56 protein-coding genes and 4 pseudogenes (1 of these 60 running past the window's edge) are annotated in these 56,615 nt (G+C 59.6%); 39 read left to right on the top strand and 21 right to left on the bottom strand.

The window, feature by feature from the left end; translation table 11 throughout:
* Positions 1-567: the 3' portion of a GntR family transcriptional regulator gene (locus AB3X86_RS34395; protein WP_368599407.1), read on the top strand. 135 nt of this gene lie to the left of the window's left edge; 567 of the gene's 702 nt are visible here — the last part of the coding sequence; its start codon lies off the left edge, out of view; the stop codon is at positions 565-567.
* 106 nt (positions 568-673) lie between these two features.
* Here AB3X86_RS34395 and AB3X86_RS34390 read toward each other — a convergent pair whose 3' ends face one another.
* From AB3X86_RS34390 to AB3X86_RS34360, 7 genes are all read right to left on the bottom strand, one after another.
* Positions 674-1,219, bottom strand: coding sequence for a flavin reductase family protein (locus AB3X86_RS34390; protein ID WP_246391938.1), 546 nt, complete (start codon positions 1,217-1,219; stop codon positions 674-676).
* Between the two features lie 99 nt (positions 1,220-1,318).
* The gene (locus tag AB3X86_RS34385; protein WP_368599406.1) at positions 1,319-1,990 is read right to left on the bottom strand and encodes a 4-carboxy-4-hydroxy-2-oxoadipate aldolase/oxaloacetate decarboxylase; all 672 of its coding nucleotides are present in this window, start codon (positions 1,988-1,990) and stop codon (positions 1,319-1,321) included.
* Positions 1,987-2,664, bottom strand: a complete 678-nt coding sequence (locus AB3X86_RS34380; protein ID WP_368599405.1) for an RraA family protein — start codon at positions 2,662-2,664, stop codon at positions 1,987-1,989. The genes AB3X86_RS34385 and AB3X86_RS34380 overlap by 4 nt, the downstream gene beginning before the upstream one ends.
* A 2-nt stretch (positions 2,665-2,666) precedes the next feature.
* A complete protein-coding gene (locus tag AB3X86_RS34375) occupies positions 2,667-3,329 on the bottom strand; it encodes an RraA family protein (protein WP_368599404.1) in 663 nt (220 codons plus the stop codon).
* A gap of 14 nt (positions 3,330-3,343) precedes the next feature.
* Positions 3,344-4,348 (bottom strand): protocatechuate 3,4-dioxygenase, encoded by a 1,005-nt coding sequence (locus tag AB3X86_RS34370; RefSeq protein ID WP_368599403.1) that lies wholly within the window; start codon positions 4,346-4,348, stop codon positions 3,344-3,346.
* 27 nt (positions 4,349-4,375) lie between these two features.
* Positions 4,376-5,389 (bottom strand): amidohydrolase family protein, encoded by a 1,014-nt coding sequence (locus tag AB3X86_RS34365; protein ID WP_368585469.1) that lies wholly within the window; start codon positions 5,387-5,389, stop codon positions 4,376-4,378.
* A 58-nt stretch (positions 5,390-5,447) separates the two neighbouring features.
* Positions 5,448-6,407, bottom strand: coding sequence for a PDR/VanB family oxidoreductase (locus AB3X86_RS34360; RefSeq protein ID WP_176125476.1), 960 nt, complete (start codon positions 6,405-6,407; stop codon positions 5,448-5,450).
* A 273-nt stretch (positions 6,408-6,680) separates the two neighbouring features.
* Here AB3X86_RS34360 and AB3X86_RS34355 point away from each other — a divergent pair, with 273 nt between their 5' ends.
* From AB3X86_RS34355 to AB3X86_RS34285, 15 genes are all read left to right on the top strand, one after another.
* A complete protein-coding gene (locus tag AB3X86_RS34355; protein ID WP_368599402.1) occupies positions 6,681-7,823 on the top strand; it encodes a glycosyl hydrolase in 1,143 nt (380 codons plus the stop codon).
* An 82-nt stretch (positions 7,824-7,905) separates the two neighbouring features.
* Positions 7,906-9,090 (top strand): acyl-CoA dehydrogenase family protein, encoded by a 1,185-nt coding sequence (locus AB3X86_RS34350; protein ID WP_176368713.1) that lies wholly within the window; start codon positions 7,906-7,908, stop codon positions 9,088-9,090.
* A gap of 9 nt (positions 9,091-9,099) precedes the next feature.
* Positions 9,100-9,405, top strand: coding sequence for a hypothetical protein (locus AB3X86_RS34345; RefSeq protein WP_176106749.1), 306 nt, complete (start codon positions 9,100-9,102; stop codon positions 9,403-9,405).
* Positions 9,406-9,464: 59 nt separating this feature from the next.
* Complete coding sequence (locus tag AB3X86_RS34340) at positions 9,465-10,718, top strand: Rieske 2Fe-2S domain-containing protein (protein ID WP_176368715.1); 1,254 nt, start codon at positions 9,465-9,467, stop codon at positions 10,716-10,718.
* Positions 10,719-10,725: 7 nt separating this feature from the next.
* On the top strand, positions 10,726-11,520 hold the full coding sequence (locus tag AB3X86_RS34335) for an amidohydrolase (RefSeq protein ID WP_368599401.1): 795 nt from the start codon (positions 10,726-10,728) through the stop codon (positions 11,518-11,520).
* Between the two features lie 26 nt (positions 11,521-11,546).
* The gene (locus AB3X86_RS34330; protein WP_368599400.1) at positions 11,547-12,650 is read left to right on the top strand and encodes a zinc-binding dehydrogenase; all 1,104 of its coding nucleotides are present in this window, start codon (positions 11,547-11,549) and stop codon (positions 12,648-12,650) included.
* A gap of 46 nt (positions 12,651-12,696) precedes the next feature.
* Positions 12,697-13,542 carry an amidohydrolase gene (locus AB3X86_RS34325; RefSeq protein WP_176125424.1) on the top strand — a complete coding sequence of 282 codons (846 nt, stop codon included), beginning with the start codon at positions 12,697-12,699 and terminating at the stop codon, positions 13,540-13,542.
* Positions 13,543-13,785: 243 nt separating this feature from the next.
* Positions 13,786-14,844, top strand: a complete 1,059-nt coding sequence (locus tag AB3X86_RS34320; protein ID WP_368599399.1) for a Rieske 2Fe-2S domain-containing protein — start codon at positions 13,786-13,788, stop codon at positions 14,842-14,844.
* 36 nt (positions 14,845-14,880) lie between these two features.
* Positions 14,881-16,461 carry an FAD-dependent oxidoreductase gene (locus AB3X86_RS34315; RefSeq protein WP_368599398.1) on the top strand — a complete coding sequence of 527 codons (1,581 nt, stop codon included), beginning with the start codon at positions 14,881-14,883 and terminating at the stop codon, positions 16,459-16,461.
* A 37-nt stretch (positions 16,462-16,498) separates the two neighbouring features.
* Positions 16,499-17,839 carry an MFS transporter gene (locus AB3X86_RS34310; RefSeq protein ID WP_184225235.1) on the top strand — a complete coding sequence of 447 codons (1,341 nt, stop codon included), beginning with the start codon at positions 16,499-16,501 and terminating at the stop codon, positions 17,837-17,839.
* A gap of 62 nt (positions 17,840-17,901) precedes the next feature.
* Entirely contained in the window at positions 17,902-19,074 is a 1,173-nt protein-coding gene (locus AB3X86_RS34305; RefSeq protein WP_368599397.1) for a mandelate racemase/muconate lactonizing enzyme family protein, read from the top strand.
* A gap of 68 nt (positions 19,075-19,142) precedes the next feature.
* Positions 19,143-19,658, top strand: coding sequence for a hypothetical protein (locus AB3X86_RS34300; RefSeq protein WP_176106742.1), 516 nt, complete (start codon positions 19,143-19,145; stop codon positions 19,656-19,658).
* The gene (locus AB3X86_RS34295) at positions 19,655-19,849 is read left to right on the top strand and encodes a hypothetical protein (protein WP_087738133.1); all 195 of its coding nucleotides are present in this window, start codon (positions 19,655-19,657) and stop codon (positions 19,847-19,849) included. Before AB3X86_RS34300 ends, AB3X86_RS34295 begins: the two co-directional genes overlap by 4 nt.
* 119 nt (positions 19,850-19,968) lie before the next feature.
* Entirely contained in the window at positions 19,969-20,505 is a 537-nt protein-coding gene (locus tag AB3X86_RS34290) for a hypothetical protein (protein ID WP_246391931.1), read from the top strand.
* 12 nt (positions 20,506-20,517) lie between these two features.
* Entirely contained in the window at positions 20,518-20,706 is a 189-nt protein-coding gene (locus AB3X86_RS34285; protein WP_176106741.1) for a hypothetical protein, read from the top strand.
* Between the two features lie 508 nt (positions 20,707-21,214).
* Here AB3X86_RS34285 and AB3X86_RS34280 read toward each other — a convergent pair.
* Positions 21,215-22,303: a porin gene (locus tag AB3X86_RS34280; RefSeq protein ID WP_368599396.1), complete on the bottom strand. Its 1,089-nt coding sequence runs from the start codon at positions 22,301-22,303 to the stop codon at positions 21,215-21,217.
* Positions 22,304-22,417: 114 nt separating this feature from the next.
* Here AB3X86_RS34280 and AB3X86_RS34275 point away from each other — a divergent pair, with 114 nt between their 5' ends.
* The 6 genes from AB3X86_RS34275 to AB3X86_RS34250 all read left to right on the top strand — a co-directional run bounded on the left by AB3X86_RS34275 (position 22,418) and on the right by AB3X86_RS34250 (position 26,899).
* A complete protein-coding gene (locus tag AB3X86_RS34275; protein ID WP_368599395.1) occupies positions 22,418-22,582 on the top strand; it encodes a hypothetical protein in 165 nt (54 codons plus the stop codon).
* Positions 22,583-23,035: 453 nt separating this feature from the next.
* Positions 23,036-23,539 carry a hypothetical protein gene (locus AB3X86_RS34270; protein WP_176106738.1) on the top strand — a complete coding sequence of 168 codons (504 nt, stop codon included), beginning with the start codon at positions 23,036-23,038 and terminating at the stop codon, positions 23,537-23,539.
* Positions 23,540-23,562: 23 nt separating this feature from the next.
* Positions 23,563-24,084, top strand: coding sequence for a DoxX family membrane protein (locus AB3X86_RS34265; protein ID WP_368599394.1), 522 nt, complete (start codon positions 23,563-23,565; stop codon positions 24,082-24,084).
* A gap of 86 nt (positions 24,085-24,170) precedes the next feature.
* The gene (locus AB3X86_RS34260) at positions 24,171-25,232 is read left to right on the top strand and encodes a DctP family TRAP transporter solute-binding subunit (protein ID WP_368599393.1); all 1,062 of its coding nucleotides are present in this window, start codon (positions 24,171-24,173) and stop codon (positions 25,230-25,232) included.
* Positions 25,233-25,327: 95 nt separating this feature from the next.
* On the top strand, positions 25,328-26,683 hold the full coding sequence (locus AB3X86_RS34255; protein ID WP_368599392.1) for an MFS transporter: 1,356 nt from the start codon (positions 25,328-25,330) through the stop codon (positions 26,681-26,683).
* Between the two features lie 15 nt (positions 26,684-26,698).
* Entirely contained in the window at positions 26,699-26,899 is a 201-nt protein-coding gene (locus tag AB3X86_RS34250; RefSeq protein WP_368599391.1) for a hypothetical protein, read from the top strand.
* Positions 26,900-27,053: 154 nt separating this feature from the next.
* On the opposite strand, the gene AB3X86_RS34245 is transcribed toward AB3X86_RS34250, so the two are convergent.
* Complete coding sequence (locus AB3X86_RS34245) at positions 27,054-27,962, bottom strand: tripartite tricarboxylate transporter substrate binding protein (RefSeq protein ID WP_368599411.1); 909 nt, start codon at positions 27,960-27,962, stop codon at positions 27,054-27,056.
* Between the two features lie 737 nt (positions 27,963-28,699).
* Here AB3X86_RS34245 and AB3X86_RS34240 point away from each other — a divergent pair.
* The 8 genes and pseudogenes from AB3X86_RS34240 to AB3X86_RS34205 all read left to right on the top strand — a co-directional run bounded on the left by AB3X86_RS34240 (position 28,700) and on the right by AB3X86_RS34205 (position 35,909).
* Positions 28,700-29,818 (top strand): porin, encoded by a 1,119-nt coding sequence (locus AB3X86_RS34240; protein ID WP_368599390.1) that lies wholly within the window; start codon positions 28,700-28,702, stop codon positions 29,816-29,818.
* A 285-nt stretch (positions 29,819-30,103) separates the two neighbouring features.
* Positions 30,104-30,397, top strand: a pseudogene (locus AB3X86_RS34235) (MarR family winged helix-turn-helix transcriptional regulator); the annotation flags it as partial.
* A 45-nt stretch (positions 30,398-30,442) separates the two neighbouring features.
* Complete coding sequence (locus AB3X86_RS34230; RefSeq protein ID WP_368599412.1) at positions 30,443-30,643, top strand: hypothetical protein; 201 nt, start codon at positions 30,443-30,445, stop codon at positions 30,641-30,643.
* Positions 30,644-30,985: 342 nt separating this feature from the next.
* The gene (locus AB3X86_RS34225; protein ID WP_368599389.1) at positions 30,986-32,551 is read left to right on the top strand and encodes a methyl-accepting chemotaxis protein; all 1,566 of its coding nucleotides are present in this window, start codon (positions 30,986-30,988) and stop codon (positions 32,549-32,551) included.
* Positions 32,552-32,655: 104 nt separating this feature from the next.
* Entirely contained in the window at positions 32,656-33,129 is a 474-nt protein-coding gene (locus tag AB3X86_RS34220) for a hypothetical protein (protein ID WP_368599388.1), read from the top strand.
* Positions 33,126-33,299, top strand: a complete 174-nt coding sequence (locus AB3X86_RS34215; protein WP_176384028.1) for a hypothetical protein — start codon at positions 33,126-33,128, stop codon at positions 33,297-33,299. The genes AB3X86_RS34220 and AB3X86_RS34215 overlap by 4 nt, the downstream gene beginning before the upstream one ends.
* A gap of 335 nt (positions 33,300-33,634) precedes the next feature.
* Entirely contained in the window at positions 33,635-34,663 is a 1,029-nt protein-coding gene (locus AB3X86_RS34210; RefSeq protein ID WP_368599387.1) for a helix-turn-helix domain-containing protein, read from the top strand.
* Between the two features lie 4 nt (positions 34,664-34,667).
* Positions 34,668-35,909, top strand: coding sequence for a Zn-dependent hydrolase (locus tag AB3X86_RS34205; RefSeq protein WP_368599386.1), 1,242 nt, complete (start codon positions 34,668-34,670; stop codon positions 35,907-35,909).
* 8 nt (positions 35,910-35,917) lie between these two features.
* On the opposite strand, the gene AB3X86_RS34200 is transcribed toward AB3X86_RS34205, so the two are convergent.
* Positions 35,918-36,223, bottom strand: coding sequence for a panthothenate synthetase (locus AB3X86_RS34200; protein WP_176125442.1), 306 nt, complete (start codon positions 36,221-36,223; stop codon positions 35,918-35,920).
* A 134-nt stretch (positions 36,224-36,357) separates the two neighbouring features.
* The gene (locus AB3X86_RS34195) at positions 36,358-36,981 is read right to left on the bottom strand and encodes a methylated-DNA--[protein]-cysteine S-methyltransferase (RefSeq protein ID WP_368599385.1); all 624 of its coding nucleotides are present in this window, start codon (positions 36,979-36,981) and stop codon (positions 36,358-36,360) included.
* 299 nt (positions 36,982-37,280) lie between these two features.
* Between AB3X86_RS34195 and AB3X86_RS34190 the strand changes: the two genes are divergently transcribed.
* Complete coding sequence (locus AB3X86_RS34190) at positions 37,281-38,660, top strand: leucine-rich repeat-containing protein kinase family protein (RefSeq protein WP_368599384.1); 1,380 nt, start codon at positions 37,281-37,283, stop codon at positions 38,658-38,660.
* Complete coding sequence (locus AB3X86_RS34185) at positions 38,657-39,637, top strand: substrate-binding domain-containing protein (protein WP_368599383.1); 981 nt, start codon at positions 38,657-38,659, stop codon at positions 39,635-39,637. The genes AB3X86_RS34190 and AB3X86_RS34185 overlap by 4 nt, the downstream gene beginning before the upstream one ends.
* A 132-nt stretch (positions 39,638-39,769) precedes the next feature.
* Here AB3X86_RS34185 and AB3X86_RS34180 read toward each other — a convergent pair whose 3' ends face one another.
* Entirely contained in the window at positions 39,770-39,967 is a 198-nt protein-coding gene (locus AB3X86_RS34180) for a hypothetical protein (protein WP_368599382.1), read from the bottom strand.
* A gap of 157 nt (positions 39,968-40,124) precedes the next feature.
* On the opposite strand from AB3X86_RS34180, the gene AB3X86_RS34175 reads away from it, so the two are divergent.
* The 4 genes from AB3X86_RS34175 to ilvD all read left to right on the top strand — a co-directional run bounded on the left by AB3X86_RS34175 (position 40,125) and on the right by ilvD (position 44,792).
* A complete protein-coding gene (locus AB3X86_RS34175) occupies positions 40,125-40,772 on the top strand; it encodes a LysE family translocator (protein ID WP_368599381.1) in 648 nt (215 codons plus the stop codon).
* 23 nt (positions 40,773-40,795) lie between these two features.
* Complete coding sequence (locus tag AB3X86_RS34170; protein WP_368599380.1) at positions 40,796-41,227, top strand: NUDIX domain-containing protein; 432 nt, start codon at positions 40,796-40,798, stop codon at positions 41,225-41,227.
* A 286-nt stretch (positions 41,228-41,513) separates the two neighbouring features.
* The gene (locus AB3X86_RS34165; RefSeq protein WP_176106719.1) at positions 41,514-42,659 is read left to right on the top strand and encodes a branched-chain amino acid ABC transporter substrate-binding protein; all 1,146 of its coding nucleotides are present in this window, start codon (positions 41,514-41,516) and stop codon (positions 42,657-42,659) included.
* A 270-nt stretch (positions 42,660-42,929) separates the two neighbouring features.
* Positions 42,930-44,792 carry a dihydroxy-acid dehydratase gene (ilvD, locus tag AB3X86_RS34160; RefSeq protein WP_368599379.1) on the top strand — a complete coding sequence of 621 codons (1,863 nt, stop codon included), beginning with the start codon at positions 42,930-42,932 and terminating at the stop codon, positions 44,790-44,792.
* Between the two features lie 120 nt (positions 44,793-44,912).
* On the opposite strand, the gene AB3X86_RS34155 is transcribed toward ilvD, so the two are convergent.
* Complete coding sequence (locus AB3X86_RS34155) at positions 44,913-46,121, bottom strand: GGDEF domain-containing protein (RefSeq protein WP_368599378.1); 1,209 nt, start codon at positions 46,119-46,121, stop codon at positions 44,913-44,915.
* Between the two features lie 338 nt (positions 46,122-46,459).
* Between AB3X86_RS34155 and AB3X86_RS34150 the strand changes: the two genes are divergently transcribed.
* Positions 46,460-46,915 (top strand): CHRD domain-containing protein, encoded by a 456-nt coding sequence (locus AB3X86_RS34150; protein WP_176106716.1) that lies wholly within the window; start codon positions 46,460-46,462, stop codon positions 46,913-46,915.
* A 48-nt stretch (positions 46,916-46,963) separates the two neighbouring features.
* On the opposite strand, the gene AB3X86_RS34145 is transcribed toward AB3X86_RS34150, so the two are convergent.
* The 3 genes and pseudogenes from AB3X86_RS34145 to AB3X86_RS34135 form a co-directional block, all read right to left on the bottom strand.
* Complete coding sequence (locus AB3X86_RS34145) at positions 46,964-47,617, bottom strand: cytochrome b/b6 domain-containing protein (RefSeq protein WP_368599377.1); 654 nt, start codon at positions 47,615-47,617, stop codon at positions 46,964-46,966.
* Between the two features lie 191 nt (positions 47,618-47,808).
* Positions 47,809-48,956 (bottom strand): annotated as a pseudogene (locus AB3X86_RS34140) (diguanylate cyclase).
* A gap of 209 nt (positions 48,957-49,165) precedes the next feature.
* Complete coding sequence (locus AB3X86_RS34135) at positions 49,166-50,407, bottom strand: FkbM family methyltransferase (protein WP_368599376.1); 1,242 nt, start codon at positions 50,405-50,407, stop codon at positions 49,166-49,168.
* 477 nt (positions 50,408-50,884) lie between these two features.
* Between AB3X86_RS34135 and AB3X86_RS34130 the strand changes: the two genes are divergently transcribed.
* The gene (locus AB3X86_RS34130) at positions 50,885-51,229 is read left to right on the top strand and encodes an NAD-dependent epimerase/dehydratase family protein (RefSeq protein ID WP_368599375.1); all 345 of its coding nucleotides are present in this window, start codon (positions 50,885-50,887) and stop codon (positions 51,227-51,229) included.
* On the opposite strand, the gene AB3X86_RS34125 is transcribed toward AB3X86_RS34130, so the two are convergent.
* The 5 genes and pseudogenes from AB3X86_RS34125 to AB3X86_RS34105 form a co-directional block, all read right to left on the bottom strand.
* Positions 51,164-51,622 (bottom strand): MEKHLA domain-containing protein, encoded by a 459-nt coding sequence (locus tag AB3X86_RS34125; RefSeq protein ID WP_368599410.1) that lies wholly within the window; start codon positions 51,620-51,622, stop codon positions 51,164-51,166. The two genes, AB3X86_RS34130 and AB3X86_RS34125, sit on opposite strands and share 66 nt — an antisense overlap.
* Positions 51,623-51,800: 178 nt before the next feature.
* Positions 51,801-52,019, bottom strand: a pseudogene (locus AB3X86_RS34120) (alpha/beta fold hydrolase); the annotation flags it as partial.
* Positions 52,020-52,307: 288 nt separating this feature from the next.
* Positions 52,308-52,736 carry a tyrosine-type recombinase/integrase gene (locus tag AB3X86_RS34115; protein WP_368599374.1) on the bottom strand — a complete coding sequence of 143 codons (429 nt, stop codon included), beginning with the start codon at positions 52,734-52,736 and terminating at the stop codon, positions 52,308-52,310.
* 124 nt (positions 52,737-52,860) lie between these two features.
* A pseudogene (locus AB3X86_RS34110) lies at positions 52,861-53,001 on the bottom strand (hypothetical protein); the annotation flags it as partial.
* A 179-nt stretch (positions 53,002-53,180) separates the two neighbouring features.
* Positions 53,181-53,513, bottom strand: coding sequence for a hypothetical protein (locus AB3X86_RS34105; protein WP_368599373.1), 333 nt, complete (start codon positions 53,511-53,513; stop codon positions 53,181-53,183).
* Positions 53,514-53,709: 196 nt separating this feature from the next.
* Between AB3X86_RS34105 and AB3X86_RS34100 the strand changes: the two genes are divergently transcribed.
* Positions 53,710-56,142 carry a glycoside hydrolase family 15 protein gene (locus AB3X86_RS34100; RefSeq protein WP_368599372.1) on the top strand — a complete coding sequence of 811 codons (2,433 nt, stop codon included), beginning with the start codon at positions 53,710-53,712 and terminating at the stop codon, positions 56,140-56,142.
* Positions 56,143-56,615: the final 473 nt, after the last annotated feature.

Genomic DNA, 56,615 nt, shown 5'->3' with positions numbered 1-56,615 from the left:
CTACGACAGTCCGATCTTGCCGAGCGCTTCGGCATCAGCCGGGTGCCCGTGCGTGAGGCGCTGAAACTGCTGGCCGCTGAAGGCATCATCGAACACGATCCGAATCGTGGGTTCTTTGTCGCCCAACTGTCGAGCGACGAGGCACGGCAACTATATCGGATGCGGCAACTGCTTGAAGCCGAATTGCTGATGACCATCGAATGGCCGACGGCCGCGCAGATGAAGCAACTCAAGGCAATGCTCGCGGATCTGGAGCATTTGCTCGGTGCGGGCAATCGCGAAGGCTGGATCGAGCAGCACCGCGCATTCCACGACATGATTTTCGATCTGTCACCGAACAAGGTGCTTAAGCGCGAAGTGCTGCGATTGATGCGGTTGACCGATCGCTATCGTGCACTGGCCGCAGATATCTCAGCGAACCCTGAACACCGCAATGCGAATATCGAGGCGCGGTTGGTGAAGGCTCTGCAGAGTAAGGATAAAGACTTGCTGCTCGCGACTTACGAAAAGGGCCGATCAATTGTTTTGAGCGGCTTGATGGCGGTGCTTGCGGCCAGAGAGACCTGATCGATCGATGGGGCGCCAACGGTGCCCCTTTTTTCATCTACAGCCGGTATCGCGCAACGTGTTTGTCATTTGACGCCCACGCAAAGACGCCTGCCAAATTGCTAAATTAATCGGACCCCCAGTTCGAGATCCAAAGCATGTCGTGGAAATCGACGGCCTTATTGGTTTGAAATTCACCGTAAGAACCCTGCGAATACAGTAGCGGGGTCTTTGCGTCCGTATTAATGGCGGTTCCCAATACGTGGCCAAAAATTACGGCATGCGTGCCGATTTCGACGATACGTTCGACGCTGCAATCGAAATTCACCATCGCCGTGGCCAACGCCGGGGCGCCGGTCCTGATGCGATTCCACGTGCCGGCCTGGAATTTTTCCTCAGGCGAGATAGGGCGAGAAAACCGTTGTGCCAATTCCTGCTCGCTGCGCGCTAGCACATTGACGACGAAATGACCGGTCGCCTGCACGTGCGCCAACGAGGAATTCGCGCGATTGATGCAGACGAGCAGGATAGGGGGCGCAGCACTCACGGAAGTCACGGCGGTTGCTGTCATGCCAGCAAGTGGACCGTCAGCGTCAGAACCGGTGGTAATCAAACACACGTGCCCGGTGAGACTGCGCATGGCGCGCCTAAATTCAGATTCTTCGATGCTCAATTGCGCCCCCAGGTCATCATAATTTGGTGACACTAAAAGAAACACGGGTGGCGTCCCAAAGACGGCCGCCCGTGAGAGAGACTCGCACCTCTCAGCTGGTTACTGGTCCCAGCCGAAGATACTGAGCGTGCTTTCGCCTGCCTCGAGCCGTTTCAACTGCTGTGCTTCTGCGGCCTCACGTGCTTCCGAGGCTGCAATAGCGGTTGCGACTTGCTCGCGCGGAATGCAGACGACACCATCTTCGTCGCCGACGATCAGGTCACCTGCATTGACGGTCACGTCGTCGAGTCGGATCGGTGCGTTGATCCAGCCGCGAGCGCCAAAATCTTTTCCGGTGCCGCGGATACAAAGTCCTCGGGCGAAGACGGGGAACCCGATCTCGGACAGCAGTCGCTGATCACGAACGCACCCGTTAATGACGAGACCTGCAAGCCCGCGAACCTTTGAGGCCGTTGACATGATCTCGCCCCAGTACCCATGCTCATAGGCTTCGCTGACCGACACAACCAGCACATCGCCCGGCTGTGCGGCGTAGATCGCCCGATGCAACCACAGGTTGTCACCGCCCGGCGAATGGACGGTCACAGCAGGGCCACACACCTGGAAACCCGGTGCCACAGGGTGGATTGCAGCCGGCAGCGCACCGATCTTTCCAGCCGCTTCATGCAGCGTGGCAGACGGCAGTTTGCCCGCGGCCTTGATCAGTTCGGTATCCGGACGTTGCATATCGAGGCGTGTGGTCTCCGCCGGCTTGAGGCGCGGGCCGGTCATGCCTTGCTCCCGGTGGTGCGCGTTTGCAATTGATGGTACTTGAACTGCTTGCGCGCTTCGTCGAGGCGCATGCCCGACGCGACTGCTGCACGAATCGCTTTTTCTGCTGCGTCGATTTCTTCCGCAGCGGCGAGCACACGCTCTTCGTGTTCTTTGGGAATCGAAATAACGCCATCGGCATCACCGCGTAGCAGGTCACCCGGAGCAACACGTACGTCGCCGATGTTGACCGCCACGTTCGTGGCTTCGACTTGCACGCGATCCTTGCCAGTGCGCATCCAGTTGTCCCTGGAGAACACCGGATAACCGAGCGACAGGCAGAGATGGACGTCGCGGTTGATGCCGTCGATCACCGTGCCGGCGATGCCGCGACGGTGTGCGATTTCGGTCAGGATGTCGCCCCAAACGGTGGCATCGGTGCGACCGCCGTTGTCGAGAACAATCACGCTGCCGGGCGGCACGTCGTCGATGAAGTCGCCGACCGTGCCTGCGGGCGAAGCAGCCGGGCCGTAGAGGATCGTGAATGCACGACCAGCCATGCGGAAGGACGGGTCACGGGGCTTGATACGGCTGCATTGGCCGTTGAGGCCGAGACGATCGAGAGCGTCGCTTAGCGTTGCCGTTTCAAGTTTTGCTGCACGTGCAACGTTCTTGTCTTGTTCGATTTCGGACATGACTAATCCTTAAGCATGAGTTCGTAGTTGCCGCCCATCACTTCGTGAATGGGGGTGCCTGCCAGTACAGCCTTCGCCATCAGAGCTTCACGCGCCACGATCGATTCGGCGGTTTCGATCACGCGTGCAACGTTGGCCGCGCTGATGAAGATCACGGCGCTGCTGTCGGCGATCACATAATCACCGGCATCGACGGCGGTACCGAAGACCTCGATCGGAACGTTGACGCCCTTCTCGACGATGCGACCGCGGGCAGTGCGGGCGGTGAACGCGTTCGCGAACACCGGCAGATCCATCTCGCGGGATTCGTCGATATCACGGACCGGGCCGTCGGCGATCACGCCAGCGATGCCGCGAACCTTGGCGCCCAACGAGAGGATGCCGCCCCACGAACCGGCTTCGACGCCCGTGCGCTGCTCGACAACGATCACGTCGTCGGCGCCGCCGAGTTCGATCGCGGTGGTGCCGAGGTGACGCGGCGGGCCCGGAGGCGGATCGCCAACGCCAAGTTTCATCGTGAGCACGCGACCTGCGATCCGCCTCGCGCCCGAAGCCTGCTGAACACCGCTGACGACACCGGTCAGACCGAGTTTGTCCAGCGCATCCGAGACGGCACAGCAGTCCAATCGCCGAAGGCGGTGGACGTATTCGTCTTTGCTTTTCATATCTTTGCTAATCCTTATTGCTGGTCCGGCGATTTCCAGTAGACGAAACCCATCGCGTTGCCGGTACCGGCTTCGCTGCGATAGCACGGCACGTAATCGACCACCGTCATGTCGAAGCCGATTTCGTCCATCACGCCAGCGACCGGAATCCAGTTCTTGATTTCCGACGTGCCTGCCTGGAAGATCGCTTCATCAAGTTCGAAGACCGGCGAGAAATCATGGTTCTTCATCGCGCTCAGGACCAACTGGTCGACGCGCTCGTCGATCACGAAGTGCGTCAGACCGCCCGAGGCGATGACTGCAACGCGTGCATCCGTGTCCCACGACTGGATAGCGCGACCGATCGAGCGACCGAACGCGTGGCAGCGGGCAACAGTCGGTTGATTCGGCGGGTAGAACGTGTTGACGAGCACCGGCACGGTCGGGATCACCTGATCCTTCATCAACTGACGGAACACGAACCCGAACGCGTGCGGCGTTTCGGTTTCCGACAGACGCTGAAGGGCTGCGACGTCGAACTGATCGTTCATCGCGGTCTTGATGATGTGCTTCGCGAGTTCGGGAACGCCGGAGTAACTCGCGGTGTCCGGCATATAGCCCGGCATCGCGTGACGCACACCCGGGGGCATCGTCTGAAGTTTCTCGTGGCTGATCATGTTGTTCACGATCGTCGGGCCACACATCACGCTGAGTGCAGGGATGCAATCGGTATCGAAGATTTCCATCTGATCGTTGCCGACGATCACAACGACGTCCGGCTTCGCTTCAGCGAGAACCCGCGCCATCTCCTCAATGGCTGCGAGACACTGGGCGTGCCTGGCTTTCCATACGTCGAGCGTGATCTGGTTCCCGAGGTTCTCGGCACGCCGATAATCGACGAGTTCATCGAAGGACCACTCACGGCCCTCGAAGTGATGCTTATTCAGTCGGTCATCGGGTACACGAGCGCCCCAGGTTTCAGGCGGCGTCACGAGCATGGGACCGTGCGATGTCCCCATTCCCAGTACGATTTTTGCCATGGTTTCGAGTCCTGTGGGCGCCGGGAATTATTCGTAATCCGCGAGGTCGAGCTTGAAGAAGTCGCGGGCATTGCCGAAGAAGATCTTGTCCTTCTCCTCCTGCGACAGCCAGTCGAAGCCCTGGATGTACGGCTTGATGTCGTCGAACGTGCGGCCCGTATCCGGATTGATCGCCGAGCCGACGCCCGGGCACTCGGCACCGAACAGGCAGCGATCGGCACCCACGGTCTTGATCAGCAGTCGCAGCGACTCTTCCGAGTAGAGCACGGTGTCGTAATACAGGTTGCGCATACCTTCGAGGAAGTTGCGGCCAGCGCGTGCGGCACCCGACTGGAAGCGACCGATCTGATATGGGATCGAGCCGCCGCCGTGCGAGATCATGATCTTCAGCTTCGGGAAGTCCTTGAATACGTTCGAGTTGACGAGGTTGAACACCGCGATCGTTTCTTCATTGATGAAGTGAACGGTGTAGGGCGAGCGAGCCGAATGTGAACCCGTAGCGTGGATGTGCGCCGGAATGTCGAGTTCGCACAGCTTTTCGTACAGCGGATACCAGTAGCGCTCACCCAGCCCCGGGGCTTCGCTGCCGCTGTTTTCGAACGGATCGGGGTTGAGCAGCACGCCCTTGAAGCCGAGTTCCTTCACGCCGCGTTCGAGTTCCGGCAACACCGTTTCGATCGGGTCACCCGCAACTTGCGGCAGGCCGCCGACACCGATAAAGCGCTTCGGCAGCAGCTTGACCGTGCGCGAGATGATGTTGTTCGTTTCTTCGGTGAACCAGTGTACGAGTTTGCCCGGCTTCTGGCTGTGCATCATCTGGAACGGCCGCGGCGACAGCAGCTGGACGTTCGTGCCCACGCGATCGAGCATGTCGATGTGGCCGACCGGCGCCATTTCTTTCTTGTTGGCGTAGTGCAGGATCTCTTCGTCCGTCACTTCCGGCATCCTGCGACCATGCTCGCCGCGATGCGAGAGGATATGTGCCTTGTAGACCCAGAGTTCGGCGGGCGCGCTGACGTGACCGTGGCAATCGATAATCACTTACTTGTCTCCTTGACTTAACGTGAGATGTGGGCGACGTCGTCGCCCGGTGTTCTACTTACAGATCGAGGACGAGACGGTCGCCCTTACAGCCAGAACAGCAAATGATCATCGTGTTGTTCGCAGCCTTTTCGGGCTCCGACAGAATGGCATCGCGGTGATCCGGCTGCCCTTCGAGCACGCGGACTTCACACGCGCCGCACACGCCTTCTTCACAGGAATAGGAAATGGGGATTCCCGCGTCGCGCACGACGTTGAGAATCGTCTTGCCCTGCGGGACCGTCAGGGTTTTTCCGCTCTTGCGCAATTCGATGACGAAGTTTCCATCGAGCGCGGCTTCCTGCTTCGCGGAGAAGTATTCGACGTGAACCTGTTCCTGAGGCAGCGATGCACACGCGGCTTCGAACGCCTCGAGCATCGGGCCGGGGCCGCAGCAGTAGAAGTGAGCGGTAGACGGTTCGTTCTTGACGACGTCCGCGATGTTAAGGAATGTGCCGGCCTCGGCATCGACGTGAACCAGCGCGCCTTCGAAGCTTTTCAATTCCTCGGCAAACGCCACGTCGACGCGTTCACGGCACGAGTAATAGATACGCGGCGATTGGCCGAGTTCTTTCAGACGACGGGCCATACACAGAATAGGTGTAATCCCGATGCCGCCGGCGACCAGGACGGTGTGCGCTGCATCTTCATTGAGCGGGAAATTGTTGCGAGGTGCTTCGATCTGGATGAGATCGCCGACACGCATCGTTTCGTGCATATAGCGCGAGCCGCCGCGCGACTGCGGATCGAGTTTGACGCCGACCACGTACGAACGCTGTGTCAGGCTGTTGCTGTATTCCAATAGCGAGTACTGACGGGTCAGGCCGTTCGGCAAAACGACTCCGACGTGAGCGCCCGGTTCCGCCCCGGGCAGCAGGTTGCCCTCGGGGTCTTCGAACGTGAAGGCCAGCGTGTTCCGGGCCAGATAGTTGATCGCCGTCAAACGCAGGGTCATCACTTCATTCAGTTGTTCACTCATGTCACCTCCAAAATCGTAGAACGCGGAGAACCGCGCAAACGGCGCGCAAGAATCACACATCACGCTTCCTTGTTTAAAAACATCTGACGTCAGAATCACGGGGCACTGAAAGTTCCGTGGGCCGTTTGACGCGTAATTCTTTTTTGCATATTATTTGGCCTGACCAGAAAAAAGTCAAAGCCTCTTCGGCGCACAGTCTGGCGGAAGCTGTAGCGACTACGTTTCTGAGGAAAACAGGCGACATCACACGGGGTATTCCCCTAGGGAGGAGAAATGATCGCAGTTCTGACCACCAACGGTGGAACCGTCACGTACGGTGAGGGTGCGGCAACCACGCTGTTGGTCGCCACTATTCGCGGCATGCTCGTGTTCGAGCGTGCCGACGCCAATGCGCCGTGGAAGCTCACGCGCAAGGCGCTGGAAGATCGCCACGTGAGCGCGCTGCTCTACGTGCCGAAAGCGGGTCTGTTGTTCGCGGGCGCACACGGCCAAGGCAGTCTGTCGGTCAGCAAGGACCTCGGGCTGACGTGGGAACCGGCCAACAACGGGCTGAACAGCACGCATATCTACACGATGGCGCAGCAGGAGCGCGATGGCCGTACCGTTCTGTTCCTGGGCACGGAGCCGTCCGCGCTTTATCGCAGCGACGACCTGGGTGCGACGTGGGTCGAAATCCCCGAGATGATGACGGTGCCGGACCAGGACAAGTGGACGTTCCCGCCGCCCCCGCACATCGCGCACGTAAAGAACATCGCGTTCCATCCGGCCGAACCGGAGACGCTCTATATCTGTATCGAACAGGGCGCGCTGCTCAAGACGGTCGATGACGGCAAGACATGGACCGAGCCGCGTAGCTACGAATCGGAAAACGACAAGTTCTACCACGACAACCACCGCGTGCTGATTCGTCCGTCCAATCCCCGGCAGATGTTCATGTGCGGCGGCGAAGGCCTGCACTACAGCGCAGACGCAGGCGAGACGTGGGTGCACCTGATGACCCGTCAAGACCTCATCGGTTATCCCGACGCGATGTTCATCGATCCCCGCAACGAAAACGTGCTGTATCTCGGTGGCCCGGGCAACGCGCCGCGTGACTGGGGTGCACGGAAGTCGGCGGATGCCACGGTTCTCAAGAGCACCGATGGTGGCGTCACCTGGGACCATATGCGTAATGGTTTGCCCACGGAAATCATCGGCAACATCGAGGGCATGGGCCTCTATCACTGGGACGACAGGATCATGCTCATCGCCGGTACCGCGACGGGCGAGATTTACGCGACCGAGAACGACGGCGAAAGCTGGTACGCGATCTCGGAAGACGTGCCGCCGATCTCGAAGGGTGGTCACTACCGCTGGTTCCTCGATGCCAAGGAACGCATGAACGTCGAAGGTCGTTACGGCCGCAACGAACACTGACCCGGCCACATCGGCTAAACAAAAACTATTCTGCGCGCCGGTTCCTCGAGCGCGGCGCAGCAAGCCTTAACAGGAGAACGCCTTGAGTCGTATTGCTAGTCACGAGGACGCCCTCGCTATCGCTCGCGGTTTGCACGACGTGATTCGTTCACGTGTCAAACAGACCGAAAGCGATCGCGTGGTGCCGAAAGAAACCATCGACGCACTACGTGAGTCGGGTCTTTTCAACATCATCACGCCGAAGTCGTTTGGCGGTTCCGAGCTGGGCTTCACGACGCTCGTCGAAGTCACGGCAGAAATCGCGTCGGCTTGCGGTTCGACCGGTTGGGTGTTCGGCGTGCTCGCCGGTCACAGCTGGATGCTGAACCTGTTCCCGTTGAAAGCACAGCAAGACGTGCTGGGCAAAGGCCACGCTCTGACGGCTACGGTGTTCCGCCTCGGCGGCACGATTACCGAAGTCGACGGTGGCTACAAACTCGTGAACGGTGAAGGGCGTTTCTGCTCCGGCATCGATCACGTGGAGTGGGTCATCGTCGGCAATGCGGTGCAGCGCGAAGACGGCCCGCCCGAACCGCGTTTCTTCGTGATCCCGCGCTCGGACATCCAGATCGTCGATGACTGGCACACCGCAGGCTTGCGTGGCACCGGCAGCCGCACGATCAAGGTCGCCGAAGCGTTCATCCCGGCACACCGTTCGGTGTCCGTCAAGGAAATGATGACGGGCAATGTCGAAGGCGCCGATGCCATGCGTGCTCCGATCTATCGGATGCCGTTCCATAACGTCACGCCGTTCTCGCTGATCGGTGCGCCCCTGGGCATGGCACGCGCGGCAATCAAATCATTCACCGAAGGTCTGGCGCCACGTCTGAAGGCAATGCCGGCTGACCAAATGGCAGAGCAGTCCGCAACGATCGAACGTCTCGCACACGCGACGGCGGATCTCGACGCCGCCTATGCGTTGATTCTCGAAGACACACGTCGCATTGACACAGCAGAAAGCGCAAAGTCGTTGACGCCGCTCGAATGGTCACGCATTTCCCGCGATTGGGCATATTCGGCGCAAACGGCTCGTCGTGCGGCCAACAGTTTGTTCGAAGCCGCGGGTGGCACCAGCATCTATAACGCGTCGGACCTCCAACGAATCTGGCGCGACGTCAATTCGGCCGCGCAGCACTTCGCATTCACGTGGGACAGCGCACTGACGAGTTATGGACGTCAGGCACTCGATCTGCCGCCTTCGAACTTCGGCCCCGGTCCTAAGAAATAGGAGTTACCAATGAACGTGGATGATCTTCATTCAATCGAGGATTACTCGCCGGAAACGCTGCGTCAGATTATCGAACGGGTGGAGAACTCGCGCACGTTCGAACAGATGATTTATCGCGAGTCCGAACTGGACGAAGTCTGGCGACTGCTCGACAACGATATCGCTGCGGAAGCACGGAATGCCGCGAACTCGGCCGAAGGGCAGAACCTCGTGGCGCTGCGCAATCTGGTCATCGAAGCGCACGACCTGATCGGCAACGAAAGTAACACCGTAGACGCTCGCGAGCGACTGCTAAAAGCGGTCGCACTCGTTTAAGGCCGACGGGGGATTTCGGTCTCCCACGCAAATTCACACATAAGAGATTAGGAGCAAACATGCTTTCCCGTGAAGACAACGACGTTCTGACTCAAGTAGGAAAAGGCACCCCGAACGGCGACATGATTCGTCAATTCTGGATTCCGGCGCTGCTCGCATCGGAAATTCAGGAGCCGGGCGGTGCGCCCAAGCGCGTGCGTCTGTTGGGCGAAGATCTCGTGGCGTTCCGCGACAGCGATGGCAAGGTCGGCCTGCTCGAAGAACAGTGCCCGCACCGTCGTGCATCGCTCGCGCTGGGCGACAACTCGGAAGGCGGTCTGCGTTGTCTGTACCACGGCTGGAAGTTCGCGGTAGATGGCCAGTGCATGGACACCCCGACCGAGCCGGAAGATTCGAAGCTGTGCTCGCGTATCAAGGCGATCGCGTACCCGGTGCGTGAAGTCGCTGGCGTGATCTGGACGTACATGGGCGACCCGGCGAAGGTTCCGCAGTTCCCCGACTTCGATTTTCTGTCGTACCCGGCAGAAAAGGTCGCAGCGTTCAAGGTTCTCGAAGACTGCAACTACGCTCAGGCCGTCGAAGGCACGATCGACTCGGCACACGCGGGTGTCCTTCACCGCGAGCAGCCGTGGTCGGCACCGGCGAAGTACGAGCACGAGCGCGATCTGCGTCCGAAGATCGAAGTCGAATACACGCTGTATGGTTTGCGCTACGCCGGCGTCCGCAATTTCCGGGAAGAAGGCAAGCTGCACGCACGCGTCACGGAAGTGATTCTGCCGTTCTTCACGCTGATCCCGCCCGATGGCTTCGGCGTCCGCAAGAACCGCCGCATGGCCAACGCTTTCGTTCCGCGCGATGACGAATCGACGTGGCACATCCAGTGGTTCTTCGACGAAACCCAGCCGGTCGATATCGAATATCGCATCCAGGAAGGCGGTCACTGGGTCGACGAAAACTTCCGCAAGGAACTCAACATCGACAACTGGTACAAGCAGGACCGCGAAGCGATGAAGACCTCGTCGATGTCGGGCATCAAGGGCATCCTGACGCAAGACCACGCAGTCAGCGAAACGCAGGGCCGCATCCTCGACCGCACGAAGGAACACCTCGGCACGTCGGACGTCGCGGTCGTTGCATGGCGTCGCCAGATGATTCGTTCGGCACGCGCGTATGCACAAAGCGGTGAACTGCCGAGCGTGCTGACGAACACGATTCCGTGGAATCAGATTCACGCTTCGACAGTGATCTTCCCGAACGACCGCACGTGGAAGGAAGAAGTGCCCCTCAACCCGGACGTCGCTCTGAAGGCCTGAGGTTCGCATGATCGTCGATAGCCACGCTCACGTATCGCCTCATTGGTATGAGCCCGTCGAGACGCTGCTCGATCAGATGAATGAATACGGTGTTGGTCATGCCGTGCTCACGCAGATGATTGGACAGACGGATAACCGGTATCAGCAGGAATGCGTCAAACGATTTCCCGGCCGTCTGTCGAGCGTGGCCTGGGTCGATGTCGAGGACCCGGACGTTGCGAAAACGATCGAATCGCTGGCCCGTGCCGGTGCCAGCGGTATTCGATTGAGACCATCGGCATGTCTTGTCGACGGTCGCCTTCCCGAGGCTTGGCGCGGTATCCAGGCCTCGGGATTGCCAGTGAGCTGCGTTGGATCTGCTGAAGCATTCAACGCGCCGGGCTTCATTGAATTGATCACCAAATTGCCGGGTACGACGATTGTCCTCGAGCATCTTGGCGGCACCAGCACGCCGGCTTCAACGGATGAAGCGCTGGCGCAGCGCCGCCAGGTGTTCAAACTCGCGGCGCTCCCCAACGTGATGCTGAAAGTACCGGGCCTTGGCGAACTATTGCCTCGCGATTCGAAAACATGGCAGCAGGGCCGGCCGTTTGGCGATGCCCGTCCTACGCTCCTACACGAAGCAGTTAGCGCGTTCGGCGCTGATCGTTTGATGTGGGGCTCTGACTTCCCCGTCGTGAGTTCACGCGAGGGATATGGTCTGGCGTTGAAACTCACGCATCAGGCACTCGCGGGACTGACGAATGACGATCTCGACGCGATCTTTGGCGGCACCGCCCTGCGCGTATTTTCGAAAGCCTGAGATTGAAAAACTAGTAGGAGACAGACATGACGAAGAAGGTATTGGCCGCGGTCAAGACGGATGTCGAGACCACCGAATTGCGTGAATTCGATTATCCGCAAGTGCGCCCCGAGACCGGCATTCTGCGCATCGAAGCCAGCGGCGTCGGTGGCAGCGATCCCGAGTTGTATCGCAAGGCCGGTCACGTTCCGGTGATCATGGGCCACGAGAACGTCGGCACGATCGAAGAAGTTGGCGAAATCGCGGCTAAGCGGTGGGGCGTCAAGCCCGGCGACCGCGTTGCTCTCCATGAATACCTGCCGTGCTGGAATTGCGAGTGGTGTATGAAGGGCGATTTCCGTCTGTGCATGGAAGTCGATTTCTTCAACGTGAAGGATCGTCTGAATACCGATCGATTCGGCATGTCCACCGCCAACAAGCCGCCGCATCTGTGGGGCGGTTACGCGCAGTACATGCACATGCCGCTCAACACGGTGATGCACAAGATTCCCCACGACATGCCGGCCACGCATGCGACGCTGGCCGTGCCGTTCGGCAACGGCGTGCAGTGGGCGTGTCTTGACGGTGGCGCAGGCCCCGGCAAGGTCGTGCTCGTCTTCGGTCCTGGCCAGCAGGGTTTGGGCTGCGTGCTGGCGGCAAAGGCCGCTGGCTCTTACACGGTGATTCTCGCGGGTATGACGCGTGACCAGACTCGTCTCGATCTGTCGCTGCGCCTTGGCGCCGACTACGCGATCAATGTCGAGACGCAAGACCTCGAAGCCGAAGTGATGCGTATCACGAAGGGCCGTGGCGTGGACGTCGTTGTCGATACCACGGGCGATCCCAAAGGCGAAATCGTCACGCAGGCGATCGCGCTGGCAGCGAAGGGCGCCTACCTGAGCCTGAACGGCCTGGAACAGCACGTGCCGATCGGCGAGATCAAGAAGCGCTATCTGACGGTGCGTGCACCGCGTGGCCGTAGCTATGCGGCTGTGGAACTGGCACTGCGCTATATCGGTTCGGGCCGCTATCCGATCGACGAGGTGTGCTCGCACACCTTCGGACTCGCACAGACACACGAAGCGATCCTGGCGACGGCCGGGCGTGGCGTCGAAGGCGCTATCCACGTCTGTGTCGATCCGTGGAAATAACGCCCTACCGTTTGTTGATATCGAATTTTACAGAGAAGGTAACGTCATGATCGACAGTCACGCCCACCTGATTTCCACGAACGTGGAGAAGTATCCGCCGTCGCCTTTGAGCGGCACGCTCGAAGCCAACGCATTCGACAACCCGGTGACGGCCGAACGCCTGATCGACCTGCTCGATGCAAATGGTGTCGAGAAGGCGCTCGCGGTCCAGCGCGCTCACCTCTACGGCTTCCACAACGACTATGTGGTGGATTCCGCAGAGCAATATCCCGATCGTCTGCGGTCGCTGTGCATGATCGATGCACTGGCCGACAACGTGGAAGAAACCGTGCGCTACTGGGTTGGCCAGCGTGGCTCGGTCGGCATTCGTCTGACGGAGCCGAACAAGGGCGCGGACTCGAGCTGGTTCGCGTCGAAAGAAGCCATGCGTGCATGGTCGGCTGTGTCGGATCTCGGCGGCTCGGTGCGCCTGCACTTCTATCGCTGGAATCGCGCCGCCGCGCTCGAAGCGCTTCGAGACGTCGTCAAGCAATTCCCGAACACGCCGGTCATTCTCGACCACTTTTCGAACATCGTCGGCGAATCGGGCGCACCGGACTACGGCGTGGACGAAGCGCTGCTCAAGTTCGTCGACTCGCCGAACGTCTACCTGCTGTACTCGATGATCAACCTCGGCAAGCTGAAGGCACTCGAGCTGCCGGCAGCGCCCGTCGTCGAGCGTGTCGTGCGGTCGTTCGGAGCCGACCGCGTGATGTGGGGTTCGGACATCGCGCAGTCGAAGGGTGAGTACAAGGATATGGTTCAGTTGGCAAAGGATTCAGTGTCGTCGCTCTCTGAAGCAGATCAGCGCAAGGTCCTGCACACGACCGCTGAACGCGTGTACTTCAGCTGATATTTGCCCACGTGGATCCGGCGTTCCAACCCAAGAAAAAGCGGGACGCCGATTCTCGCATTTAAGGGTATCCCCGAGTCTTGTCGAGCGGTGCTACAAGATAAGATAAAGAATACCCAATTGAATACTTTCGGCGATCGAGCGCGGTAGATCCGATCCGGGGCAAGTTGGGTCGGCTGTACCGCATATGTCAGGCACTACGCTCGATTTGTCCGTTCTCGATTCTCTCTGAGGAGACATCAAATGAAATTCCTTCGGAACTGTTGGTACATGGTTGGCTGGTCGAGCGAGTTCTCGGCTACCGACATCGTCCCGTTCACCGTGATGGACGAACCGCTGGCGCTCTATCGCAAGGACGACGGCACGCTCGTCGCTCTGGAAGACCTGTGCCCGCACCGTTTGGCGCCGCTGACGGTTGGCCGCAAAGAAGGCGACGAACTGCGCTGCATGTATCACGGCCTGAAGTTCGCTGCCGATGGTCGCTGCACCGAAATCCCAGGCCAGGAGCGGATTTCGTCGAAGGTCTGCGTGCGCAGCTACCCGATCGAAGAAAAGCACGGTGCCGCGTGGGTCTGGATGGGTGACCCGGCAAAGGCCGACGTCGCACTGATTCCGCCGATCGAAGGTCCGGATAGCGACACGTACTCGATGGTCTGCTCGAAGTTCGTCATGAACGGCAATGCAGAACTCGTGGCCGACAACCTGCTCGACCTGTCGCACGCACCGTTCATTCACGAATCGACGTTCGGTGCGAATAACAAGGTGTCGCTGAAGGTTCAGAAGGATGGCGAGACCAAGCGCGGCACGACGGTTCTCGAACGTGGCGTCGTCGCCGATCGTTGGCACATGGGCCGTCCGACGAACCCGTATTTCGATCTGCCTTCCGACGATAACGTGGTCAGCACCTTCCTGGTGCCGGGCGTCTTCATTCTGAAGATCAACTCCTTCGCACCGGGCGTTCAAGATCGTTTCGTCGACGGTAAGCCGAACGAGCAACCGATCTTCCGTCGCTGCACGTGCCAGATGATTACGCCGATCAACGATACGCAATCGATGTTCTTCTACAACTTCGGTCCGGATCATGAGCACGCCGATCTGAAGGAACACGCATTCGTAATCGCCGACGCGGCATTCGCCGAAGACAAGGCAATCATCGAAGCGCAGCAGGCAATGATCAAGAAGGTGCCGGGCCGCAAGATGATCATGCTGGCGATGGATCAGCCGGTGCTGCGTTACAACGAGATTTATGACGGCCTTCGCACGAAGGAAGAAGCCGAGCAGGCAGCATCTCCCGCAGCCTGAGCAGCTCAACCCCGCGCCGGTATGTTTAGAGACACGATGGATAACGAAAAGATGGAAGTGAACTGGACCGAGCCCCAATGGGATGAACAGGCCGATATGGTTGTGGTCGGCTATGGCGGTGCGGGCGCAACGTTCGCGTTCGCTGCCGCCGAACAGGGCGCTGACGTGCTTATCCTCGAAAAGGGTGCGCAGGGTGGCGGTAACTCGGTCTGTGTGGCGGGTGGTCTGATCATGACCTCCGTCGATGAAGAAGAGTCTTTCAAGTATCTGAACTGGTTGTGTGCAGGTCAGACCGAGGAGAGCGTTCTTCGTCATTTCGTCGCAAGTCTCAAAGACATACCCGCGTTCCAGCACAAACTGGAATTGCCGCTCAAAGACAACCCGCAGCCGTTCTCGGCGCCGGGTTTCTTTCCCGAGTTCGCGGGCGCTCCGGGCGCCGAGAGCATCAAGGGTATGAGCGTCGTGGCCGCGCCAGGCGGCGCAGGTCTCTATAACGCGATCTCGGCTCAAGCAGAGAAGGCGGGTGCACGTGTCAAGTACAGCACGCGTGTTACGCGTCTGATTCAGCATCCGGTGACGCGTGCGATTCTCGGTGTCGAAGCCGAACGCGAAGATGGCACGACGATCACGATTCGCGGTCGCAAGGCAACGGTGCTGGCCAGCGGTGGCTTCGAAGCGAACGAGGCCATGTGCAAGCAGTTTCTCACCGCATGCCCGATCTATTTCCTGGGCAGCCCGAATCTGACCGGCGACGGCATCCGCATGGCGCAGGAAGTCGGTGCCCAGCTGTGGCACATGAACGCCGTGGCAGGCCCGCTCAACATGGGCATCAAGACTAAGGAAGGGTACGTCTATGTCACGTATGACCTTAACAAGGTAGCGGGTTTCGGCTACAAGTCGGGCGCGTTCAAGGACGGCGGCAGTCTGCTGTGGGTGAACCGACAGGCGAAGCGCTTCCACAACGAAACGATCGACACGTCGGTCGTTCAACACGGGTTGGCGAATCGCGACACGTGGCTAGCAACGACCCCGGGCATTCCGGAATTCACCAACGTGCCGGCATTCCACATCTTCGACGAAAAGGTTCGGGCCGGTGGCGCGGCGATGACCACGCTGAATTCGCGCGTGCCGCCGTGGAGCCAGGACAATCTCAAGGAACTCGAAGAAGGTCTGATCATCAAGGCCGATACGCTCGAAGAGCTGGCATTGAAGTGCCAATGGCCGGAAATCCCGGGCGTGACCAAGGCCGGTCACCTCGATCCCCAGGCACTTCGTGAGACGGTCGAGCGCTATAACGAGCAGTGCCGTCTGAATGCCGATCCCGAGTTCGGACGCGAGACGTTCCTGGTGCCGCTCAACGACAAGGGACCGTACTACGCGATCGGACCCATGCTGCCGACGTACCTCAATACCCACGGCGGACCGAAACATGATGCGGGGCAACGTGTTCTCGATCATCAGGACAAGCCGATTCCCGGTCTCTATGCAGTCGGGGAGTGTGGATCTTTGTGGGGTCCGTTTTACAACTCGATGGGCGATATTGCGGAGTTCATCGTATCAGGCATGACAGCAGCGAAGACGGCACTTTCCGATAGCGAGGATCGGAAGCTTCGCTGATTGATTACACGGATAACTAACCAGGAGACAGAGAACAATGAGTGAGACCGCAGAGGTGCGAGCGACGTTCGCACCCGCCGAAGCCGCTTCGGATTCGAAAACGTCGAAGGGAGCATGGTGGATGCTCGCCATTTTGACGGCGACATACGTGGTCTCCTTCATCGATCGGGGCGCGATTTCCCTCGTCGTCGGGCCAATCAAGGAAGACCTCGGAATTTCCGATCTCGAAGTCAGTTGGCTTCTCGGGCTCTCATTCATGCTTCTGTACAGCGTGCTTGGCGTCCCCATGGGTGCGCTGGTCGATAAGTACGAGCGCCGGCGCCTGCTCGGTGGCGCGATCATGGCATGGTCCGCCGTTCAGGTTTTGTGCGGACTGAGTCAGACGTACGTCCAGTTGTTCGTGACGCGGGTGGGCCTCGGTGTTGGCGAGTCCGCGCTGTCGCCTGGAGCCGCGTCGATGATTCGCGATGCGTTTCCGCCGCAACGCCGCAGCCTCGCGTTCGGCATTTACAACATCGGCCCGCTTCTCGGCACCGGTCTGGCACTCGGGCTCGGCGGTTTTCTTCTGAAGGCGGCGTCGGCGGGTGCATTTGCGGGCCTGCCGCTGGTTGGGGGGCTCAAACCATGGCATTTCGTGCTGCTGGTGCCGGGTCTTATCGGCATTCCGTTCGCCGTGCTTCTGTGGCTCGTACGTGAACCGGCACGCCGCGACGTCAACGCAGGCAGTGGGGTCACGTATCGTCAAGCGCTTTGTTTCGCGTGGACCAACAAGGCCGTCTACGTTCAACTCTGGGTTGCGATCTGCTTGTACGGCATTGCGGTTGGTTCGCAGATGGCCTGGCTCCCGGAAATCATCGCGCGCACGCTGAATGTCCCGCGTCCGGAGATCGGTAAGGCGTTGGGCGGTGTGGCACTGTTGGCGTCGCCTGCGGGCCTGCTGATCCTGGGCCGTATTGCTGACTGGCTGCGTGAACGCGGCATGATCGACGCACCGGTTCGTGTCGCCGCTGTCACGACGGCCATCGCTGCAATCGTCACCGCATGCTTCCCGCTGATTCACTCGATGAATGTCGGCCTGATCGCTTATTTCGTGCAGACGTTCATGTTCTCGATGTTCGCGGTAGCAGGCGGCGCAACGATGGCCAACTTCACGCCGGGCAATATGATGGGAAAACTGACGGCGGTCTACTACCTGATCACCAACCTGCTCGGCTTGGCACTCGGGCCCACCGTCGTCGCGCTCGTTGCCAAACTGTTCTCGGGTCCCAATGCACTCGGCGCTTCCTTCGTCGTTTGCTATGTGATCTCGGTAGCACTGGCAGTCATTCTGTTGATCCGTGTCTGTGGTGCACTGCATCGTGCGGCGGCAAATAGCTGATATCTGATTCAGGAGTGTCCGCTGGGGGCACTCCTTTCTCGAGTTTCTATAGGTTCAATCCCGTGAAAATTACCCGCGTTGAGTGCGTTCCGGTTTCAATGCCGCTTAAGAAGCCACTGAAGCTTCCGAACGTCACGATCACCTGTCTGAATACGCTCGTGGTGCGTATCTATGCCGATAACGGATTGGTGGGCGTCGCTGAATCTGGCGACACCTCGTCGTGGTATCGCGGTGAAAGCCAGGCCTCGATGACGGCAATGATTTCCGATATTTTCGCTCCGCGAATCCTGCTTGGCGAAGATCCGTGCAATATCGAAAAAATCGTCGGCATGATGGATCAGCTAGCACGCGACAACAATCAAGCGAAAGCTCTCGTCGATTGCGCGTTGCATGACCTGAAGGGGAAAGCACTCGGCCGCCCGGTCTACGATCTTCTGGGTGGCCGCACTCGCGAGTCAGTACCGTTGGGCTGGGTTCTCTCGGCCGGCGATCCGGAAAAAGTGGCAGAGGCAGCAGTCCAGGTTCGGGGGGCTGGTTTCTCGGCCTTCAAACTCAAGGTTGGGCGCCATACGTTCGACAACGATGTGGCGACGGCACGTGAAGTGCGTAAAGCACTCGGCCCGGACGCGATGATCACGCTGGACGCAAATGGTTCGTGGAATTACGAACAGGCCCTGAAGACGGTGCGTCGCCTGGACGAATACAACCTCGCTTTCATGGAGCAACCGCTGGCGCATCAATACCGCGACAGCATGTCCAAACTCCGCGAGCGCGTGAACACGCCGATTTACGCAGACGAGGGTGCGCAGGAACTTGGCGACCTGCGCGAGATCGCGGAGCGCCGCTCGGCGGACGGCGTGATTCTGAAGATTCAAAAGGTCGGCGGTCTGCTCAAGGCGCAACGATTCCTGGTGGCATGCCGGATCTACGATATCCCCGTGTTCTGCTCCACCTTGATCGGCGGCGGTATCGAGTCGGGCCCGAGCACGCATTTGATGGTCTCGGATCAGTGGGCGTGCCAGTTCATGAGCGAAAGTATGGGGCCTCTGGCCGTGCATTCGGTATTCAACAGCGACGAGATTCCGGCGGGCGAAGATCTGGCAATCGGCGGTCAGCGGTTTGCCCGGGGCCGGGCATATCCGAGCGAAGGGCCGGGCTTTGGATTCGAGGTCGATGAAAAGCTCCTGAACAGAATCATCACGCCGGGCGCAGCCCATCGGGTCGTTCAGGCGTAACCGGGCATTCAGCGGCTGACTCGATTCCGCCGCGTTGCGAAAACTAAAGCCAACAACGGAGACATCTGATGCAAGGTATTAATTCGCCGCCGTGGAAGTACGCTGTCCTTTGGCTCCGGATATATTTCGGTGCCGATTTGCTGTGGTCGGGTTTCCGGTATATCTCCACCGGATGGGTTCCATTCATTCCGGGCACCGGAGGTGCATACGTGCAAGCGCTGGATGCGATTCATATGTTCCCGGTCGTCAAGTATATGGAATGCGTGCTCGGTATCCTGATGCTGAGCAACCGTTTCGTGCTGCTCGCTGCGATTTTCGAGTTCCCGACTTCGGTTTCGATTTTCTGGATCAATACCTTCATCGTTGCGACTCCGCGCCAATTGTTCTCGGGCCCGAATCAACTGCTGATGAATGGTCTATTGATTTTGGCCTACAGCGGCTACATGGCTTCGGTATTTAAGCCAAAACTCACGCCTCTGGCATTGTGGGAAGGGTTCAAGGTCGATGTCTGGAAAGAGTCTCTCAAGTTCAAGAAAACACCTGAACCGCGCAGAGATATCGTCGAATCGGGAGAACTGCAATGAAGAGCAACCGGAACCTCTATATCGGGCTCGCGCTGTGTCTGGTCATGACGTGCTGGGTCTTCTTCGGATCGACGGGATTGGGTTACACGGAATATCGTCCTCTGCGCGCGCGTGACATGTTTGGTCTGGCAATTCCGTGGATCTGCGTCATTACTGTACTGATTCGCGATCGCCGTAAAGGCATCGTTTAAAACGGCTCTTAGGTGATGGGAAGTTTCCATCACCTTTGAGATATCCTGTCGTATTGCAATTTCTGCGGCACCATATTTCAACGTTGTACTGCAAGAACCTTTACGGAAATACCCTTCCCATGAATAGCGCGAATTCTTCCCCGTGGAAGTATGTAATCACGTGGTTGCGTCTGTATTTCGGCGCCCACCTTTTCTTCTCAGGTATCCGATTCGTGATCGACGGCTATGTGCCGATGATTCCGGGTCTCGCCGGCCAGTATGTGGCGGGAGCCGATGCGATCGGTATGTATCACTGGGTTAAGTACATGGAAGCGGTTTACGGGGCACTGCTGCTGATGAACCGTTTCGTGTTCCTGACACTGATTCTCGAGATGCCGACGACGGTCACGATTTTCTGGCTGAACACGTTTATCTCGGCGACGCCGCGTCAACTGTTCTCGGGTCCGCAAGAACTCCTGATGAACGGCATTCTGCTGCTCGCATACAGCGGCTACATGGCGGTTTGCTTCCGGCCGACGCTCAACCCGATGTGGCTGTGGGACGGCTGGAAGGGTTTCAGCCTGAAGGGCAAGGGTGGAAGCCTGGTGGGTGTACCCGCCGTCGAACAGCAGCAAAATGTACCCGCCTTCGAACAGCGGAAAAAAGAATTGGCTTAAGGAGCACACGCGATGAAAAAGAATACCTGGATCGCAATCGCCATCTGTATCGCACTGACGCTGGCGGCCGTCGACGGCTCGACGGGTTGGGGCTGGACGGAGTACCGTCCGCTGCGCAATTTCGACTACTTCGGCCTCGGCGTCTCCTGGCTGCTCTTCATCTTCGTGCTCGTGCGCGACAAGATCAAGGGCGAAGCATAAGGCTTCGGTCACCGCGGTTCTAGATTCAAGGAAGTCCGGGGAGAATTTCTCTCCGGACTTTTTTGTTTAGATACGGCTTGGCGTGTCCATCTGAGTTGGGTTTAGCAGGATCGACCTGATGTGCCGCAGGGCGCGAGTACGCATGACCCAAGTCGTAGGCGGTTCGTCTCTGATCTGTCGAGCAATGAGCTGCGACAGATATTCAACCTCGCTTTGTTCCCGAGTGCGTTTGAAAGTCCTTAGACAGAGGCACTGCGTCTGATTGAACGGATGGAGAAGTACCTGCCACTGGCGACAGAAAGATGCCTGCCTGCAGAGGACTAGTAGGCTAAGCTCGAGCGCAGGCTGATGACGGCGCTGGTCCGACGCGAGCGAGAACAGATCATGCAGGTGTTGATCGATGAGCGAGAGCGTATAAGCGGGACGGTCATCGACGTTTTGGTAAGCAGAGGACTATGAATAAAAAAAGCCCGCTCGAAGCGGGCTTTTTTCACAGGCGTAGGAAGGCTTAGAAGCGCGTTGCCAAACCCAGGCCGATTGCCGTGACATTGGCGTGGTAGCCGGTCGGGGCACCGAGACCACCGGGCGGGTAGATCGTTTGGTGCGCGATCCCGCTGTTCCAGAGCTTCTTGAAGAAGCCGTACAGCATCGTCGCCTTCGAGAGTTGGTACGTGTAACCGACAGCAGCCGATCGAATCGCCCAATTGCCAGTTACCGGACCGTTTGTGCTGGCATAGGTAATGTTCTGGTCGCTCAGTCCGCCGTAAGAAGCGCGAATGGTGCCGAATGGGCCGGTCGGAATCGTGACACCGGCTTGCCAGCCCTTGTCGGTCTGGCCCGGATCATTCAGACGCACTTGGTACGTACCGTAGAGCGCGACGAAGTTGAAGTCGTATTTCACACCCAAGACGTGTTCGTACGTATTGCGTGCAATGGTCGCTGACGGTTGCAGGCTGTGGCCGAAGCCGTAACTCGTGAGCAACGGGCCGTTGGCGTAGGTAAGCGTCGCGAGTTGGTAGTGCGTCGCGTTCTGCAGACCTTGATTGTTGCCCCACGAATACGCTGCCGTACCATTCAGACCCCTCCACGTTGGCGACGAATACTGGATCGTATTGTCCTGGCGAGCCGGATCTTGCAGCATGTTGAAAATCCACGGACGCGGTTCTTCGCCGCCAATCGAGCCGAGCGGCGAAGCTGCTGCCAGCAGCATCGGGTCGAAAGTGCCACCCCATTCGTAGCCGGCCGTTTGCAGGCGACCTGCAATGATCTGGCCGAAGTCGCGGCTGTCGATGCCGACGTAGGCGCGACGCCCGAACAGACGTCCACTCTGGCCAGACGTGCCGTTGTTGATGTTGAAGCCGCTTTCGAGCACGGCGATCGCTGACAGACCGCCGCCCAGATCTTCCTTCGCGCGAATGCCCCAACGGGAACCACCGGCACCGCCGCTGTTCATGCTGATGACGTGTTGGCCTTCGGAGTTTCCGAAGTAGCCGATGAATGCATCGGCGACGCCATACAGCGTCACGCTGGTCTGTGCCTGTGCCATCGCAGGCGCGATTGCTGCCGTAACGGCGCAGCTAACGAGCAGTTTACGCAATTCCAGTGTCTCCTATTTGTGGATGTTAATTTGTAGAGTGGTCGACGTTGCACAAGGGCGAGGGGATGCACAACAGTACGCATGCAAAATAATATACGATGTTGCATATAACAGGTGGAAAATTTCAGAAGTGTTGTGTTCGAGGGTATTCCCTGGATGACAGCTGATGCTCGCTATTTTCCTTTGTGGTCATTGATTGGGATTGCAAAGGAAAAAGCGATGGTGCAGAGCGATTCTTCAAAAGAAAAAGATAAAGCACCATTGGTTGAAGGCGTCTGAGGCCGGCATGGCGAAAGGCCCGCGGGCGACCAATGTCGGTGGTGGATCGTGTTCGCTCGCGGATTGAATTTTCCTGTCTACCCATCCGGGTGAGGACTCGGGCATTACGGAAGGCCGAGGATGAAGGCTTTTGCCACCATGTCGCGTCAACTATCGCGGCATACGGGTTCCTTGCCACTGACTGACTCACTGCTGACGGATTCGTCAGCCCCAAAACCGACCTTGCCGCCCGCCCGGCGCCGTCGCTCCCCGCGGATTACATTCCTCGCGAAGGAAATGTCGCGTACATCAAATAGCACCTATCCGCCAACAACGGAAATAGGGAAACCCCGACGTTTACACACGATCTTTCGACCTATACGATTAAGTAGGCTAAATTAAATACAAAAACGCAGGACCGAACCATCTCAAGCCGAAGCGTTTCACTCTTCACAATGCTTTCAAGGAGGCAGGATGTCGAATAACCAAGGGGTTCTCTCCTCGGGGGGTATCGCCACGCGTATCAACGTGTGGATGGACAGCATGACTGGACGGGTGGTCACGGCAATCGTGGGCTTCCTGTTCATCGCGCAGATCGCTCACGGTTTGCATTCGGATCCGCGTTGGCACTGGCATGCGGGCACCGGCAAACTGCCGCATGACATCGTTCAGGAGTTCATGGACCTGGCCTATACGGAGGGCAAGGGCGCCGAAGCGTACAAGACTTACTTTTCGGAAAAGGCTGTCGATAACGCGCCGAACACGATCGATCATCAGGATGGCGGACCCATTCCCCACGAAGTGAAGAAGATCATCGTCCAAGGCATGGACGTCGCGGTCTACCAGACGATCGGCGCCACCCGTGGCCAACCGGCGCAAGACGTTGTCGATGTCTACGAGATCAGCGGGTCTGGCTGGATCATTCGCCATGATCGCATTACGCAACAGAAGGCGGCGCCTGTGCAGGCTGCGAACTAAACAGCAAAGGACGAAAGCACACTATGGACAACGATGATCGCAAAACGATGCCGCAACTCATCGGCAAAGTCATCCTGACGTTCTGCCGGCTGTACCTTGGCGGCTGGATGGTCGTCAGCGGCACCAGCTACTGGCGTACGGCTCTCGGCATGTCGCCGATCTTCCCGCAACCGTTCGGCACGCTGCCCGAGTCGAATGAACTGCTGGTCACGATGGTTCACACGCACTTTTTCCATATCGTGAAGACGTGCGAAATTCTGGGTGGCCTTTCGCTCATTCTCGGTATCTTCGTCCCGGTCGGCCTGCTTATGCTTCTGCCGGTGTCGTTCGTCGTCTGGTACAACGCGATTGTGTTGAACCATCGCTTCGACAAGATTTTCGCGCCGTACATGGGCGTCGGTTGCCTATATATGAACCTGATTCTGATGGTCTGGTACATCAAGTACTACCTGCCGATGATGACGTTCAAAACCACGATCGGCCGCATCGGCGACTGGAAGAAGCTGCCAAAAATCTTCAAGTCGGACGCTGTTGATCTGATCTGATTTTGGATGTGAAGTGAGGGATTTGGCTACGTTGCTTCGGTAACGTAGCTTTTTTTGTTTAAATATTTGGCGATATTTCTTGGAACATGACGAAAAGATTTTTACGTCTTAAATCGGCTTGGTCATTGAGCCGAGTTTGTGACGATATCAGGGGCGCGATATTTGGCATCCTGTTGATCGTCCAGCCGTTGATCGCGCATGGGCAGCCTGTTCAAACGCTCACGATCGCAGAGTATCGAGCGCATATGTCGCCGGACCAGCCGACAATGCGCGCCATGGCCAGGTTCGCAGATGTCGTGAACCGGGAGTCTCACGGTCGTCTGGCGGTGAGCGTGAGCGCCGATACAGTACCGGGTTCGCCGGATGAGCAGATCAAAACATTGCAGGCAGGTGGCCCGGGTGCCCCGGATTTGATGCTGCTGGTGACGCCGGCATTGCGTCATCTCGTGCCCGAATTCGAGATCATGGATCTGCCGTATGTTGTCCGCAGCGAACGTCAGGCGCAGGCACTGCTCGATGGTCCGTTCGGACAAACTCTGTTGTCGCGCCTCGAGGGTCACGGTTTGACGGGTCTCGCCTGGTGGGAGAACGGCTTCCGACAGATCACGACGTCGGGCCAGCCGTTCCGGCACGCGCTCGATCTGGCGAACCGGCCGGTTCGCGTGATCCCGGAACCCGCGTTCGTTGAGACGTTCAAGGTCTTGGGCGCTGACGTCGTGGGACTTCCGTATTCTGAACTATACGGAGCATTGAAGAGTGGACGCATCGTTGCGGAAGATAACTTCTATTCGCAGATCTTGACCGGTCACCTTTATGATGTTCAATCGGCCGTTTCGGTCACGAATCACTCATACAGCGCCATTGCTGTGGTTGTCAATTCGGCGGTCTGGCAAAAGTTGACGGTGCAGGATCGAAATGTTTTACAACACGCTGCGATAGAAGCTGGGCGCTTTGAGCGCGATCTGATTCAAGAACAGGCGAAAACCGATCGTGCTGAGCTTGAGCGTCACGGAATGACGGTTCATACCGTCGCGACGGATGAAATAGCAAAACTGGACACCCTTACAGATTCCGTCAGACAGCAATTCTTCCGCAACTACGATCCCAAGATCGTCGATATGTATCGACGTCAAATAGCGAAACGCTAGACAATCCGGTGTTTGAGAAAAATATAACTATTGAGGATGCGCGAGACTCCACCCAGGAGTCTCGATCTGCATCCAGGCGTACGCGACTGATACCAATGATCGTCGCGGTGCCGATGTTCTTGCAGAGTCTCGATACCTCGATATTGGGCACGTCTCTCCAGTCGATTGCCGCTTCCCTGAATGTCGAGATACTTCATCTCAACTTCGCTATAACCGCCTATCTGTTGAGCCTCGCACTGTTCCTCCCGGCAAGCGGGTGGCTCACCGATAGGTTCGGAACGCGGCGCGTATTCTGTTCGGCAGTCGCCATCTTCTCACTGGCATCCGCACTATGCGGCGCGGCCACCTCGATCACTGAAATCGTTCTATTCCGGGTCTTGCAAGGCCTTGGCGGAGCCATGATGGTGCCTGTAGGGCGCCTGATTCTGCTGCGAAGTATTCCGGCAACGCAGCTGGTGGCAGCGATGGTGTGGTTTACAGTTCCCGGCGCCATTGGGCGTGTGATTGGGCCGCTACTGGGTGGGCTGATCGTCACGATGGGTTCCTGGCGATGGATCTTTCTGCTCAACATTCCATTCGGTGTATTGGGCATCCTCCTGTCGTTGAAATTTGTGCCGGATTCGCGCTCGGAGAAGTCTGAGCCGTTCGACATGACGGGATTCATTCTGATGGCGATAGGGCTTTCGGGCATCGTATGTGGTCTGGAAACCGTCGGCCGTAATTTCGTCCCCATGAGCGTGACGATTGGAATCACGGCTATTGGGGTTCTGGCAATGGTCGCATACGGGCTTTATAGCCGTGGACGTCTCGATGTCATTATCCCTCTCAAGATTTTTGGATATAAAGCGTTTAGCATCACGACGATTGGCGGCATTCCGCTCAGACTCGCGGTCGGCTCGGCTCCGATCTTCGTACCGCTGCTCTTGCAGGTCGGCTTGGGATTGACGCCCATTCAATCCGGCTTGATGAGCGCCTGGCTCTCTGTCGGCGCATTCGGTGTCCGTCCAATCATGGATCGTGCAATCAGGAAGTTCGGATTCAGGCCGATCATGATGCTGGGCGCCGCGATGACGGGCGCGACATTCGCTTGCTATGGCTTGTTCAGACCGACGACGTCGGTTGGGCTTATGTGCTTCGTGCTTTTCGTAGCGGGTATCGTCAATTCTCTGGGGATGATAACTATGAATACGGTTGGCTATTCCGGCATTCCTAAGACCTTGATGAGTAAGGCCACGGCACTTTCGACAATGATGCAGCAGACGTCGATCAGTTTTGGTGTCGCAGTCTGCGCATCATGCCTGACGATCACCGCGCAGGTTCATGGGCACAGCGCGGATCATCTGGTAATCGACGATTTCCCGATGACATTCTTCGTTGTCGGGGCCTTTACCCTGTTGTCTGTCGTGGCATTCGCCGGTCTTCGCAGGGAGGAAGGCCAGGAACTGCGCTAGATTACGAGAAACGATATGAGCTATTCCTTTAAATCACACGCAAATACATATCCGGGCTCAAGTGATTACGGTCGAGACCTGGCGGATCACTTCGGTGCTTTCGACGCAGAATTTTACGGCCGGCGCGTGGCCGATCCAGCAGCCAAACTTCAGGTGACGCCGCGAGATGAAGCGCGCGAAAATTCACGAGGGCGGCAGGTTAGCGCTCGCGCGTGATCAACGCGATTGGACGGCTCGGAAGTGTGACAGGTACTGAGGAGAATCCCCGTAGCCTCCAGTTGCGACAGGAGATGGACGAGCGACAAAAGAAAAAAGCTCGATGTCTTTTCAGAACATCGAGCTCCAGTTGCTACACACGCAACGAACAACGTTACTTCGCGGGTTGACTCAGCTTGTCGTGGTCAGTGGCGATAACCTTCGCATAGTCAGCGGATGCGAGATATGCAGCCTGGTGACCGTTGACGTTCAACGCCTTCTGGACGTTCGGGTCCTGCACTGCCATCTTCACCGCATCGGCAATCTTATCGCGGACCGGCGCCGGGAGATCCTTCGGTGCCAACACACCCGTATGCGACGCGAAATCGAAGCCTGGGAACATTTCGCCGAGTGCGGGAACATTCTGAATCTCGGGAATACGGCGCGAACCCAGGACCGCGAGCACACGCATCTTGCCGGCCTTGATCTGCGGCGCCGCCATTTCATACGGAATCTCTATCATTTGCACCTTGCCGCTCAAGAGCGCCGGGATCTGTTCAGCGTCGCTCTTGTAGGCGGTATGAATCATTTTGACGCCCGCACGCTTCTGGAACGCCACCATCGCCAGATATTCACGCGACGTGGTGCCTGTCGATCCAAACATGTAGCAGTTCGGATTGTCCTTCAGGCGGCTGATGAGATCGGCGTAGTCCTTGATGTCGGTGCCGCTCAAACCGGCGCCGTTGCCCGCGACCAGAACCAGGCCCGCGTGACCGGTGACCTGTGCCACCGGCGTCAAGTCCTGGCGTGCGCCGTCCACTTGATCGGTATCGCCGACGAGAAGCGTCAGTCCGTCAGCGGGCGCTGCTTTTGCTGCCGACACCGCAGCTGCGTCCGCCTGATTTTCGACGACAACATCGGTGCCCAGCGCCTTGCTCAATGCCGGTGCCAGTGCGCGTGCAACCAGGTCCGAATTCTGGTTCGGCCCGGCAGCGATCAGCTTGACCGGCGCCGACTTCGCCGGTGCTTTGGCGATGGAGGCTTTGACGGGTGCCGTCTGTGCCGCGAAGCCACGACTCGACATCGTGATGCCGGCGACTGCGGCGAAAGCGAGTGCCGCACCGACGAAGATTTTTCGATTCGCGTTCAAGTCACGTCTCCTTTATGTTGGGGTTACAGATGCGATGCGCGCAATTTTGTATTCAAAAAAGACTACCATTGTACTAGGGCAAACGCCTACGATGCGGCACGAGTGCGAGCGCCGACGCCATGCGAATTCCCTTGTGCCCCGGGCAAATTGCGACGCGACCGGAAAGCCAGGCCCAGGGTTTTTACCGGAGCATGGTCGTTGACATTGTAGGTTGTCGTAAATACTATTTTGACTGATGATAAGGAATTCAAACATCAGACGCACGATGACATCGGGGTGCGGTGCGAATCCGGTTGTGGCAGGTCGCGCATCCCGCGGCCGATCTGAGCAATCGATTCGCATGCAAGAACGCAACATCCTGATCGCCAACGTGCCGAGCCGTCACATTAGTCACGCCGAGACCGGCTCCCCTCTCTATTAGGCCGCTGCCTCAGTACAGCTGGCGCCGGCCACGGCTCGCACGATTCATGAGTTGCTTCGGGTGTTCAACTGGGACCCGGACGCCCGCATTGGATGCTGCACACTTCAGGAGGACAACCGACCAGCGAAACAATTCACCAGCAGTCAGTCTCAAAGATCACTTATAACAATCAGGAGAATGTATGAATCACCAGGGGGTCGGGAGGAAACGCCGATGGGCCACGGTACCGTTGGCATGCGCATCAGTTTGCATGAGCATGACGGCCGCGCATGCGCAAAGTAACGTGATGCTTGGAGGATTCCTTGACGAAGGGATCGCTACCTATCGTGATTCAGGTGGGTCACGTTTGTTTCAAATGCAGGATTCCGCCATTTTTCCGACCAAGTTCTTCTTCCGCGGGAGCGAGGACATGGGGGGCGGCCTGCGCGCCAACTTCAGCCTCGACTCGATGATCAGCCTAAGCACAGGGGGTCTTGATCCGCAGTCGCGCGGCGCGATGTTCGAGAACTCGTCGTGGGTCGGACTGAGTCAAGCAGGGATTGGCAGCTTCCGCCTCGGGCGGCAGAACGACTTCGCCTTCGACTATTACCTGCTCGGCGGTATCGATCCGGCCACGGGCATCGCTGGCGGTATGCTGAACTTCCGCACCGGTAGCTTCGGTGCCGACCTGCTCGGCGTTTCGGGTCCAGCCCAGATCGCCGGTGCCGTCTCAGGCGGGCCGTTCGCACCTATCACAAGCAACGGTCAGATCACTGGGTTAGCGGCCATCAACTGGGATCGTGTCGGCGGCAAACGAATGTCGAATGCCGTCAAGGTCGTCTCCGAGGAATATGCCGGGCTGTCGGTTGGCTTGATGTATAGCTTCGGCGGCACGGCGGGTGACTTCAACAACGGGGCTGGAAAGAGCGCCGCGATCAACTTCAGGAATGGGGAAACGCGTGCTGCCGTTGTTTACACCGAGCAGAACTACGCGCCGGTCAACAACGGGCATAGTGGCATCGCTAACCTGCTCGCCGGCGCAAGGACGAAGTACGCCCATTTCACGGTCTCGGGGATGTACAGCCAGGCGCGCAACACCCACACGGGTGCCAGGATTTACGCGCTTGCAGGTGGCGTCGGGTATGACTTCTCACCGGCCTGGAACCTCGGCGGCGCTTACACCTACGAAAATGGTAACGAGTTGCTGAAGAACGTGACGATCAACCAGGCCGCATTGCAGTTGACATACACGTTGTCGAGACGCACCTCGCTCTATGCCGCTGGTGTATTTCAACGCACCAATGGCGCATATGCTGCCGAAATCGGGAATATCGTGGCAAACGGCAATATCCAGTCAGTTTTTCAGCTTGGCATGATGCATCGATTCTGATGCTTCATTGAGAACGGCGGCGATGAGTATGTTTTCGTCATCGCTGCCGTGCTCTTCACGGATATGCAATAGCAAAAAGTCCCCCGGTCAAGCGCAGAAAGTGCCACGAGGGCTTTTTCGTCTACCATGATAGTATACAATTTAGAATTACACGTAATTCAGTGCGCCGGACACGCAGTAGTAGCGGCGCAGGACCGACCGATCAACCATAGTACGAGGTAGTGTTCGGACGTATAGGCGCAAACCCGACGTCTGGTTCCGATCATATTCGAAGGAGCGGCAGATATGAAGAGCGAGGAGGACCTACCCCTAAGCCATGCGGTTGAAGCCCCAGCCTTGAATTGGCTAACCCGTTTTGTTGCACTCGACAAGGCGGTCTCGGAGTCTGCTGATCGACATCTGAAGTCATCGCTTGGGATTTCATCTGCGCAGGCTAAGGTCATCATTTGCCTCGCTGGACGGCAATTCATGACGCAGGTTCAACTCGCCCGCCGGCTGAATTACGATATGGGGTCGCTATCCCGACTCATTCCGCGTCTCATCGACGCTGGAATAGTAATGAGGTCCCGGCATCCAGACGACTGTCGCTGCTGGTGCGTTCAGCTTACGGGAAGCGGAGTGGCCATGGTCGCGAAGATCACCGCGTTTCTCGGGGCAACTGACCAGAAATTGATTAGCCTCTTAACCGAGGACGAAGCGGATATTTTCATGGTGTTGCTCAAGCGCTTACTCGTGAATTCCGCAACTCATGGTGCAGCCGATGTCTCGGCAATTGCCTCGACGGTCAGCCCGAGGTCCTTCGGCGCCATTGGCGCACCGGCGTGACCGACAACGCTCTCTCCTTCGCACTACAACGTGGCCAGCGCATGTCTAATCCTGCGCGTCCGTGCCTTCGCCGTTGTCGACGATCGGCTTCTCGCGCGTGCGCCCGATGATCGTCGCGGTCGATGCCGCTATCCGGAGGCCGCATCCACGGGCAGGAAAAGCCGAGCACACCGGCCATCGTTGGCGCCCGTGCTGCGTTAACTTCGCCCTAGCGGTCGAAAGATCTCGCGAGTCCGGCACTAACACATCAGACCGGATTTCACAATCATGCTTGCCCCCTATCCATACGCAAGGGATTTATGCCGAAATCCAAGGTTATACAATCAATGTAGGCAAAAAAACATGCTAATGCTTCTTCGCAATCTCAAAGTACGCAACCGGCTGTTTGTTAGCTTCGCAATCGTTATCCTGCTGTTATGCGGTGCCGCGGGATTTGCGCTGTTCCAGGCGCATCGGATCGAATCGCATCTAGTGGACATCAAACAGAATTGGATGGAGTCGATCAAAACGATTGCTGATCTTCGTCTGGCCCTCAGTACGGATCGTCGCGCCACGCTGGGTCTGGTGTTGTCTGATTCCAAACAAGCCAAAGATACCAATGCGGCGATTCGGACCCAAGCCCTGGATCAGCTGAGACAGGGTGTCAATCACTATGAGAAAAACGCGCTGCCGGGCGAGGACCGTCAGTATTTCGAGAACGATAAGAAGGCAATTGCTGCGTATGCGGTGATCAACAAAGAACTCTACACGCTTGCAATGACTGACAATCCAGATCTTGCTACCGCGCGGGTGCTCGCCAACACCAAGATCTTTGATGTCTTCAAGTCCACCGAGAGCACGCTCAGCGCCCATATGGACTTCATCCAGAAGAATGCGGATGAAGCTGCGGAAAACGCCATTCACGACTACGACATGGCCCTGATGCTGACATTCACTGTGATCTGTATCGCTATCATTGCGACGGTATATGTCTGCAACACGGTTGCCACATCAATCGTCTTCCCGTTAAATGACGCCGTAAGAATTGCCGAAGCAGTTGCGTCGGGGGATTTGACGTCACAGGTCAGGGTGCATTCCGATACGGAACTCGGCCAATTGATGCGTGCGCTTCGCAGCATGAATGAGAGTCTCGTGGATATCGTGAAGCAGGTCCGGTCCGGTAGCGAGGCCGTATTGACCGGCGCATCCGAAATCGCGGCAGGTAACGAGAACCTGAGTCAGCGCACCGAGGAACAGGCGGCGTCTCTCGAACAGACGGTAGCTTCGATCCAGCAGTTGACGGCGACCGTGGAGAACAACGCGGCGAATGCCAGACAGGGCCTCAAACTCGCGCAGACTACATCCGATTTGGCAAACGGCGGTGGAGAGGTCATGAAAGTGGTCGTGACCACCATGTCAGGCATTGCCGATCAATCCAGGAAAGTCGCCGACATCATTGCGACTATCGAGGGTATCGCCTTTCAGACCAATATCCTGGCCCTTAACGCGGCGGTTGAAGCTGCACGTGCTGGCAACGAAGGTCGTGGTTTCGCCGTCGTTGCTCAGGAGGTCCGCACGCTGGCTCAACGCTCGGCATCGGCCGCCAAGGAAATCAAGGAATTGGTCAGCAATTCGGTCACCCGCGTTGATCAGGGATCTCAGCTGGTGAACGATGCCGGGTCAAAAATTAACGAGGTGGTGAGTGAGTTCGCCCACGTATCGACCCTGATGGAGGAGATCACCCATGCATCCGACGACGGCCATCGGGGCATCATGGAGATAAACAAGGCGATCGGCGAAATCGATACCGTGACACAGCACAACGCAGCCCTGGTCGAAGAGGCCGCTGCCGCAGCTCGGGGCGTTCATGCAGAAGCTGAACGCCTACAGTCACTGGTTACCAACTTCAAGATCGCACGCGCTATTTGATTCACGGTCTTTGAACACCCGCGGTTGACTCCTCACGATGCCTTTCAGGGAGTGAGTAAAAGGCCGATGGCAAAATTTCTAATCCGCGAAAGGATACAAAAGCCATGAAAGTAGCAAATGAATCACCCTGGAAGTTCGTCGTCATGTGGATGAGGTTATATTTCGCATTCCACTATCTCTCTTCCGGGCTGAATTTCGTGGTTTTCAGATACATTCCGGATTTCAGCCACGCAGGAAAAGTGGGCGCCTATATCGGCGCTATGGCAGATGTCGGCTTCTACCAAATGGTCAAATATCTGGAAGTCGTGCTTGGGTCCATGCTGCTGCTAAACATCGGGGTGCCGCTCGCATTGATCATAATGGCCGGCGTGAGCGTCACCATTGTCTTCCTCAACCTTTTCGTTTCGCCAGATCCGCGCGAACTGTTCACCGGCTTCCAGGAGTTGCTCTTGAACGGAGGACTCTTGCTAGCGTACGGAGGGTACTATGCAAATTTTTGTCGCGTCAAGGCAGAGCCTTTTTGGTTTTGGGACGGAATGCGGAAGCGGGGAGATTTCGACGCAAGGAGCCAATCGTGAATAAAGATTTTCTGGTGGTTTTTTCCATCATTGCCGTTGCAGTTTTGATAGTAATTTCGACGTCCACCATTTTTTTTGCGCGGCACTTGCGTTTTTATGATTATGGGCCTCCATTGGGGGCAGGGCTATTCACGTTGGCGGCAATGCTTCGAGCAGCGATGAAACGATAGCTGCTGGATGCGCGTGCGTTCATTTGAAACGGTTTACGTTTCGAAGCGGTTATAAAAAAATAACATGGCCTCTGTCTGGAGGCCATTTTTTATGTTGTCCGGCCGGACCGCGAGTGCCTGCGACATGGACGAAGGCGAGCTCGAGCGGCGGCATGAGAGGCCTTGCGCAAAGAAAAAAGACTTTGTAGGCTGGTGCTGATGCCTGTCAGGCATGAGCGGAGCGGGGGCACATGAGCTTCGACGGCCACGGCATCGACGCACTAGCAACAGGCTCATGACGTTTTCGCCAACCGCGGCTATCATGCCGCGCACACTACAAAACCGGCGGGGAGACCTTGACGACCAATCAGGCAGCCAACCGCACCGCAACCGCGGCCGCAGCAATGCCAGCGGCTTTCGACTACACCCACTTCGACACCTACACCACGGCGCCGCGCGCGCAATTGCCCATGTGGCGCGAGCGCGTCGGCCATTTTCTCGACGTGCCGATCTCGCGCCGGCAACTCGCCGACGGCTTTCGCGGCAGCATCGACACCTACCGCGCCGGCGGCATGGCCTTCACGGATTGCCGCACCGATCCGGTCGCGCAAGCGCGCTCGGTCGCGCGCATTTCGACTGACAACGTACGTCAGATCGTGTTTCACGTGGCCGTCGAAGGGACCTTCGAGACGACCACCGGCCTCTATCCGAAGCGCGTCGCGTGGCAAACGCGGCCGAGCATCCTCGCGCTCGACATGAATCAGCCGATGCAGATGACGCGGGGGCCGTGCCGCCTGGTCGCGCTGTTCGTCCCGCGCCATCTGATCGATCCGGTGCTGCCGGAAGCGGAGTCGATACATGGCCGCATGATCGAATATGAAACGCCGCTTGCGCGGCTGATTCCCGCGCATCTGGCCGATCTATGCCGCAGGTTGCCCACGATGGACGCGCTCGCGGCGCAGGAAGCGTTCCACACCTGCGCGTTGCTGATGGCGGCGGCGTTCGGCAAGGAGACCGGCTTGACCGGCAGTGCGCGCGCGGTGGCACGCACCGCGATGTTCGCGGCGGCGCGCCGCTATATCGACGAGAATCTCGGCCAACCTGATCTGACCGTCGACAGCGTGCTGGCCATGTCGCAGCTGTCGCGGCCCACGCTGTATCGATTGTTCGAGCCGGAGGGCGGGCTCCACGCGTATATTCGCAACCGGCGCCTGCGCGAGGCGGCCGACGAACTGTATCGCCACCCGCGCAGGCCGGTGATCGACGTCGCGTACGGCTGGGGCTTCAATAGCGCGTCGGATTTCAATCGCGCTTTCAGACGCGCGTACGATATGTCGCCGGGCGATTTTCGCGCGGCCGCATCCGCAATCAATTCAGGGAGATGACAACGTGGTAAAGATCGATCCGGACCGGCTGATGGCCGACCTCAAACGGCTGCGCGGATTTGGCGCGGCCGGTCCCGGCGTGGTCCGGCTCGCGCTGTCGCCGGTCGATCTTGCGGCACGCGAATGGCTGGTCGGCAGGATGACGGAGGCGGGGCTCGACGCGCGCATCGACGGCGTGGGCACCGTGTTCGGACGCTCGCGCAACAGCGGTCCCGCGCTCGTGATCGGTTCGCACACGGATACGCAGCCGACCGGCGGCTGGCTCGATGGCGCAATGGGCGTGATCTACGGGCTCGAAATCGCCCGCGCGCTCGCGGAGAACGACGCGACGCGGCACCTCGCCGTCGACGTCGCGTCGTGGATCGACGAGGAGGGCACGTTCTCGGGCCTGCTCGGTAGCCGCAGCTTCGTCGGCGAGGCGGTCGACGAATCGATTCGCGGCGCGACCAACCGGCAGGGCGAACGTCTCACCGATGTACTGGCGGCGGCGGGCCTCGCGGGGCGGCCGCGTGCGCGTTTCGAGGCAGGGCGCCAGGTCGCGTATCTGGAGCCGCATATCGAGCAGGGCGGCCGGCTCGAAGCGATCGGCAAATCGATCGGCGTGGTCACGACGATCGTCGGACTGCGCGAATCGCGGCTGCGCTTCACGGGTCAGCGCAACCATGCGGGCACGACGCCGATGGCGATCCGCCGCGACGCGGGCGCGGCGCTCGTCGCATTCATCGCGCGGATGAACGACGCGTTCACGCAACTGGCCGACGCGGATACCGTCTGGACCGTGGGCCGCATCGATCTCGATCCGGGCTCGATGAGCGTCGTACCCGGCGCTGCCGACATGTACCTGCAATTCCGCGACGCGAACCCCGCACGGCTTCAGGCAATGGAGCACGCGCTCGCGGAACTGGTGCGCGACTTCAATGCGCACAACGCCGTAAGCGTCGACTTGCAGACGATCGACGAGCCGATCGAGCCCGTCAGCATGGACGCCACGCTCGCGGAGCACATCGCGCGAGCCGCCGAAGCGATCGCGCCGGGCCAGTGGCTGCGCATGCCGAGCGGTGCCGCGCACGATGCGCAGGTGATCGCGCGTTGCATGCCGGCCTGCATGATGTTCGTGCCGAGCATCGGCGGCGTGAGTCACGACTTCATCGAGGACACGGCCGAGGAGCATATCGTGCTCGGCTGCCAGGTCGCCGCGACGGCCGCGGCTTCGATGCTGCTGCAGCTATCGGCGGGGCATTCCTGAGGGCCGCGCTACTTCCACTTGTCGCCTAGCGCGTCGAGGCCGGCTTTCATCAGATCATCGGGCAGCATCGCGATGCGCAGCTCGCACTCGGCGTCGAGCTTCAGGAACCACGGTTCGGCGAGTGCGGGAATCGCCGATGCATCGGCGACATCGACGACCGCCACCGCGCCGCGTTTGCCCTGCTGCTCGGTGAAGTAGATGGCTTCCGGCTTCATGTCCTCGAGGATCTTTTGCATCAGCTCGCCGATCCGGCCTTCGCGCACGAGTGTGCCGAACGGTTCGTTCGGTATTTGTATGTTGAGAAGCATGCGCATGTCATCCTCCTGTTCGATACCTCAACGGGCATCTCAAGGATAGGTGTTGCATGCGCGGCCGATGGCGTTGATCGCGGACGAAGCATCGGCGATTACGGCCGACGGGTGGCGCGTTGTGCTGTATCTGCGCGGCTTCAGCTACCGAACAGCGATCCCTGCGTTCCCCGGCTCGGCGGGTGATGCGCCGGTTTCTCGGGTGCATCGTCCCTGACCGGCCGCGCTGCCTGTCCTTCCGGCGCGGGCCGTTGCGCGTCATCGGCCGCTGCTTCGAGCGACGTCTGCCCCGCCTCCAGGGAAAGCAGCAGCATCTTGTTGGCGAGGCCGCCGGCGAACCCCGTCAGCTCGCCCGACGCGCCAATCACGCGATGACACGGCGCGACGATCGAAATCGGATTCCGCCCATTTGCCGCGCCCACCGCGCGCACTGCATTGAGCTTGCCGATCTGCTGCGCGATCTCCGAGTAGCTGCGCGTCTGGCCGAACGGGATGGTCAGCAGCGCGCGCCAGACCTGCTTCTGGAACTCGGTGCCCTGAAAATCGAGCGGCAGATCGAAGGTCTGGCGCGTGCCCGCGAAGTACTCGCGCAATTGCCGCTCGGTTTCGACGAGCACCGCCAGCTCGTTCGCTTCGCTCATTTCGCCGAGTCGCACGCGATTCGGCTTGTCGCGTTCCCATAGAATCGCGGCAAGGCATTCGCCTTTCGCCACGAGCTTCAACTGACCGACCGGCGAATCGATCAACTTGTATGCGTACGTCACTTTCTCAGGCTCCTGACAGGGTGGAGGCGCAAGACCCGCGAGACGGACGTGCTTGAACGACCGGACGCGGAAAGCCGTATGAAGGCTGCGCCGATACTCGGGAGTGTCCCGCTCGCGTCGCCTGAACGCCCTCCGGATATTGCTGTCTCATTCGCATTCGACGCGGCCGCGACTGTCGTGAGCGTCGCGGCGATCACGTCACTGTACCGCAGAGAACCCCAGATGGCCTTTGACTCAGTAAAATCGAGAGCTTCGGTACGACGCGCTGCGCGCGCTACCCGATCTTCTTTCCCACGACTGTGACCACGACTTTAGAACAACTGCGGGCCGGGCAACTGGCGGGTACGCGCGAACTCAAACTCGCGTGCGGTGTCAGCGAATTTCCGCGCGAGATTTTCGATCTCGCCGATACGCTCGAAGTGCTCGACCTGTCGAACAATGCACTGACGACGCTGCCCGACGATCTGCCGCGCCTGCGCAAACTGCGCATCCTGTTCGCGTCCAACAACCCGTTCACCGAACTGCCCGGTGTGCTCGGCGAATGCGCGCAACTGAGCATGATCGGCTTCAAGTCGAATCGCATCCGCGAGGTGCCGGCGAGCGCGCTGCCGCCGCTGTTGCGTTGGCTGATCCTGACCGACAACGACATCGAAAGCTTGCCCGCGGAACTCGGCCGCTGCACGCAACTGCAGAAGCTGATGCTCGCCGGCAACCGGCTGCGCGCGCTACCCGAGGAACTGGCCGCATGCACGCGGCTCGAACTGCTGCGGCTCGCGGCGAATCGGTTCGACGCGTTACCGCATTGGTTGCTGCGTCTGCCGCGGCTTGCGTGGCTCGCGTATGCGGGCAATCCGTTCAACGCGGCGCTCGAACAGGCGGCGCTCATCGGCACACCGATCAGCGGCATTCGCTGGGATGCATTGCGGCTCGAACGGCCGCTGGGCGAGGGCGCATCGGGCCTCATCTATCGCGCGGCGCTGCACGCGGACCACGAACCCGCGCCGCGTGCGGTCGCCGTCAAGCTGTTCAAGGGCGCGGTGACGAGCGACGGTTTGCCCGACTGCGAAATGGCTGCTTGCATTCGCGGCGGCGAACATGCGAACCTGATTCCCGTGCTCGGCAAGGTGATCGGGCATCCGTCGGACACGCATGGCCTCGTGATGGGATTGATCGATCCGCGCTTCGCCAGTCTGGCCGGTCCGCCGAGCCTCGCATCGTGCACCCGCGATATCTATCGCGACGACGCGTGCTTCGACCTCGAGACGGTGCACGGTATCGCGAGCGGTATCGCGAAGGTCGCGAGTCATCTGCATCGGCGTGGCGTGATGCATGGCGATCTGTACGCGCACAATATCCTGCACGGCGGCGCGGGGCGCGCGCTGCTCGGCGATTTCGGCGCGGCGTCGTTTTTCGATGGCGGCGATCGCGAGCTCGCCATCGCGTTGCAGCGGCTCGAAGTGAGGGCGTACGGCTGTCTGCTCGAAGAACTGCTGGAGCGTTGCGACGCGCAAGCGGACATCGCCGGGCAACTGGCCGCGTTGAAGACGCGTTGTCTGAGCGAAGACATCGACAGCCGGCCGCTGTTCGACGAAATCGTCGCCAGCGTCGCGTCGTTCGATCGGCACATCCGCGACCAGTCCGTCCGCAACCAGCACTTCCGCGAAGGAGTCAAGCCATGACGCAGAACATGCGCCGCCGCGTGCTGCTCGCGGGCGCGCTGGCAGCAACCGGTCTCACCGGCGTCGCGCGGTTCGCGGACGATGCCCATGCCCAGGTACCGCCCGGCACGAAACCGAAGATCGCGCTCGTGCTCAAATCGATGTCGGACCCGTTCACGGTCGCGATGGTCGACGCCGCGCGCAATTACCAGCAGCACTTCTCGTCGCAATTCAGCCTGACGATTCGCGGCACGGCAAGGCAGACCGACACCGCCGCGCAGATCCGCATGGTCGACGAGATGATCAGGGCGAAGATGAACGCGATCGTGATCGCGCCGACCGACTCGAAGGCGCTGATCCCGGTGATTGCACGCGCGATCAAGGCCGGCATCATCACGATCACGATCGACAACCCGCTCGACGACGCGACGCAAGCGGCCGCCGGCATCTCGGTGCCGTTCGTCGGGCCGAACAATCGCAGCGGCGCGAAACAGGTCGGCCAGTATCTGGCCACGCGGCTGAAGCCCGGCGATCAGGTCGGCATCATCGAAGGCATTTCGGTGAGCAGCAATGCGCAGCAGCGCACGGCCGGCAGCCGCGACGCGATGGATGCGGCGAAGGTGCAGGTCGTCGCGGTCGAGTCGGGTAACTGGGAGTACGGCAAGGGCCGCGACGTCGCCGCGAAGATGCTGGCCGAGCATCCGCAGCTTCGCGCGCTGTTATGCGGCAACGACAACATGGCGATGGGCGCGGTCGACGCGATTCGCGACGCGGGCCGCGGCGGCGGTGTCTACGTCACCGGCTACGACGCGATCGATGCGATCAAGCCGCTGCTCGCCGACGGCCGCGTGCTCGCGACGATGAACCAGTTCGCCGACCGCCAGACGGTGTTCGGCATCGACTTCGCATTAAAGGCGGTGACCGAGCGACGCAAGCAGCGCGAGCTGTCGAGGGTGATCGAGACGCCGCTGCAACTGGTGACGGCCTCGAAACGTTGAGGCGGGGCGCGCGATTGTGCCGCTTGCCGCCGCCGCGCGTCGAACACCGATAGCAGGTCGCGTGCGCGGCCCGCGCCGCATTGGATGGCCGGCATCAACCACGGCGTGCCCGCGCTCGGCATCGACGCGGCCTTACTGCAGAAGCTGCTGGGCGGCGCGGTCGCGATTGCCGTGCTGGTCGCCAATTGCTATCTGTTGCTGAGGCTTTCGCTGCGCTGGCAGATTACCGTCGTGTGGTGCGAACTCGCGTTGCTTGTCGTGCTGTTCTTCTCGACGTTCAATCTGAGCTTCGAATTCATCGAGCGCAAGATCGGCTACCAGGTGCTGCAAGGCGCGACCACCACGCTCTATATCTCGGCGATCTCGATCGCGCGTATCGAAGGCCGCTTCAGGAGGTCCGCGCGATCACGCCGGTCGCGGCGTTTTTTTTCCGTGTCATCATGTCTGGTCTGTTGGAATCCGATCACAACGAACTCCCGGACCTGCCATGTCATTCCATACCTGGTTGCTTTTCGCCGCTGCCTATCTGCTCACCACCATTTCGCCGGGACCGAACGTTCTGCTGGTGATCCGCAACTCGGTTCGCTATGGAAGCCGCGGCGCGGCCGCGAGCGTTGCCGGCAATCTGCTCGCGCAAGGAGTCGTCGTCGCGCTCGTGGCGCTCAGTGTCGGCGCGGTATTGACGACACTGCCGCCGCTCTTCGTCGCGATGAAAGTGCTCGGCGCGGGTTATCTGATGTATCTCGGCATCAGGCAACTGCGCGGCGGCGGCAACAGGCAGGCAGCGCAGGCCGCGCGGCCCACGGGCGTCGCATCGCCCGCTCATACGTTCGAGCGCAGCAAAGTATTCCGCGAAGCCTTGCTCGTGTCGGGCAGCAATCCGAAGACGATGATCTTTCTTTCGGCGTTCATGCCGCAATTCATCGACCACGAGCGCGGCCTGCCGGAGCAGTTCATCGTGATGTATCTGACGATCGCGGTCACCGTCGCGCTCGTACACACCATTTATTCGCTCGGCGTGCAAGGTATCCATAAGCGCGTCGGAGCCAGCCGGTGGATCGCGGCGATCAAACGCGGCAGCGGCCTCGTCTTCGTCGCGCTCGGCATCAAGCTGCTGACCGCTCAGCGCACCTAGTCCATCACGATGGCTGCAAGCAAATGAGCCGAATGCAAAGCGTCGTCGATGTGAACGTGCTGTTTCTGAACGGGCAGGGCGAGTGCCTTTTCATGCAGCGGGCGAATACCGGTTTCAGGGACGGTCAGTACGGGCTGATTGCCGGCCATCTCGAACCTGGCGAATCGATCGAAGAGTGTGCGATTCGCGAATCGAAAGAAGAAGCGGGCGTGACGATTGCGCCCGGCGAACTCGAATTCAAGCTCGTGATGCGGCGCGACTCGGACACGAACCGCATCAGCTTCTTTTTCGCGTGCCGTTCATGGCAAGGCGAACCGGCGAACATGGAGCCGCACAAGTGCTCGGGCTTCGTGTGGGCGAAGCCGGACCATCCGCCGGCGCCGATCGTCGACTATGTGGCGGCCGCTCTCGCGCATATCCGCGAGGGCGTGATGCTCGCCGATTTCAAGCCTTGATTGCTCCGTACCGTTGCCGAAGAATAAGCGCGAGATTCAGCTTTATTGGCTGAGTTGCCGCTTATTTCGTCACTTTTACTGACGATTCCCTCAGCAAATCGAACGCGCAATCTCTCGCTTCAATAGAGCAACGAAACGACCGCTTATTGACGCCGCGCCAATCCCCATTGCGCGGGAATTTGTCGCTTGCGCCGGTTTTGCGTTATCGTGCTGCACCAAAAATGGCGGAGCTGGCGAATTGTCCAGCCGTCCGGTTGGCAAGGTAAGTAAAGAGGAGATGTGTCGTATGTCGTTCAAGCTTCACAAACTGCTGCCGCTCAGCGCGGCAGTCGTCGCATTCGCGGGCATTGCCGGTACGGCAAATGCGGATCAGGTCGTCAAGATCGGTCACGTCGGTCCGTTGACGGGCGGCTCCGCCCACCTCGGCAAGGACAATGAAAACGGCGCGCGCCTCGCGATCGAGGAAATCAACGCGAAGGGTCTGACGATCGACGGTCAGAAGGTCACGCTCGTGCTCGACGCGCAGGACGACGCGGGCGACCCGCGCCAGGCAACCCAGGTCGCGCAGAAACTCGTGGACGACAAGGTCGTCGCGGTGGTCGGCCACCTGAACTCGGGCGCGTCGATTCCGGCATCGAAGATCTATAGCGACGCGGGCATCGTACAAATTTCGCCGTCGTCGACGAACCCGGCCTACACGCAGCAGGGCTTCAAGACGACTTACCGGGTCGTCGCGACCGATGCACAGCAAGGTCCGGCACTCGCGGCCTACGCCGCGAAGACCCTGAACGTGAAGACCGTAGCCGTGGTCGACGATTCGACCGCCTATGGCCAGGGTCTCGCGAACGAATTCGAAAAGACCGCGAAGTCGCTCGGCCTGAAGGTCGTCTCGCACGACGCGACCAACGACAAGGCGGTCGACTTCCGCGCGATCCTGACCAAGATCAAGGGCGAGAATCCCGACGCGATCATGTACGGCGGCATGGACGCAACCGGCGGTCCGTTCGCGAAGCAGGCGCGTCAGCTGGGCCTGCGCGCGAAGTTGCTGTCGGGCGACGGCGTGTGCACCGAAAGCCTTGCGGACCTCGCCGGTCCGGCGGCGGGCAACGTGGTGTGCTCGCAGGCCGGCATGGCCGTCGAGCGCATGAACGGCGGCGCGCAATTCGCGGCGAAGTACACGAAGCGCTTCGGTCATCCGATCGAATTCGACGCACCGTTCACGTACGACGCGGTGTATATCGTCGTCGACGCCATGAAGCGCGCGAACTCGACCGACCCGGCGAAGGTGCTGGCCAAGGTGTCGAGCACCAACTACAAGGGCGTGACCGGTGAAACGACGTTCGACGCGAAGGGCGATCTTCAGCATGGCGTGATCTCGCTGTACGACTACAAGGATGGCAAGAAGTCGCTGCTCGACGTCGTGAAGATGTAACAGCGCAGACGCGTCAAAAGCGTTGAAAGCACGAAGGGCCGATGAAGCACCGCTTCATCGGCCCTTTGCCTTGACTGAAGTCGAGCGGCGTAGAGCGGCTAAGCGGTCGCTGCATCGATTAATATTTTTTGCGACCTAATCACGCAGAAAAAATATATTGGACGTCTTACAGGCGTTCTTGCACTATTCGTTTCCAGCGCCGACTCCGCGCTGCGATCCCCACGCCCGCGCGGCGCTCAAAACCGATAACAGCAATACCTGAGGATACAGATGCCCAACTATCGCTCACGCACTTCGACTCATGGCCGCAACATGGCCGGCGCCCGCGCGCTGTGGCGCGCGACCGGCATGAAGGACGACGATTTCGGCAAGCCGATCATCGCGGTCGTGAACTCGTTCACGCAGTTCGTGCCGGGCCACGTGCATCTGCGCGACCTGGGCGCGCTGGTCGCGAAGCAGATCGAAGCGGCCGGCGGCGTGGCGAAGGAATTCAACACGATCGCCGTCGACGACGGCATCGCGATGGGTCACGGCGGCATGCTGTATTCGCTGCCGTCGCGCGAATTGATCGCGGACTCGGTCGAGTACATGGTCAACGCGCACTGCGCGGATGCGATGGTCTGCATCTCGAACTGCGACAAGATCACCCCGGGGATGCTGATGGCCGCGATGCGCCTGAACATCCCGGTCGCGTTCGTGTCGGGCGGCCCGATGGAAGCGGGCAAGGTCAAGTCGCCGACCGACGGCCAGGTGATCGCGAAGATCGACCTGATCGACGCAATGATCAAGGCGGCCGATCCGAAGATCAGCGACGCCGAAGTCGCCGAAGTCGAACGCAGCGCGTGCCCGACCTGCGGTTCGTGCTCGGGCATGTTCACGGCGAATTCGATGAACTGCCTGACCGAGGCGATCGGCCTCGCGCTGCCGGGCAACGGTACGGTCGTCGCGACGCACGCATGGCGCAAGGGGCTGTTCGAGCAGGCGGGCAGCCTGGTCGTCGATCTGTGCCGCCGCTACTATCAGGAAGAGGATGCCTCGGTCCTGCCGCGCAGCATCGCCACCAAGCAGGCCTTCGAGAACGCGATGACGCTCGACGTCGCGATGGGCGGCTCGACCAACACCGTGCTGCACCTGCTGGCAGCCGCACAGGAAGCGGGCGTCGATTTCACGATGTCGGACATCGACCGCATCTCGCGCAAGGTGCCGTGCCTGTGCAAGGCCGCGCCCATGACCGACAAATACCACATCGAGGACGTGCATCGCGCGGGCGGCATCATGGGTATTCTCGGCGAGCTCGCGCGCGCGGACCTGCTCGATCTGTCGTGCGGCAACGTGCATAGCGGCACGCTCGGCAACGCGATCGCGAAGTGGGACATCGCCGGCGGCGCGGGCGACGAAGCGCAGAAGTTCTTCCGCGCGGCGCCGGGCGGCATTCCGACCACGGTCGCGTTCAGCCAGGAAGCGACCTACGCGACGCTCGACACGGACCGCAAGAGCGGCTGTATCCGCAGCAAGGAAAACGCGTATTCGAAGGATGGCGGCCTCGCGGTGCTGTACGGCAACCTCGCGGAGAAGGGCTGTATCGTGAAGACCGCGGGTGTCGATGAATCGCAGTGGCTGTTCTCGGGCCGCGCGCGCGTGTTCGAAAGCCAGGACGACGCGGTCGATGCGATTCTCGGTGACAAGGTCGTGCCGGGCGACGTCGTGGTGATCCGCTACGAAGGTCCAAAGGGCGGTCCGGGCATGCAGGAAATGCTGTACCCGACTTCGTATCTGAAGTCGAAGGGCCTCGGCAAGAGCTGTGCGCTGTTTACCGATGGCCGTTTCTCGGGCGGCTCGTCGGGTCTCGTGATCGGCCATGCGTCGCCGGAAGCGGCGGAAGGCGGCACGATCGGTCTGGTCGAAGACGGCGACGTGATCGAGATCGACATTCCGCAGCGCAAGATGCATCTGGCGGTGTCGAATGAAGAGCTCGCACGCCGTCGTGCGGCGATGGAAGCGCGCGGCGCCGACGCATGGCAGCCGACCCATCGCGAGCGTGTCGTGTCGCAGGCATTGCAGGCCTATGCGGCGCTCGCGACCTCGGCCGATCGCGGCGCGGTGCGCGATATTTCGCAATTGAAGCGCAAGTAAAGCGCGGATCAGCGCGACGGCCCTGTTCGCGGTGACGCGACGAGCCGAACACAGACCGGTATGCGGGCGACCGCATGCCGGTTTTTTTTTGCAGTGGCAGTGCCCAGCGCGGAACCTTCCTTAAGCCGGAAAACTGGAAACGAGGCTATCGGCAGGCTGCGAAGATGCTGCAACCATCACGCAGTTTCTGCCGTTGGCTTTCGCTGCATAGAGCGCCGTGTCGGCTCTCGCCATCACCGAGGCAACGGTATCGCCATTATCGAATTCGTCGACGCCAGCGCTGAGTGTGCAGGCGACGTCGCCGGTCGGAGCACGCGCAACAGACGCCGCGACGAGTGCGCGCAACCGGTTCGTGAGATGGGCCGCTTCGTCTTTGCCGGTCAGTGGCATCAGCAGCGCAAACTCTTCACCGCCGATGCGGCCAAGGACGTCGGTTTGCCGTAGTTCGCGCGATATCGTCAAGGCAACATGCGCAAGGGCCTGGTCGCCGGCTGCATGCCCGTATCGGTCATTGATGCCCTTGAAGTTATCGATGTCCAGGATCGCGATGGACAGCTTCGACTTCGCCACCTTTGCCAACTCGAACAGCGCCTCCGCGCGCGCGATGAAAGCGCGCCGTCCGAGCGCGCCCGTCAGATCGTCGATGGTGGCGAGGCGTTCCATCCGCTCCGCCAGCCGGTCATGAGCCAGCATTACCATGCCGACCGACAGGCATGGCAAAGTTAGTATCGCCATGCCGAGAAATGCGACGTTTAGCGGCGTTTCCTCCAGAAAGACCGATTCATGCGCTAGCCCCGACCCATATACGACGCAGCGGGCTGCGTGGACGATCGCCCCCAACACCGCTGCAATAGCCACGAAGTGGTAGCCGTATTTCGGTCTGCCCGCCGGCCGGTACCGTTGCACGATCCAGGCGATCGCAAATCGGATGTAGGCGAGAAAACCCGAGATCATCGCGCCCCGGGCACTGACGTCAGGCGACACGTAAGTCCAATAAACGAGTCCCGCCAGGATCGCGCACAGCGCGCCGTACTCCCAGATTACCGATGGCGGCCGATGAAAGAATTGCCGGAAGCCGTGAATCGCGAGGAGCGACGCGACGAGCAGCAATACGCTCGCGCCCAGTACGACGAGATCAGACCTACGGAACAGGAGGAGCGTGGCCATGACGGCCAGCAGACCACTCGCCACACACCAACGGCGTATCCCCGGAACCTGAGTGTGAAACAGCGAGCCTAGAACGGCGACGCTCATCAGGCAGGACAGAATCGCAATGCCGATTAGCGCGTTCGGGATGGACATGGCAGCGTAACGATGGGTGTGATCCATGAAGGCGCCTGGCGCAATACGAGGTCGCGCCGGTTACATCCGCTGCCTTCGCGCAAAGCGCATATCGTACCGGAAGAATTTTTCGCTTTGGATCGATTTTTCAACGGTTTTCGCCCAGCGTTTTTCTCTCGGCTCGCTGTCCACACTTGTGGGACGTCGACGTAATGGGGCGGTCGTCATGCCCTGACCAGAGTTCGGCCTGATGCGAACTTCGCGTAACGGCCGGCTTGCGTCTATGCTTGACTCACTTGTTCGGCTGTCTACGACGTCGACGAGCTCTTCTGCAGTCTTCAATAATCGCCCGTTCATCAAGGGCAAACCCAACAGGAGAAAACCAGATGTCACGATCCATCACGCGGCGCGCTTTCATGGTGTTCGGTGGTTTGGCCTTAGCGGGTACGCTGACCTTGGCGCAAGCGGCGCCCGTTTCGTTCGCGGTGCCTTTGACGGGCGCTCAACAGGTTCCACCGGTGCAAACTCCGGGCAGCGGCAACGCCAAGCTCACGTACGACGCCAGCACACGGGTCGTCACCTGGAACATCACCTTCAGCGGATTGACGAGTCCGACCACGATGGCGCACTTCCACGGACCCGCGCCGGCCGGTAAAAACGCCGGCGTAAAAGTCTGGATCTCGCAGAAAGGCTCCACAGAGGTGACGAGCCCGATCACCGGTCAGGCCACGCTATCTCCGGACGAAGCCAAGATGTTCGAAGCGGGTGAGATGTACATCAACGTTCACACGAAGAACAATCCGGACGGCGAGATTCGTGGCCAGGTGACGCCGCCGAAGTGAAGCTGAAGCAGGCACGGTAGCCGCGGCGAGATCGGGTGCGCGGCTTGCTCACAGATATGCCGCGAGCAGCATCACCACGGCAACGCCGACGCCGAGCGCCAGCAGCGCCAGCATCGCTGGCGCCTGCCGCGGCGCGTCCACGGACGAGGGCAGCAGTTTGTAGCCGGTCAGCATCGGACGAAGCAGGTCGTGTCCCTTCGCTACCGCGTAGACGGCGATCACGAGCGTATGCAGTGCGACGGCCGCGAGCAGCACGTACCAGACCAGCCCATGCAGCGCCGAGATTGCGTTGGCGAGCCACGCGGGCACGAGTTCGCTTAACGGGCCTTCGTCGGCGATGTCGTTGTTGACGTAGAGCCCGCTTAGCGTCTCGGTCAGCAGCAAGGCGAGCAGAAATAGAACCATCCAGCCGCCGGCTGCATTGTGGCCGACCTGCACATCCGGTTCGCGATGAAACAGCCGGCGCAAATGACGAAGCGCGGCCGCGGGCGACGCCACGAAACTGCGAAAGCGCGCGGTCTCGCTGCCAAAGCAGCCCCACAGCAGCCGGAAAATAACCAGGGCGAGCAGCGTCTCGCCGACGCGCACGTGCCAGTCGATCCAGTTCAGCTTCAAGGTGATATAAGCCGCAGCGACCAGCACGACCACCAGCCAGTGAAACAGTCGCACCGGCGCGTCCCAGACCAGCACGGAACGGGGCATTGGCTGTGTCGGCCGCGTGACGGGTTTGTGTGCATCCATGTGTTGGGCCTAGGTGCGCAAGCGGCCGTTTGGCGATGTGAGCTCGGGCGGTGGCGGGCGATTAAGCATACCTCTCACCGATGCTTGACGTACCTTGGCGAAAATTTGACGAACACTACGGATATGAAGGTGCATGCCACATTACTGAGCGATCAAATCTGGTTTCGATCCGCGGAGTAGCTATCGGCAAGGAACGCAGCCCTTGGCGTCTGTTCGAGCCGGTTGCCGCCTAGCGACTTGGCTCGATACAACGCCTGGTCGGCGGCTGAGAGCAGGTCGGCGAGGGAAGCCGTTTCGCGACTCGACTCGGCGAGTCCAATGCTGACGGTGGCGCGAATCCGGTCGCCGTCGGCGCCATGGGACATTGCAGCGAACCGGCTGGCAACGGTCTCGCCCACCTTTCTTGCGCGTTCGATGTCGTGGCCGGGCAACAGGGCGGCAAATTCTTCGCCGCCGATGCGAAGAATTGCGTCCCTGCCGGTCACGGCTCGAACGGTTTCCGCGAATGATCTCAAGACCTCGTTGCCGGTCTTGTGTCCATAGCGGTCATTGATTCTCTTGAAGTGGTCGAGGTCGAACGCGAGGAGCGTGACGGGTCGTCGATGTGTCTGGTGGTCGCTGATGGCCCGCTCGCCCTCTTCGAAAAACAACTTTCGATTGCCGAGTCTTCCCGGGTCATCCGGAGCAAGGTCATCGGCAAAATGATCGAGTAGAGAACTCCTTCGTACATCGTGATTTCGCTGGAGACAGCCAGCACGCGTGGCCCGAAGATCGACACCATCCATGGCAGCACGAAAGCCCGGGTGACGTAAAACAGCGCGTGGATGCCCGTGACCACCACGGCGACGCGCCGGGATTGAACCGCCGGCATGCCGTCGCCTCGCAGCAGTTCGAGCGACGTCATGGCGGAAGCCAGCGCGATCGCGATGGCGCTGACGTACATCCAGACGGCAGCCTGCCAACGCACGCCGGCTACCGTCCACGTGAGCGCCGTCAGCACGAGCAAACCGATCGAACTCGCGAGATAGCGCCGGCCGTTGAACATTGCCACACCGTCGAGGACGAGCAGATAGCCGGTGAGAATCACGAGATTACTCACTGCGGGGCCAGCGGCGCCGAGCAGTTGAACCCGAAACAAGGCCGCCGCGCAACCCAGTCCGAGGGTGGCATAGCCGATCGCCAGCGTTCGCAATTCCTTGCTGCGCTTCGGATGAGACGAGTGTTCCCGATACATCATGGCGGAACTGGCTAATAAGGTTCCAATCACGAGAAGGTATAGGGTGGCTAGATCGACTTTCATCGCTGACTTCAGAGCGCGTCCCCGCAATGACGGGGAAAGGTTGGAGACTACATATGGGATAACGGCAAATGCCGCGCATGTTTGCGAAATGCTAACGGAATGGGTCGCGGGGAAGCACGTAGCGGTCGTGGCATCGGTGTCCCAGTGCACGTCGTGCAAAGCAGCGCGATGGAGTAGAGCGCCATTACGTCTGTGCGCAGCAGCAACCACTAGTTGAGATGCTTGTTAACCGCCAGGAAAATCAACTGGGATTCGTTGCCTTTATGGCTCACGGTAAAGCCATTTTGCTCGAGGAACCGCAAAAATGCCAAACCGTCACCCCTATCAGATCCACCTGCCTCGCCAACGATCAAGCGAACCCTCTGTGACAACAGTCGGCCGTGTGGAAACAAAATGGCATGCTCCGAGCCTTCGACATCAATCTTCAACAAATCCAGGACTTCCGACGAAAAGCCCCGCAGTAGCGTCGGAAAATCCGTAACGGGGACCTCGACTGTCTCCGCTGAGGAATGCTCGACCATGTTCAGCTTATTTCCGCCAGTGTTGTCGGAGCTAATAAACAGCGTGCCCACGCCAGACGCCGAAGACACCGCCATCTCCTTCAGCTCGATCGAAGATTGGAGCTGGTTGAGGCCGATGTTCTTGCGAATCAACTCGGCATTACGAGGTGCCGGCTCGACAATGATTATCTGCATGGGCTGTTTCAACAGCGCACTGACCTGGATAGAGAACGAACCAATATGGCCGCCGAGATCGAGTACGGTAGTGCCATGGAAGTCGATTCCTGAAAGTTGGTCGAGATATTCGGACCTTACCTCATCGACAATACCCTCATCCATTGTGCCGGTTCGCACCGCAAACTGAAAACCGTACCTGCTTACGATGACTACGTCGCCGGGCGCCTTGTTGTTCGCCACTTGCTGCGCGAGGTGCATCGGTGACTCGGGATTGGCCACCGTACCGAGGCGGAGACTCCTGTCGGCAATAACGATATAAGCGCCATTCGCAAACGGGACTTGCATCTGCGCGATCCTCTCTGCGTACTGTGGCGGAATCTGATTCAACATTGCCCGGTTGATTACCATCAAGCGCACCTGCGGAGAATATTCTCCGATAGGACACAGTTCCAGCCTGCCGTTCAGCAACAACGGACGAACCATCCCAAATACCTTTTTCCAGTAGTTTGGGACCGCAATGGTCAACTGATCATCCGATTTCAGCGAATTGAGATTGGGAACAAGCCACATCAGCATCTCGATTGATTGTTCGTCCCCTGCTTGCTTCGCAAGAATCTTTACGGCTGAATCATTCTTTGGTTTTCCGAGAAACGGTGGCGCTGCACTGAAGAGCTTCAAGCGAGCGCGAGTATCAATGTAACTAAAGGCACGTCTTAGCAAGTTTCGGGTGCCGCCCGACTTATAAGCCGATGCTATTTTCTGAATCAGTTCCATCTCGAAATGTCTTTTCCGATGACTGCATTAAGAATCTAAACGTGCGGCGGGGGAGTTTAGCCGCAGGCATGTTCTTTATAGGTTACGTGTTTTTTGAGCTTTCCAGCAATTTATTTTCTTGGCCGGCCCAACAAGCGCGCGTAAGTCCTTTGCCTTCATTCTGTTCGGATGGGGTATTGTAGAAATAACGATGATCGGGGCAATGCCTAGGTGATGACGCGCAGCCTTGCGAAGGGCGGGAGGAACCTATTCGGGCATCACCGTCTTGCTGAACTCCGGATTTTTCCAGAACTCCACTTCCGCGGGTGTGAGCGATTTTAGTTAGGCGGGCGAACGTCAGTAGTATCGCGAATGCGTTCACCGTGCTGTCCGAACGGCAACAATCGAAGCCCTGTTGATTGATGTTCCGCACGCAACACTGTGGGCGCCGGCAAGGACCTACCGCAGGAAGCAGCGCGTACGTAAGATCGCTCGTGGATGGACCGCCGCCGCCCGCGCACGCCGAATATGGCGCCACGCGCGGCGGCAATCTGTAGAGGCAATATCGCACGGAGAAACTACATGAAGATCATCGTCATTGGCGGTACGGGACTTATCGGCAGCAAGGTGGTGAAGAATCTGCGTGAGCGCGGTCATACCGCCGTCGCGGCTTCGCCGGCAACCGGCGCTTTCTGTCGTCGGCACCGACCGGCTTTCGCAAAGCGCGATTCGGGCGTGCCATACACGATCGTGCATTCCACACAGTTCTTCGCGCGATCAGATGTCGCGCGTGCGTGGGATGACCACCGCCTGGCCGTGCAGTGTGCCGTCCGCGTCGAGTAGCTGCCACAGTGTGGCTTGCTCGATGATGAAGCGCTCGCCAGACTTGGTAACACGCACGCCCCTGTAGTTCGTCTCGTAGCCGAGCCGCTGCACGCGTTCGAGGAATTGCTGCCGTTCTTCACGATTCGGGGCCTCGGCGGAAAGCCGGGACGGCAACCTGGTGATTTCAATCCAGCTATATCCAAAGCGGCGCTGTGCGGCCTTGTTGCCGTAAATAAAGACCGGGTCCGGATCGGTATTGTGCGCGAGTACCGCGAATGGGGCATGTTCATATAGCCATTCGGTCGCTTCAATAACGGACATGACGTGCGGAACCAGCCGGTGACCGACTAGCCGGGCGTAACTGTCGGAAAGGAGTTGGTAAAAAGCCGGATTACGGTGGAGTGGAATCATCGGGTTTATCTCGACGAAGAACATTGGGGACACTGGATCACGGAATCCTGATCCAGATTGTCCATGAATGGCGCATCCAAGTCGAACAACCGAGACCTGACGGGGACAACGGTGTCGAGCGGCCGATCGAAACCATTGCCGCACCAAAAATCCCGCCGAAGCGGGCCTATGCTTAACGTTAGCTGCGCAAGAAGGCGAGCAGATCCGCGTTGACCACCTCTGCGTTCACCGTCAACATGCCGTGCGGAAAAGCGGGGTACGTCTTCAGTGTCCCGTTCTTTAACAGCTTGATCGACTTCAGCGCCGCATCGGCGATCGGTACGATCTGGTCGTCGTCTCCATGCAGTACGAGCGTCGGGACAGTAATCGCCTTGAGATCTTCCGCCTGGTCAGTTTCCGGGCGCTAAACCGGAATTTGGACGGTAGTTTAGGCCGGCTTTGCGATCTATCTGCACAAGGTTGAAGCAGTAGTTGGTTTGAATTTTCAAATTAATCATTGAAGTTGGTTTGATTTTCAATCAACGTAAGTAATTGAACTTTAGATCTAATTTTTCTTGATCGTGGACGGTTGGGGCCGTCAGTATGCGGGCCGCGCTAGGGATCGTGGCGCTTTTGCAAACAAAAGCGTTGAGTTAAATAGAAAGTGACGCTCCGCGATTGATGCTCTGCATCTCTGTCCCCTGAACTATTTCGTGCGGGGAGGAGAGAGCGGATCACTGCGTTCTTTGGCAAAACTCCCCTCGACAAACGCCCTAAGCTGCGAAATGTCGGTGTGCACATAGGCCGCCGTGGTCTGCACCGACGCGTGGCCCAGCAGCGTCTGCGCGACCGGTAGCGGCACGCGGTGGTCGACCACCAGCGTGCGGGCATAGCCGTGCCGCAGCCAGTGCGTGGAGGCCGCCTCCAATGCTGCCCGCATCGCGCCGTCCGCTATCGGCACACGCATCGCGGCCAGCGCAAACACGGCCCGCACCTCGTCATAAAGCCCGCTCGCGCCGAGCGCGCGACTCCGCTCGCTGTGGATCAGCGGTAATCGTTCGCCTGGCGGCGGCTCCGCGGGCAGCCCCCGCAAACGCCGGTACGTGTGCAAGGCTGGCAGGCAGGTTGACGGCAAGGGAATTGCGCGCTCCTTGCCGCCCTTGCCGTTGACGTGCAGGGTCCACTGCCGGGCCTCGTCGCCACCAGGCGAACAGGCTCGAGACCGCGGCGAGCGCACGGGAGACGGTGGCGGGGGCGGCGCGCCGCACGTTCCCCGCTGCATCGGCCTGCGGCGCGTGCAGGATGTCGCGGTATGCCATCAGGTCCTGCCGCGTCAGGTCGGAAAGCGGTCCCAGGCGTTCGCGTGTACACCAGGCCGCGAGCCGCCGGAGTTCCGTCACGCAGGCGCGCAGCGTATGGGGTGAGTGCGACGCCCGCTCGCGCAGGAAGAGCCTGACGGCCTGCGCGTCATCGGCGACAGTGCTGCCGCGAATTTCGCTCCTCCGTCAGTTCGGTGAGCAGCCGGTCCCGCAGCGACTCGAAGGCCCCAAGGCGCTCGGCCGCGCGCGCGAGTTCCCCCTCAAGGCGTGCGTTCGGTCTGGAAGGTCTCGCGCTGGTGCGCGGTTTCCCGCAGCAGTTGTTTCGAAAGCCCGTCATAGCGCGCGCGTTCGGCGGCCAGTCCGCTGGCATGCTGACGGGCGGACTCGGCCGCCGCTGTCCCGGCGTCCTTCAGCTGCGCCTGCAGCTGCACCACGGTGTTCTCGACAACCGCGGCACGGATGACGGCCAGTTCCGCGTCGCGCGCACTGAGCTGGTTGCGCACGTCAACGGACAGCGTCGCACTGAAGCGCGGCGTCGCTGCGCCTTTGCGACCTCCGTTGTGGACGGCGCACAATGGCGCCGAGACCGGCATGCGCGGCACGAGCGATGCCCCCCGCAAGCCTTTCAGACGACCCCAGCGGTCACTCGCGCCTGCAAAAATGCGAACGCTGCGATTTCAGAAAGTTGTGCTTGTTTTCGTCTATGCTGATTGAGCGCGCTGTCCGGCCCGGTCGGCCAGTCTCCCACACACGACCTTTTCCGGAGCCTTAACCATCACGGAGTAGACCATGGCAGAGCTGCTTGACTCGGCTCCGGCTCCAGGCGCACCGGGGGTCCCGCTAAGCTGGAGTCGGGCGGACAAGGACGCCGTCGGCACGGCCTACTCGCTGTCGAGCCAGGTCTGGTACACAGCAGCAGGGGGCATCCTCACGGAGATCTACTTCCCGGATGTAGATACCCCTCAAGTGCGCGACTTCCAACTGATCATTACCGATGGTTCGACATTCTTTCACGACGCGCAGAAGGACTTCGATTGCCGATGTGAGTGGCCTGATGCGCCCGCCCTTTCCTTCCGGCTAACCGCTACGGCAAAGGATCAGCCGTACACCGTCGTGCAGGACGTCATCGCAGAGAAAGGTTCGCCCTGCGTGCTGGTCAGCACAACGTTGCAGGGAGATCAGGATTTCCTCAACAAGCTGCACGTCTACGCACTATTGACGCCGCACATGGGCGGCTACGGCGCGGGCAACACCGCTCAACGAGTGAGCACCGCGAATGGCGATCGCCTCGTCGCAACCCGCGGTAACTACTGGCTGGCGTTGGGCGCCGACTGCGGCTTTGGGATGGCCAGCTGCGGCTTCGTGGGCGTGAACGACGGCTGGACCGACATCATCGCCAACAAGCGCTTGCCGGTTTGGAATTTCGACGCGGCCACGGGCGGGTATGTCGCGATGACTGCAGAGATCAACCGCGCAGGGCGAAATCAATTCGTTCTGGCTCTGGCGTTCTGCGTCGACGAACCAAGAGATACGGTACCCAGCACCCCCAACAAGGCGCTGACCGCCGTATCGGAGGCGTTGGCCTATCCATTCGACGGACCCCCGGAGTCATACAGCCACCGTCAGGCATTCCTTAAAGGCTGGACGGACGCGGTTGTACCTCCGCCGTTTGAACCCGCAGCTAACGTGACGGGCGATGGTGATGCGCTTTTCAACCTCAGCCGCAACGTTTTGCTGGCGCACGAGGATAAGACAGCCGAAGGCGCCTTGGTGGCTTCGTTGAGCATCCCATGGGGACAGACGGTATGGGACTTGGTGGCGGGTTACCACATGGTCTGGCCGCGCGACATGTGCCAAAGCGCCCTCGCTCTGCTCGCCGCTGGCGCAAAGGATGCGCCGCTGCGCGCACTGATGTTTCTCGCTACGTCGCAATCGCAGGATGGCAGTTTTCCGCAGAAGTTTTTCATCAACGGCGAGCCCTGGCCCGGCGGTGTCGCACAGCTCGACGAATTCTCCTTCCCCATCATCCTGGCCTACCACTTGAGCGAGGACGGGCTACTGCAACAGTTCGATCCCACCGGCATGGTGCTGGCTGCGGCAGGCGCTCTGATAGCGAACGGTCCCATGACTGCCGAGGAGCGATGGGAAGAACAGGGGGGGTATTCCCCTTCCACACTGGCGGCAAATATCGCTGCGTTGGTCTGTGCCACAAAATGGGCGAACGCCCAGACCGCCCAGTTTCTTCTCGAATACGCGGACTTCCTCGAATCGCACCTCGAATCATGGTGCGTCACCACCCAAGGCTCGTTGGTTCCGGGCGTGCCCCGGCACTACATTCGAATCTTGCCGGCGTACGTCAATGGCGTTTTCAATTTCCCAGAAGATCCAAATACCACCCAAATAGGGGTCTCGGGTAGCGAGTACAACGCAAACGAAATCGTGGACGCGGGCTTTCTCGAACTGGTGCGCTACGGCATTCGTGCCGCAAACGACCCCGTCATCGTCGACTCAGTAAAAGTGGTTGACGCGGTCATCAGAAAAGATCTCCAGCAGGGCCCGGTCTTTTATCGGTACAACCACGACGGTTACGGCCAAGGCTCTGAGGGTCAAGCGTGGACCGGCACCGGCATCGGGCGCCCGTGGCCGCTGCTCAGTGGTGAACGCGGCCACTATGAACTGGCCGCCGGCGGAGATCCGACAATCTATCTTCGCGCGCTTGAGAGGTTCGCGGGCGAGCGACGTCTCCTTCCCGAACAGGTATGGGATATGCCAGATCTCCCAGCCTTGACGACCGGCGGCCCGACCGGCTCCGCCATGCCGCTCGCATGGGCCCACGCGGAATACATCAAGCTGGTTCGCTCGATTTCTGACGGTGTCGTCTTTGACCGCCTTGACGTCGTCGCCAACCGCTATCAGCTTCAGCCGGGCCAGTCACCGCGCGCTCCAAGCGTGATAGAAATCTGGAACTTTGCCCGTCCAGTGCCGTCGATTCCGGCTGGCGCAACACTTCGCATCACCTGGCCTTCGCCTTTCCGTCTGCGCTGCTCAAGCGACAACTGGGCCACGTGGCAGGATATCGACGCGACCGCGACGGCGGTCGACATCTACTATGTCGATCTGGTCACAGCAGCAGCCCAAGCCGGGTCTTCGCGCGTATTCACGTTTTTCTGGACGTCGACCCAGACGTGGAAGGGAGTCAACTATGCCGTCTCGCTGAGGTAGCAGTGGGTTCGATCTAATGGCCAGACCAGTTCAAGCCTAAAAAGCCCCTGTTACCTCGCTTGCGGTGCGCGAGCAGGGCTTGGGAGGTCCTTACACGAAGGCGGCCGCTCTTTGCCTTCAAAGTGGGGGGACAAGGTCCTCAAAGCGATCTTCAGCCGCCGCACACCCTGTGATCGGCGACTGTCGGCATGGCGGACAAGTACGCCTCTAGCATCCGGCAGGTTCCCGAGTGGACCCGCCGTTCGAGTGGCCACTGCATGGCTTAGGCGAGCGGCAGGAAGTGGCCGAACCCGGCAGTTAGCAAGCAAGCGTCGCCGGCCAACCCGAAGTATTGGCGAACGGGTGAAACCGACCCAGGTCGTGTGGAAACGCGATGGCATAACGATGCGGCGCGTGAACCGGAGCCCAGCGGCGCGTTCGACTGCCTTCGCAGCCATCACGACGCCGACGAGAAGCTAAATCTCTCTGACGCG

Source organism: Paraburkholderia sp. BR14374 (assembly GCF_040948685.1).
Classification (GTDB): Bacteria; Pseudomonadota; Gammaproteobacteria; order Burkholderiales; family Burkholderiaceae; genus Paraburkholderia; species Paraburkholderia youngii.
This window is presented reverse-complemented; position numbering and strand designations above follow the sequence as displayed.

Excerpts from the sequence above, each read along its gene's own strand:
- AB3X86_RS34270 (WP_176106738.1), top strand. The coding sequence starts at position 23,036 with ATGTCGAATAACCAAGGGGTTCTCTCCTCGGGGGGTATCGCCACGCGT.
- AB3X86_RS34225 (WP_368599389.1), top strand. The coding sequence starts at position 30,986 with ATGCTAATGCTTCTTCGCAATCTCAAAGTACGCAACCGGCTGTTTGTT.
- AB3X86_RS34355 (WP_368599402.1), top strand. The coding sequence starts at position 6,681 with ATGATCGCAGTTCTGACCACCAACGGTGGAACCGTCACGTACGGTGAG.
- AB3X86_RS34295 (WP_087738133.1), top strand. The coding sequence starts at position 19,655 with ATGAAGAGCAACCGGAACCTCTATATCGGGCTCGCGCTGTGTCTGGTC.
- AB3X86_RS34155 (WP_368599378.1), bottom strand. The coding sequence starts at position 46,121 with ATGGATCACACCCATCGTTACGCTGCCATGTCCATCCCGAACGCGCTA.
- AB3X86_RS34250 (WP_368599391.1), top strand. The coding sequence starts at position 26,699 with ATGAGCTATTCCTTTAAATCACACGCAAATACATATCCGGGCTCAAGT.
- AB3X86_RS34135 (WP_368599376.1), bottom strand. The coding sequence starts at position 50,407 with ATGGAACTGATTCAGAAAATAGCATCGGCTTATAAGTCGGGCGGCACC.
- ilvD (WP_368599379.1), top strand. The coding sequence starts at position 42,930 with ATGCCCAACTATCGCTCACGCACTTCGACTCATGGCCGCAACATGGCC.
- AB3X86_RS34340 (WP_176368715.1), top strand. The coding sequence starts at position 9,465 with ATGCTTTCCCGTGAAGACAACGACGTTCTGACTCAAGTAGGAAAAGGC.
- AB3X86_RS34260 (WP_368599393.1), top strand. The coding sequence starts at position 24,171 with ATGACGAAAAGATTTTTACGTCTTAAATCGGCTTGGTCATTGAGCCGA.
- AB3X86_RS34320 (WP_368599399.1), top strand. The coding sequence starts at position 13,786 with ATGAAATTCCTTCGGAACTGTTGGTACATGGTTGGCTGGTCGAGCGAG.
- AB3X86_RS34125 (WP_368599410.1), bottom strand. The coding sequence starts at position 51,622 with ATGATTCCACTCCACCGTAATCCGGCTTTTTACCAACTCCTTTCCGAC.
- AB3X86_RS34165 (WP_176106719.1), top strand. The coding sequence starts at position 41,514 with ATGTCGTTCAAGCTTCACAAACTGCTGCCGCTCAGCGCGGCAGTCGTC.
- AB3X86_RS34315 (WP_368599398.1), top strand. The coding sequence starts at position 14,881 with ATGGATAACGAAAAGATGGAAGTGAACTGGACCGAGCCCCAATGGGAT.
- AB3X86_RS34240 (WP_368599390.1), top strand. The coding sequence starts at position 28,700 with ATGAGCATGACGGCCGCGCATGCGCAAAGTAACGTGATGCTTGGAGGA.
- AB3X86_RS34150 (WP_176106716.1), top strand. The coding sequence starts at position 46,460 with ATGTCACGATCCATCACGCGGCGCGCTTTCATGGTGTTCGGTGGTTTG.
- AB3X86_RS34345 (WP_176106749.1), top strand. The coding sequence starts at position 9,100 with ATGAACGTGGATGATCTTCATTCAATCGAGGATTACTCGCCGGAAACG.
- AB3X86_RS34100 (WP_368599372.1), top strand. The coding sequence starts at position 53,710 with ATGGCAGAGCTGCTTGACTCGGCTCCGGCTCCAGGCGCACCGGGGGTC.
- AB3X86_RS34265 (WP_368599394.1), top strand. The coding sequence starts at position 23,563 with ATGGACAACGATGATCGCAAAACGATGCCGCAACTCATCGGCAAAGTC.
- AB3X86_RS34230 (WP_368599412.1), top strand. The coding sequence starts at position 30,443 with ATGGTCGCGAAGATCACCGCGTTTCTCGGGGCAACTGACCAGAAATTG.
- AB3X86_RS34105 (WP_368599373.1), bottom strand. The coding sequence starts at position 53,513 with ATGCCGGTCTCGGCGCCATTGTGCGCCGTCCACAACGGAGGTCGCAAA.
- AB3X86_RS34285 (WP_176106741.1), top strand. The coding sequence starts at position 20,518 with ATGAAAAAGAATACCTGGATCGCAATCGCCATCTGTATCGCACTGACG.
- AB3X86_RS34325 (WP_176125424.1), top strand. The coding sequence starts at position 12,697 with ATGATCGACAGTCACGCCCACCTGATTTCCACGAACGTGGAGAAGTAT.
- AB3X86_RS34175 (WP_368599381.1), top strand. The coding sequence starts at position 40,125 with ATGTCATTCCATACCTGGTTGCTTTTCGCCGCTGCCTATCTGCTCACC.
- AB3X86_RS34200 (WP_176125442.1), bottom strand. The coding sequence starts at position 36,223 with ATGCGCATGCTTCTCAACATACAAATACCGAACGAACCGTTCGGCACA.
- AB3X86_RS34145 (WP_368599377.1), bottom strand. The coding sequence starts at position 47,617 with ATGCCCCGTTCCGTGCTGGTCTGGGACGCGCCGGTGCGACTGTTTCAC.
- AB3X86_RS34185 (WP_368599383.1), top strand. The coding sequence starts at position 38,657 with ATGACGCAGAACATGCGCCGCCGCGTGCTGCTCGCGGGCGCGCTGGCA.
- AB3X86_RS34290 (WP_246391931.1), top strand. The coding sequence starts at position 19,969 with ATGAATAGCGCGAATTCTTCCCCGTGGAAGTATGTAATCACGTGGTTG.
- AB3X86_RS34330 (WP_368599400.1), top strand. The coding sequence starts at position 11,547 with ATGACGAAGAAGGTATTGGCCGCGGTCAAGACGGATGTCGAGACCACC.
- AB3X86_RS34370 (WP_368599403.1), bottom strand. The coding sequence starts at position 4,348 with ATGGCAAAAATCGTACTGGGAATGGGGACATCGCACGGTCCCATGCTC.
- AB3X86_RS34300 (WP_176106742.1), top strand. The coding sequence starts at position 19,143 with ATGCAAGGTATTAATTCGCCGCCGTGGAAGTACGCTGTCCTTTGGCTC.
- AB3X86_RS34130 (WP_368599375.1), top strand. The coding sequence starts at position 50,885 with ATGGACCGCCGCCGCCCGCGCACGCCGAATATGGCGCCACGCGCGGCG.
- AB3X86_RS34385 (WP_368599406.1), bottom strand. The coding sequence starts at position 1,990 with ATGACCGGCCCGCGCCTCAAGCCGGCGGAGACCACACGCCTCGATATG.
- AB3X86_RS34380 (WP_368599405.1), bottom strand. The coding sequence starts at position 2,664 with ATGTCCGAAATCGAACAAGACAAGAACGTTGCACGTGCAGCAAAACTT.
- AB3X86_RS34255 (WP_368599392.1), top strand. The coding sequence starts at position 25,328 with ATGATCGTCGCGGTGCCGATGTTCTTGCAGAGTCTCGATACCTCGATA.
- AB3X86_RS34220 (WP_368599388.1), top strand. The coding sequence starts at position 32,656 with ATGAAAGTAGCAAATGAATCACCCTGGAAGTTCGTCGTCATGTGGATG.
- AB3X86_RS34360 (WP_176125476.1), bottom strand. The coding sequence starts at position 6,407 with ATGAGTGAACAACTGAATGAAGTGATGACCCTGCGTTTGACGGCGATC.
- AB3X86_RS34375 (WP_368599404.1), bottom strand. The coding sequence starts at position 3,329 with ATGAAAAGCAAAGACGAATACGTCCACCGCCTTCGGCGATTGGACTGC.
- AB3X86_RS34335 (WP_368599401.1), top strand. The coding sequence starts at position 10,726 with ATGATCGTCGATAGCCACGCTCACGTATCGCCTCATTGGTATGAGCCC.
- AB3X86_RS34170 (WP_368599380.1), top strand. The coding sequence starts at position 40,796 with ATGAGCCGAATGCAAAGCGTCGTCGATGTGAACGTGCTGTTTCTGAAC.
- AB3X86_RS34245 (WP_368599411.1), bottom strand. The coding sequence starts at position 27,962 with ATGTCGAGTCGTGGCTTCGCGGCACAGACGGCACCCGTCAAAGCCTCC.
- AB3X86_RS34310 (WP_184225235.1), top strand. The coding sequence starts at position 16,499 with ATGAGTGAGACCGCAGAGGTGCGAGCGACGTTCGCACCCGCCGAAGCC.